The 44,289-nt window shown below is 56.9% G+C and carries 52 protein-coding genes, 1 tRNA gene and 1 pseudogene; 26 read left to right on the forward strand and 28 right to left on the reverse strand.

Features of this window, described 5'->3' with window-relative positions; genetic code table 11:
* The 12 genes from JCM12296_RS09925 to JCM12296_RS09965 all read right to left on the reverse strand — a co-directional run.
* Window positions 1-249: 4Fe-4S dicluster domain-containing protein (locus JCM12296_RS09925; protein WP_157067509.1), on the reverse strand; the 249-nt coding region annotated here is incomplete at its 3' end.
* Window positions 250-282: 33 nt separating this feature from the next.
* Window positions 283-828 carry a 4Fe-4S dicluster domain-containing protein gene (locus JCM12296_RS09930; protein WP_054692110.1) on the reverse strand — a complete coding sequence of 182 codons (546 nt, stop codon included), beginning with the start codon at window positions 826-828 and terminating at the stop codon, window positions 283-285.
* 19 nt (window positions 829-847) lie between these two features.
* Window positions 848-2,806, reverse strand: coding sequence for an aldehyde ferredoxin oxidoreductase N-terminal domain-containing protein (locus JCM12296_RS09935; protein ID WP_054692113.1), 1,959 nt, complete (start codon window positions 2,804-2,806; stop codon window positions 848-850).
* Between the two features lie 552 nt (window positions 2,807-3,358).
* A complete protein-coding gene (locus tag JCM12296_RS09940; RefSeq protein WP_054692116.1) occupies window positions 3,359-3,841 on the reverse strand; it encodes a ferritin-like domain-containing protein in 483 nt (160 codons plus the stop codon).
* A 52-nt stretch (window positions 3,842-3,893) separates the two neighbouring features.
* Window positions 3,894-4,199 (reverse strand): heterodisulfide reductase-related iron-sulfur binding cluster, encoded by a 306-nt coding sequence (locus JCM12296_RS43985; protein ID WP_246804117.1) that lies wholly within the window; start codon window positions 4,197-4,199, stop codon window positions 3,894-3,896.
* Complete coding sequence (locus tag JCM12296_RS43990) at window positions 4,163-4,876, reverse strand: (Fe-S)-binding protein (RefSeq protein ID WP_246804118.1); 714 nt, start codon at window positions 4,874-4,876, stop codon at window positions 4,163-4,165. The genes JCM12296_RS43985 and JCM12296_RS43990 overlap by 37 nt, the downstream gene beginning before the upstream one ends.
* Window positions 4,873-5,997, reverse strand: a complete 1,125-nt coding sequence (locus JCM12296_RS43995; RefSeq protein WP_246804119.1) for a hypothetical protein — start codon at window positions 5,995-5,997, stop codon at window positions 4,873-4,875. The genes JCM12296_RS43990 and JCM12296_RS43995 overlap by 4 nt, the downstream gene beginning before the upstream one ends.
* A gap of 88 nt (window positions 5,998-6,085) precedes the next feature.
* Window positions 6,086-6,736, reverse strand: a complete 651-nt coding sequence (locus JCM12296_RS47295) for an electron transfer flavoprotein subunit alpha/FixB family protein (protein WP_281491968.1) — start codon at window positions 6,734-6,736, stop codon at window positions 6,086-6,088.
* On the reverse strand, window positions 6,622-7,044 hold the full coding sequence (locus JCM12296_RS44005) for a hypothetical protein (protein WP_281491969.1): 423 nt from the start codon (window positions 7,042-7,044) through the stop codon (window positions 6,622-6,624). Before JCM12296_RS44005 ends, JCM12296_RS47295 begins: the two co-directional genes overlap by 115 nt.
* 69 nt (window positions 7,045-7,113) lie before the next feature.
* Window positions 7,114-7,890 carry an electron transfer flavoprotein subunit beta/FixA family protein gene (locus JCM12296_RS09955; protein WP_054692119.1) on the reverse strand — a complete coding sequence of 259 codons (777 nt, stop codon included), beginning with the start codon at window positions 7,888-7,890 and terminating at the stop codon, window positions 7,114-7,116.
* A gap of 820 nt (window positions 7,891-8,710) precedes the next feature.
* Window positions 8,711-10,246: a benzoate-CoA ligase family protein gene (locus JCM12296_RS09960; RefSeq protein WP_054692123.1), complete on the reverse strand. Its 1,536-nt coding sequence runs from the start codon at window positions 10,244-10,246 to the stop codon at window positions 8,711-8,713.
* 361 nt (window positions 10,247-10,607) lie between these two features.
* Window positions 10,608-10,684: transfer RNA gene (locus JCM12296_RS09965), tRNA-Trp, on the reverse strand.
* A gap of 210 nt (window positions 10,685-10,894) precedes the next feature.
* On the opposite strand from JCM12296_RS09965, the gene JCM12296_RS38105 reads away from it, so the two are divergent.
* The 4 genes from JCM12296_RS38105 to fbaA all read left to right on the forward strand — a co-directional run bounded on the left by JCM12296_RS38105 (window position 10,895) and on the right by fbaA (window position 14,528).
* Window positions 10,895-11,752, forward strand: coding sequence for a hypothetical protein (locus JCM12296_RS38105; protein ID WP_054692126.1), 858 nt, complete (start codon window positions 10,895-10,897; stop codon window positions 11,750-11,752).
* Window positions 11,707-12,840 (forward strand): ATP-binding protein, encoded by a 1,134-nt coding sequence (locus JCM12296_RS09975; RefSeq protein WP_083456014.1) that lies wholly within the window; start codon window positions 11,707-11,709, stop codon window positions 12,838-12,840. Before JCM12296_RS38105 ends, JCM12296_RS09975 begins: the two co-directional genes overlap by 46 nt.
* Before the next feature lie 123 nt (window positions 12,841-12,963).
* Window positions 12,964-13,431: a Cys-tRNA(Pro) deacylase gene (gene ybaK / locus JCM12296_RS09980; protein ID WP_054692131.1), complete on the forward strand. Its 468-nt coding sequence runs from the start codon at window positions 12,964-12,966 to the stop codon at window positions 13,429-13,431.
* 65 nt (window positions 13,432-13,496) lie between these two features.
* Window positions 13,497-14,528, forward strand: coding sequence for a class II fructose-bisphosphate aldolase (fbaA, locus tag JCM12296_RS09985; RefSeq protein ID WP_054692134.1), 1,032 nt, complete (start codon window positions 13,497-13,499; stop codon window positions 14,526-14,528).
* 58 nt (window positions 14,529-14,586) lie between these two features.
* Here fbaA and JCM12296_RS09990 read toward each other — a convergent pair whose 3' ends face one another.
* Window positions 14,587-15,636 carry a GAF domain-containing protein gene (locus JCM12296_RS09990; protein ID WP_054692137.1) on the reverse strand — a complete coding sequence of 350 codons (1,050 nt, stop codon included), beginning with the start codon at window positions 15,634-15,636 and terminating at the stop codon, window positions 14,587-14,589.
* 52 nt (window positions 15,637-15,688) lie between these two features.
* On the opposite strand from JCM12296_RS09990, the gene JCM12296_RS38110 reads away from it, so the two are divergent.
* The 16 genes from JCM12296_RS38110 to JCM12296_RS10050 all read left to right on the forward strand — a co-directional run bounded on the left by JCM12296_RS38110 (window position 15,689) and on the right by JCM12296_RS10050 (window position 26,416).
* Window positions 15,689-15,946 (forward strand): hypothetical protein, encoded by a 258-nt coding sequence (locus tag JCM12296_RS38110; protein ID WP_157067510.1) that lies wholly within the window; start codon window positions 15,689-15,691, stop codon window positions 15,944-15,946.
* A gap of 85 nt (window positions 15,947-16,031) precedes the next feature.
* Window positions 16,032-16,676, forward strand: coding sequence for a class II aldolase/adducin family protein (locus tag JCM12296_RS09995; RefSeq protein WP_054692139.1), 645 nt, complete (start codon window positions 16,032-16,034; stop codon window positions 16,674-16,676).
* A 119-nt stretch (window positions 16,677-16,795) separates the two neighbouring features.
* The gene (locus JCM12296_RS10000; protein WP_054692142.1) at window positions 16,796-17,173 is read left to right on the forward strand and encodes an ArsR/SmtB family transcription factor; all 378 of its coding nucleotides are present in this window, start codon (window positions 16,796-16,798) and stop codon (window positions 17,171-17,173) included.
* Window positions 17,174-17,188: 15 nt separating this feature from the next.
* Entirely contained in the window at window positions 17,189-17,512 is a 324-nt protein-coding gene (locus tag JCM12296_RS44010; protein WP_246804120.1) for a permease, read from the forward strand.
* An 11-nt stretch (window positions 17,513-17,523) separates the two neighbouring features.
* A complete protein-coding gene (locus JCM12296_RS44015) occupies window positions 17,524-17,934 on the forward strand; it encodes a hypothetical protein (RefSeq protein ID WP_246804121.1) in 411 nt (136 codons plus the stop codon).
* Complete coding sequence (locus JCM12296_RS44020) at window positions 17,934-18,359, forward strand: hypothetical protein (RefSeq protein WP_246804124.1); 426 nt, start codon at window positions 17,934-17,936, stop codon at window positions 18,357-18,359. The genes JCM12296_RS44015 and JCM12296_RS44020 overlap by 1 nt, the downstream gene beginning before the upstream one ends.
* A gap of 98 nt (window positions 18,360-18,457) precedes the next feature.
* Window positions 18,458-18,694, forward strand: a complete 237-nt coding sequence (locus JCM12296_RS10010) for a FeoA family protein (protein ID WP_054692145.1) — start codon at window positions 18,458-18,460, stop codon at window positions 18,692-18,694.
* Window positions 18,695-18,698: 4 nt separating this feature from the next.
* Complete coding sequence (feoB, locus tag JCM12296_RS10015; RefSeq protein WP_054692149.1) at window positions 18,699-20,909, forward strand: ferrous iron transport protein B; 2,211 nt, start codon at window positions 18,699-18,701, stop codon at window positions 20,907-20,909.
* 13 nt (window positions 20,910-20,922) lie between these two features.
* Complete coding sequence (locus JCM12296_RS50355) at window positions 20,923-21,096, forward strand: FeoB-associated Cys-rich membrane protein (RefSeq protein WP_083456016.1); 174 nt, start codon at window positions 20,923-20,925, stop codon at window positions 21,094-21,096.
* Between the two features lie 225 nt (window positions 21,097-21,321).
* Window positions 21,322-21,891 (forward strand): TAXI family TRAP transporter solute-binding subunit, encoded by a 570-nt coding sequence (locus JCM12296_RS47300; protein WP_172683834.1) that lies wholly within the window; start codon window positions 21,322-21,324, stop codon window positions 21,889-21,891.
* Window positions 21,852-22,331, forward strand: a complete 480-nt coding sequence (locus tag JCM12296_RS47305) for a TAXI family TRAP transporter solute-binding subunit (protein WP_054692158.1) — start codon at window positions 21,852-21,854, stop codon at window positions 22,329-22,331. The genes JCM12296_RS47300 and JCM12296_RS47305 overlap by 40 nt, the downstream gene beginning before the upstream one ends.
* 26 nt (window positions 22,332-22,357) lie before the next feature.
* On the forward strand, window positions 22,358-23,617 hold the full coding sequence (locus JCM12296_RS10030; protein WP_054692160.1) for an ExeA family protein: 1,260 nt from the start codon (window positions 22,358-22,360) through the stop codon (window positions 23,615-23,617).
* 119 nt (window positions 23,618-23,736) lie between these two features.
* Window positions 23,737-24,819, forward strand: a complete 1,083-nt coding sequence (gene leuB, locus JCM12296_RS10035) for a 3-isopropylmalate dehydrogenase (RefSeq protein ID WP_054692164.1) — start codon at window positions 23,737-23,739, stop codon at window positions 24,817-24,819.
* A gap of 33 nt (window positions 24,820-24,852) precedes the next feature.
* Window positions 24,853-25,506, forward strand: a complete 654-nt coding sequence (locus JCM12296_RS10040; protein ID WP_054692167.1) for an ATP-binding cassette domain-containing protein — start codon at window positions 24,853-24,855, stop codon at window positions 25,504-25,506.
* Window positions 25,503-25,925: an ATP-binding cassette domain-containing protein gene (locus tag JCM12296_RS47310; RefSeq protein WP_054692170.1), complete on the forward strand. Its 423-nt coding sequence runs from the start codon at window positions 25,503-25,505 to the stop codon at window positions 25,923-25,925. Before JCM12296_RS10040 ends, JCM12296_RS47310 begins: the two co-directional genes overlap by 4 nt.
* A complete protein-coding gene (locus JCM12296_RS10050) occupies window positions 25,922-26,416 on the forward strand; it encodes an ATP-binding cassette domain-containing protein (protein WP_054692173.1) in 495 nt (164 codons plus the stop codon). Before JCM12296_RS47310 ends, JCM12296_RS10050 begins: the two co-directional genes overlap by 4 nt.
* Here the strand turns inward: JCM12296_RS10050 and JCM12296_RS10055 are convergent.
* Window positions 26,374-27,141, reverse strand: coding sequence for an RNA methyltransferase (locus JCM12296_RS10055; RefSeq protein WP_054692176.1), 768 nt, complete (start codon window positions 27,139-27,141; stop codon window positions 26,374-26,376). The genes JCM12296_RS10050 and JCM12296_RS10055 overlap by 43 nt on opposite strands.
* Window positions 27,138-27,557 carry a nucleoside-diphosphate kinase gene (gene ndk / locus JCM12296_RS10060; protein WP_157067512.1) on the reverse strand — a complete coding sequence of 140 codons (420 nt, stop codon included), beginning with the start codon at window positions 27,555-27,557 and terminating at the stop codon, window positions 27,138-27,140. The genes JCM12296_RS10055 and ndk overlap by 4 nt, the downstream gene beginning before the upstream one ends.
* Window positions 27,558-27,890: 333 nt before the next feature.
* Here ndk and JCM12296_RS10065 point away from each other — a divergent pair, with 333 nt between their 5' ends.
* The 6 genes from JCM12296_RS10065 to JCM12296_RS10095 all read left to right on the forward strand — a co-directional run bounded on the left by JCM12296_RS10065 (window position 27,891) and on the right by JCM12296_RS10095 (window position 31,924).
* A complete protein-coding gene (locus tag JCM12296_RS10065; protein ID WP_054692185.1) occupies window positions 27,891-28,397 on the forward strand; it encodes an FmdB family zinc ribbon protein in 507 nt (168 codons plus the stop codon).
* Window positions 28,394-28,915, forward strand: coding sequence for an O-acetyl-ADP-ribose deacetylase (locus JCM12296_RS10070; protein WP_054692188.1), 522 nt, complete (start codon window positions 28,394-28,396; stop codon window positions 28,913-28,915). The genes JCM12296_RS10065 and JCM12296_RS10070 overlap by 4 nt, the downstream gene beginning before the upstream one ends.
* A 275-nt stretch (window positions 28,916-29,190) precedes the next feature.
* On the forward strand, window positions 29,191-29,388 hold the full coding sequence (locus JCM12296_RS44030) for a hypothetical protein (RefSeq protein WP_054692191.1): 198 nt from the start codon (window positions 29,191-29,193) through the stop codon (window positions 29,386-29,388).
* Window positions 29,389-29,637: 249 nt separating this feature from the next.
* On the forward strand, window positions 29,638-30,354 hold the full coding sequence (locus JCM12296_RS10080) for an enoyl-CoA hydratase/isomerase family protein (RefSeq protein ID WP_054692194.1): 717 nt from the start codon (window positions 29,638-29,640) through the stop codon (window positions 30,352-30,354).
* 87 nt (window positions 30,355-30,441) lie between these two features.
* Window positions 30,442-30,987 (forward strand): nitroreductase family protein, encoded by a 546-nt coding sequence (locus JCM12296_RS10085; RefSeq protein ID WP_054692196.1) that lies wholly within the window; start codon window positions 30,442-30,444, stop codon window positions 30,985-30,987.
* 394 nt (window positions 30,988-31,381) lie between these two features.
* A complete protein-coding gene (locus tag JCM12296_RS10095) occupies window positions 31,382-31,924 on the forward strand; it encodes a helix-turn-helix transcriptional regulator (RefSeq protein ID WP_054692201.1) in 543 nt (180 codons plus the stop codon).
* Between the two features lie 80 nt (window positions 31,925-32,004).
* Here JCM12296_RS10095 and JCM12296_RS10100 read toward each other — a convergent pair whose 3' ends face one another.
* The 13 genes and pseudogenes from JCM12296_RS10100 to JCM12296_RS39740 all read right to left on the reverse strand — a co-directional run.
* Window positions 32,005-33,597 carry a peptide chain release factor 3 gene (locus tag JCM12296_RS10100; RefSeq protein WP_281491970.1) on the reverse strand — a complete coding sequence of 531 codons (1,593 nt, stop codon included), beginning with the start codon at window positions 33,595-33,597 and terminating at the stop codon, window positions 32,005-32,007.
* Window positions 33,598-33,716: 119 nt separating this feature from the next.
* Entirely contained in the window at window positions 33,717-34,427 is a 711-nt protein-coding gene (locus tag JCM12296_RS10105) for an HD-GYP domain-containing protein (RefSeq protein ID WP_054692203.1), read from the reverse strand.
* A gap of 233 nt (window positions 34,428-34,660) precedes the next feature.
* On the reverse strand, window positions 34,661-35,284 hold the full coding sequence (gene coaE, locus JCM12296_RS10110; RefSeq protein WP_054692206.1) for a dephospho-CoA kinase: 624 nt from the start codon (window positions 35,282-35,284) through the stop codon (window positions 34,661-34,663).
* A 69-nt stretch (window positions 35,285-35,353) separates the two neighbouring features.
* Entirely contained in the window at window positions 35,354-35,746 is a 393-nt protein-coding gene (locus tag JCM12296_RS10115; protein ID WP_054692209.1) for a universal stress protein, read from the reverse strand.
* A 338-nt stretch (window positions 35,747-36,084) separates the two neighbouring features.
* Window positions 36,085-37,233, reverse strand: coding sequence for a flagellar motor switch protein FliN (gene fliN / locus JCM12296_RS10120; protein WP_172683835.1), 1,149 nt, complete (start codon window positions 37,231-37,233; stop codon window positions 36,085-36,087).
* A complete protein-coding gene (locus JCM12296_RS10125; RefSeq protein WP_157067513.1) occupies window positions 37,188-37,463 on the reverse strand; it encodes a hypothetical protein in 276 nt (91 codons plus the stop codon). Before JCM12296_RS10125 ends, fliN begins: the two co-directional genes overlap by 46 nt.
* A 133-nt stretch (window positions 37,464-37,596) precedes the next feature.
* Window positions 37,597-39,358, reverse strand: a pseudogene (locus tag JCM12296_RS10130) (formate--tetrahydrofolate ligase).
* A 312-nt stretch (window positions 39,359-39,670) separates the two neighbouring features.
* Window positions 39,671-40,297, reverse strand: a complete 627-nt coding sequence (locus JCM12296_RS44035) for an ABC transporter ATP-binding protein (RefSeq protein ID WP_246804125.1) — start codon at window positions 40,295-40,297, stop codon at window positions 39,671-39,673.
* Window positions 40,298-40,317: 20 nt separating this feature from the next.
* The gene (locus tag JCM12296_RS44040) at window positions 40,318-40,941 is read right to left on the reverse strand and encodes an ABC transporter transmembrane domain-containing protein (RefSeq protein WP_246804122.1); all 624 of its coding nucleotides are present in this window, start codon (window positions 40,939-40,941) and stop codon (window positions 40,318-40,320) included.
* Window positions 40,872-41,627, reverse strand: a complete 756-nt coding sequence (locus JCM12296_RS44045) for an ABC transporter transmembrane domain-containing protein (protein WP_054692225.1) — start codon at window positions 41,625-41,627, stop codon at window positions 40,872-40,874. The genes JCM12296_RS44040 and JCM12296_RS44045 overlap by 70 nt, the downstream gene beginning before the upstream one ends.
* Window positions 41,617-43,353 (reverse strand): ABC transporter ATP-binding protein, encoded by a 1,737-nt coding sequence (locus JCM12296_RS10150; protein ID WP_054692228.1) that lies wholly within the window; start codon window positions 43,351-43,353, stop codon window positions 41,617-41,619. Before JCM12296_RS10150 ends, JCM12296_RS44045 begins: the two co-directional genes overlap by 11 nt.
* The gene (locus tag JCM12296_RS10155) at window positions 43,353-44,000 is read right to left on the reverse strand and encodes a histidine phosphatase family protein (RefSeq protein WP_157067514.1); all 648 of its coding nucleotides are present in this window, start codon (window positions 43,998-44,000) and stop codon (window positions 43,353-43,355) included. The genes JCM12296_RS10150 and JCM12296_RS10155 overlap by 1 nt, the downstream gene beginning before the upstream one ends.
* A partial coding sequence (locus JCM12296_RS39740; RefSeq protein ID WP_218188036.1) for a hypothetical protein occupies window positions 43,997-44,289 on the reverse strand: 293 nt, incomplete at its 5' end. The genes JCM12296_RS39740 and JCM12296_RS10155, both read right to left, overlap by 4 nt.

The following is a 44,289-nucleotide window of genomic DNA, read 5'->3' on the forward strand; positions in this document are numbered from 1 at the left end:
TTGCTTGACCCCCCGCGGACAGTATTCCGGGCAACGCCCGCAGGTCGTGCAGCGCCAGATGTCCTCGCCGTCGATCTCCGTCAGGCCGAAGGTGGCCTGCCGGATCACCTTGCGCATGCTGAATTGCCGAACCCGGTTCCACGGGCATACCGTATCGCATTTGCCGCACTGAAAGCACAGCTTGAAAACCTCTCCACCGGCCTCTTTGATCTCTTCGATGACTTCCTTGAAGGGGGCAACTGTTTCCACGATCGTATCCGCCTCTTCTCTTGGCTTAATGGTTTAATGCTTGGTCGCTCTGGCAACGGCTTCCCTGACCGACTTGGCGCCAAACCGGTTGATCAACGAGGCGATACCGGCTTCCATTTCACCTCGCTGGACTTCTTCGTGGACGACCTCGGTTTCTCTTTCCACATAGGTCAAGGCATCGAATTTACAGGCTTGAACGCACATGGGTTCCTCGAGTGGCGGAATATCTTCGCACATGTCACACTTGAGCGGAAGGCCGGAGTCGGGCTCCTTGAAATAGTCCCTGGACGGGCAGGCGGCCGGGCAGAAGGTGCACTGGGAGTATTCCTTGCCGGCAATGGTATAACTGTTTCGGCCATTGCACTCGGCTTGGGTATAATCTCCGGCCCGGATGGGAACATACAGATCCTTGGTTTCATCCATGTAGACACGGATGCGTGCCCGCGCTGGATTGAGGCTGCTATATTTGGGAACGGAGTGGAATGCGGAGCAGGCCATTTCACACGAACGGCAGCCTGTGCATTTATCCACGTTGACAATGATCTCTTTGATAATTTTGGTTTTCTTCCCACCAGTCACGGTTACCACCCCCTTGGGATCAATTCTTTTCGATTACGGCCGGTTCGTTTTCGACAGGTGTATTTCCATTTTCGTCAAGGATGCCACGCTCAACCAGATCTTCAGCGATAAATTCGAGATCCAAGCTTTTCAGCGTCTCCTGGGTGGGAACGCCCTGATCGTTCCACCCCTTGAACTTATAATACTCGGTGAGCAGGTTCTGCTCCATTTCCTCGTCCCTGACGGCCCAGTGATCTTCAGGTGGCCGTTCGTCCTTTCTTCTCAGCCCTCTTCGTACATTGACGGCGCGAACCAGATTCCGAATCCGTTGAAAGTCTTTCCAGAGGATGGACTTGTCCATTTCCATACCGGTGGCCAAGGCGATGAACTCGGGAATATTATTGATGTGGTAGGCGATGTCGCCACCGAACTGACCCCGGAAAGAAGAGACGAATCCACACAGCCCAATGGAGTCGTCGATGTAGTGCATGGCTTCATTCCAGTCGACGATATCGCAGAAGGCCTGGGTCGGCATGAGATTGCGTTTTTCCCAGTTCATGAAGTAGTCCTTGAACTTCTGGTCCGGCACGGCGTCCCATTTATCGACAAAGGCTTGACGCTCTTTCATGTCGCGAATCGGATCTTGCGGGAAAGAACCCTCGATCTGGGTGATACTCATCTTTTCACCCGTGGCGATCATCAGAAAATAGGCGGGGTTCACCTTGCCGAGTTTGATGGGTAACTGTTCGAATCCTTTTACCGTGTTATGATCGTATTGCTCGGCACCGTTGCCAATGCGTTTTGCTGCCAAGGAGACACCGTCGGCAAGGATATCACCAATCCCTTCACGGCGAACGATTTTTTCCATGAGGTACCAGACCCGATCACCACTGTCTTCGGGAAAGTCCGGCATATCCTTGTCGGTCAGGATTCCGGCGTCGTAAAGTTCTATGCCGAAAGCAATGACTTGGGGCGTCGAGTACGAATCCAGACCATACTCCTGGGCGACGCCGAGGATATCATAGCTGAAATCCAATTCCTTGAAGGCCGCCATGTGGTAAGTGTCCTTGCCATAGCATTTGTAACCGAATCTACGGCGGCCGGGCCATTTGATTACGTTGCGGCAATTCTTGGGGCAGTTGTAGCAGCTGGTCTGGCGGTCCATGTGGTCGTATTTGAGTTTCGTCCAGCGTTCTTGTAATTCATCACTCCAAAAATCGATCCGTCTGACGCGGGCATTCCCCCAGGCGAAATGGTTGTGGTGAAAACTGTCATCCTCATCGTAGGCCATCCAGTCGCCACAGCCTTCACTTTCGGAGATGCGTTTGTGCATTTTCATGCTGATGTCAAACAACTCCGCCGGATGCGCGATATTGATATCCTTGGTGCCACGCACGGCAATGGCTTTCAGCCGCTTGTCGCCCATGATCACGCCCACGCCGCGGGCTGCACTGGAGTGACCATGGTCAATGGAAGCCGTGTAGACTCGGTTTTCACCGGCAAGACCGATGGCGGCCACCTGGACCTTGTCGTCTTTCAGTTCTTCTTTAAGCAGATCGCCGGTTTCGGTGCAGCCCTTTCCCCGCAGATGGGTGGCGTCCCTGATTTCCACCGTATCGTTATGGATGTAGAGATAGACAAGATCCGACGCTTTTCCGCGAATGATAATCTGATCATAACCGGCGTGTTTCATTTCCGGTCCAAAGAACCCACCCATGAGGGAATGAGACATCAGGTTGGTTTGGGGAGAAAAGGTGTTGACGGCAACCCGGTTTGCCCCGGGTACGGGGGTGGCATGCAGGAGCCCGGCACTGAAGATCAGTAGGTTTTCAGGAGAAAAAGGGTCTGTATCGGGAGGAACCCTGTCCCACAGAATTTTGGCTCCCGCACCCTGTCCCCCAAGAAAGAGTTCGGTCATTTTAGGATCGGTTTCAACCTTTTCAATGTTTCCCCGCGATAAATCGATTTCTAGGTTAACCCCTGTTGCTCCGTACCTCATGATTTAGCCCCTTCGATGTAAAACGTCCAATAAAGGTTGTTGGTCTATCTATATAGAGAACCAAGGTTCTCTATAAATACCTAAAGGGGGGTGGTTTTGTCAAGAGAAAAAAAACAGGTTGAAAAAGTAAAACCGTGCATGACGATCCGGGTGCGCCCGGTTGCCGGATTGGGCCTTGGCAAATGGTGAGCAATGATAAAAAGGTTAAAAAATCAAATAGTCATCTATAAAGGAGGTGCGTTTCCGGACGTGGATTTTTTTCAAAAGATGCAAAAAAAGGCAGTTGATGGATGGGCTGTCGTCCGGCGGTCGGGACTTATTCTTATCTATAGGGAGATATTATGGACGCGGAAAAAGACGGCAATGCCGTGTGGAAGGTGGTCAACCGATGGCAGTTTCCATTTTGGGTGTCCATCCATCGGTTGGCCAATGCGCCGACACGCCGAACAGGCAACAGATGCTTGAAGGCGGTGATTTCTTCAGGCGGCGCTGTTGCCTGTTTTTGTAAGGGCGCGGGAAGGGGGGCGGGAGAATCCTTTCCCATGTGTTGTGTTATTCTGCCAGACGCTTTTCCATGTCGGCCAGCATACGGATATGGCCTTTTTCCTGATTGATCAACTCCTCGACGATTTTTTGGTCCGCCTCGGTCAAATAGGGCAAGAATTCACGGAAGTAAAGAATGGCGTCTTTTTCGAAACCGATGGCCAGTTGAAACACATTTTGGCCCGAAATCGCCTTTTGAACGAATTCCTTGGAGTCGATCTTGGAATAGAGCCGGTCATCGATGACCGAATCCATATAAGCCTCCATGTCGTCAGTGTACTCGTCCGAATGCGAATCATCCTGTGGCAGGCCGTCGCGAATCTGCGAAAATGCCGTTACATGCCGGTCTTCCTCTTCGGTCAGGAACTGGAAGAGCGCTTTCATTTTATCATTGGTACTCAACTCGCAAACCGTTGCATAAAAGCTTCTGCGTTGTCTTTCTTTCTCGACCGCCGCTTCGGCGACTTCACGCGCGGAGAAAATTACAGCCACTGTGCCGTCTCCTTCATTTTTAACGTGGATCAATCGGTGGAACCGCAGCCGTCTACACCATGTGTTTGGCGACCAGTTCGGCAATATCCAGGGTTTTGATGGACTCTTCTTTTTCCAGCTCTTTCATGCCATCTTCGATCATGGTCAGGCAGAACGGGCATCCCACGGCAACGGTGTTAGCGCCATTGGCAACGATCTCCTCGGCACGTTCCAGATTGATGCGTTTGCCGATGTTTTCCTCCATCCACATTCTTCCGCCACCGGCACCGCAACAAAAGCTTTCGCTACCGTGCCGATCGAGTTCCTTGTACCCGGACAGGTTCATCGACTGTAAAATCGTTCGCGGCTCATCGTACACGTTATTGTAGCGGCCCAGGTAGCAGGGATCGTGATAGTCACCTTGCCCTGCATGGTCTGGTTGATCTGAATTTTGCCGGACTTGATCAGTTCCTGAATGAACTCACTATGATGAATGACTTCATAGTTTCCGCCCATGGTGGCGTAGTCGTGCTTCAGGGTGTTGAGGCAGTGCGGGCAAGCGGCAATGATCTTCTTGACGTTATACCCGTTCAGGGTTTCGATGTTTTCCAGCGCCATCATCTGAAAGAGCATCTCGTTGCCGACCCTTCGGGCAAAATCGCCGGTACACTTCTCCTCGACGCCCAGAATGGCAAACTTGATGCCGGCTTTCTGCAGGATTTTGGCCAGACTGACCGACACCTTCTTGGTGCGATCGTCAAAGGAGCCGGCGCACCCCACCCAGAGCAGGTATTCGACATCCGGGTTTTCGGCCATAGTGGGGATGTTCAGATCCGCGGCCCAGTCCGCACGCTTGTCGTACCCGATCCCCCAGGGGTTGCCGTTGCGTTCGAGCCCCTTGAGGGCCACGTTCAGTTCTTTCGGATAAGCCTCGGCCATCATGGTCTGTCCCTGGCGCATGGCGATGACCCGCGGCACATGTTCGATGGTTACCGGGCAGACTTCTTCACAGGCCCGGCAGGTGGTGCAGGCCCAGAGGGTGTCTTCGGCAATCACGTCGCCGATGAGCAGTTTGTCGCTTTTGATGTCGGCGATTTTGCCTTCAGGTTCTCGATCGCGCCTTCATCGGTCGTTTTTCCAAGCTCTCTGGATAGCTTGGCCCGCCGAATCACCTTGTCGGCGTTGGCGTAGAGTTCATGTTTGAGGGAATCATTGAAATCAAACAGGTTAAGGGGCTTGTCAGTGGTATAGGCCGGGCAGACTTCCTTGCAGCGCCCGCATTCGGTACAGGTATAAAGGTCAAGCCCCTGTTTCCAGTTGAGTTGATGGATATGGTTGATGCCCAAGGATTCATCTTCCCAAGCGGCTTCGTCTTCCAGGTCCAGCACTTTGGTTTTTTCATGGGGGTAGCCCAGACTTTTCAGAAACACGTTGGGCAGTGCGGTGATGACATGAAAATGCTTGCCGGTCGGCAGAACGTTCAAGAAGGTCAACTGCGTACAGATATGCACCCAGAACATGATGATCAAAAGGGTGGCGTTGACTTCCATGCCGAGTCCCGACACCAGGCTGGCCGCTCCCATCGACACCGGCGACCAAAGGAATTCGGAGCCGTATTGGGGATTGCTGATGAAGTGGATGTGGTCCTGGTTGAAGAGGTGGATCATGTTGTAGCGGGTGCCGTCATAGAGCAAATCCGAGATCATCAGGATCCCGATCATCACCAACACCAGGTATGCCTCGAAGGTGTTGTGCATGCGTGCCGGCTTGATCACCGCGCGGCGGAAAATGGCCCAGATGACCATCAAGAGGACGATGCCCTCCATGATGTCCTTCAGACCGAAATAGAGAAAGCCGACCAGATGATCGCCGCCGAGGAAGGGCAGGTGGAATCCTTCCTGGTATCCCTCCCCGTAAAGGGTGATGCTGCGGATCAACAGGACGCAGAACCCCCAGAAGATCAACGCGTGCATGATTCCGGAACTTCTCTCCTTGGATCGGCCAACCAGGCGTTTTTGGCCAATGGCGATCACCAGCAGGCTCTTCAAGCGCTGCTTGATCTGATCGGTTCGCTTGGCGGGTTCGAGCGCAGCCAGAAGCTGCACCTTGCCGACCATCGTGTTGATAAAAACGGCCAGCGCGACAAAAAGCAGAAGAGACATCAACACAGGACTCATGGCTACCTCTTACCGAATCGTCTGAAAAATGATTGGAAAAAAATAAATGCCCGTTACCGCTCGTGAGCGGGGGCGGGCATTGGATTGGCTATCCTCTGACCTTCTTGATCTCTTCGCGCAGAACCGGTACCACCTCGAAGAGGTCGCCGACAATGCCGTAATCGGCCAGGTTGAAAATCGGCGCCTCGGGATCTTTGTTGACCGCCAGGATCACCTTCGCCCCGCTCATGCCGGCGATGTGCTGGATCGCGCCGGAAATACCGAAAGCCATATAGAGCGTCGGCGCAACGATTTTACCGGTCTGGCCGACTTGCTTGTTGTGCGGCATGAGGCCGGCATCGACCATGGCCCGGGAGGACCCGAAACCGGCTTTCAGTTCGTCGGCCAGCGCCTTGACCAGATCGACACCTTCCTGGTTCTTGGCGCCGCGGCCCACGGAGACGACGATGTCGGCATCGGCCAGGTCGATGTCGCCGCTGGCATCCGAAACGATTTCTTTAATGACGGCCTTCAGGTCGGCTGCCGGGGCGGCCAGCTTGACGACGTTTTCGCTGCCCGAAATGCCTTCCTCGGCCTCGAATGCGCCTGCACGAACGACGGCCACCAGCTTGGGCGTGTTGACCTTTACGCGCTGCTTGACCTTGTTGGCGATGGCCGGGCGGACGATTTCGATCTGATCGCCATTGAGAATGACATCGGTGATGTCCGTTGCACAGGCGACATCCAGTTGGGCGGCCACACGCGGGGCGGAGGCTTGCCACTCTCCGAAAAGCCGAACCAGATCATATCGGCACCAAACTGATTGGCAGCATCGACCACGCAAGCCGCATACGGACCGGCGGAAAACATCGCCAGGCTCGGATCATCGGCGATGTACTGGGTGGCGGAACCGGCACCCGCCAGGTTTGCGGTCAGTGATTCAATACCACTGCCAATGGCCACCACGGCGGCTTCGGCGCCGATGGCTTTGGCTTTGGATAACAGTTCGGTGGTGCTGCTGCCCAGGGATCCATTTTTAATGTCTGCAACGACGAGTACTTTTGCCATGATATTGTTTTCCTTGTCTGAATCTGGTTAATGTCCAATGCGGATCGTCAATCTTGGGTCAACGTCACCTTAGAGAACATTGGCTTCGCTTGCCAGAAGACCGACCACCTCGGCGGTAATTTCGGCCGCGGCGCCTTCGAACTTCTTACCGGCTTTCCGGGACTCGGTGGCCATGAACTCGGCGACTTCCGATTTGGGCGTGCCGATTTCATCCGCCGAGAGGCCCAGCCCCGCCAGATCCATTTTTTCGATCTTTTTTTTCTTCGCCATCATGATTCCGCGCAACTGCGGCAGGCGCGGTTCGTTGATGCTGTCGCTTACCGTCACCACGGCGGGCAGGGCAACCTCGAGTATTTCAGTCCCCGCATCGCCCAGGCGGGAAACCTTGATGGTCTTGTCGTCCACGGCTTCGATGGCGATTACATTGCTCACGCAGCCCAACCCCAAGAATTCCGCCAGCAGGATGCCCGTTTGGCCGTTATCCGTGTCCTGGGCTTGTTTGCCGGTAATCACCAGATCATAGCCATCCTTCTCGAATACTTTCTGAAGTACCTTGGCGTAGGCGAAAGAATCGGCCTTGGCCAATGCTGGATCATCGATATGAATCCCTTTTTCGATCCCCATGGCGTAGGCCTTGCGGATAATTTCAGTATTATCGCCGCCGCCGATGCTGACAAGGGCGGTCTCGGCCTTGCTGTTTTCCTTGAGCTGGACGGCCGCCTCAATGGCGTTTTCATCCCATGCGTTCATCACATACTGCAGCCCGTCTTCAACAATCGCCCCATCTTTGATGTTGATGGTCAATTCTACATCAACTACCTTTTTTAAAGTGGTGAGAATTTTCAATTCGTCCTCCTAATCGTTGATGTTCCTTCGGTTATGGTTCAGAACCGGATCAAATCCTGTTTTATCGGTAAGGTCGTCCTGATGATTCCGTCCGTTCATACCTGGAATTTCCCATATCATCATGCCTTGACGAAAACGCCGGAACGGCACGCCCCTTTCAATCAAACAGCGACCTGTTTCCTGAATATAGCTTACTGGTTGGCGGGGCACGATCATGAGCAGCGAAACCCTATGGAGATGAGGGAACTATATCTCTATAGAGAACACACGATCTCTATATCTACCGATACGAATGTGCTTTGTCAAGCAAAAAATGGCCTTCCCAGCATCTTGAAAATGACTGGAAAACCATGGAAAACAGATAGTCCTCAGGTTGAAACCAACCGACCGCGGTAATCCCTTCCGCCGATGCCGGGCGTTTGATCCGTTGCCAACTGAATGAATACAATCTGTATCAAAGGCAACCCGTTCAAACTGACAATTTGTTGTTGGGTTAAATGTGCAGGATCAATTTATGGTTATAAAAAAGCTAATAAGTAGCTATTGAGCTAATTAGCCACATCGAAATCACTTGTCAATAAAAATAGGTGGCGATGCCTGGGAAACGGTTGTCACCGGTCGGAAGGGATCGCCATGGATGAAGGCATGGGCGTTATTGCCGGTGTTTGAATCGGTGGGCCACAAAAAAGCCTGGACCGCTTTGGGCGGAATCCAGGCTTCCTTATCCAATGGGCATATCACCCGATCAGGTCACGGTCGTTCCCGGAGCTTGAACCGTTGGATCTTGCCGGTCGCGGTTTTTGGCAGATCGTCGACGAATTCAATGACGCGCGGGTATTTGTAAGGCGCGAGCTTCTCTTTGACATGCCGCTTCAAGCTCGCCGAGATCGTCACTTGGCGTGTGCCCGCTTTTCAGGGCCACAAATGCCTTGGGTTTGATCAAATCCATGGCGTCCTGCATGGCGACCACGGCACACTCGGCGACTGATGGGTGGCTGAGAAGGGCGTTTTCAACTTCAAGCGGTGAGACCCAGATGCCGCTGACTTTCATGGAGTCGTTGGCCCGCGCGGAGTAGAAGAAATATCCTTCGGCATCGATGTGCCCCATGTCCCCGGTTTTCATCCAGCCGTTTACCAGGGTTTCGGCGGTTTTGTCCGGTTTCTGCCAGTATTCGGCAAAGAGCGTCTGGCTGGATACATACAGCTCACCCAGTTCACCGGCTGGCAGGGGCTTGCCCAATTCGTCACGGACCTCGATGGCGTAACCGGGCAGCGCCAGCCCGCTGGCGTTCTCCTTGACGATGCCGGGCCGGTTGGAAATATAGATGAATCCGGCTTCCGAAGATCCCAATCCGTCAAGAATGTCAATGTCGAATTTTTTCTTCCAGCGTTGAAACAGGGAGCCGGGCAAGGCTTCGCCAGCCGAGATGCAAAACCGCAGGCTGCTAAGGTCAGGGGCCTGATTGATCGCTTCCAGGTAATTGAGAATCTGGCCATAGGCCGTTGGAACGGAGAAGAAACCCGTCGGGCGATGTTTCTCGATCAACCCGAGAATGACTTCCGGTAGCGGCCGATCGGGATTGAGAATGACCGAAGCACCATAATACAGCGGCAGGTAAAGGGCATTGTTCAGACCATAGGAAAAAAACAGCTTTGAGGAGCAGAGTACACGGTCTTCGGGCGTGAATTGAACCACATGCTGGCCCCAGGCTTCGACCGCATGCACAAGATCCTTGTGGTAATGGACAACGCCCTTGGGGCGGCCCGTGGTGCCCGATGTATACAGCCAATAGGAATGGTCGGTTTTGGCCGTGGGATAGACATCCAGCTGATCGGATGCGTCCTTCATCATTTGGGACAATTCAGTGGTGCCGGGAACCGCGGCGCCGTGGACAACGACCGTTTTCAGGTGGGCCGCGTCGGCGATAATGGGCGTGAGCCTGGTATGCAATTCACTCTCCACCACCACGACCGCTGCCTGACTGTCGTTGATGAAATAGTCCAGATCTTCAGCCGTCGCCAGCATGTTGATGGGTACCGGTACGGCGCCGATTTTCATTGCTCCGAGAAAAAGCGCGATAAATTCCGGGCGATCGTGAAGCAGAAGGATGACCCGGTCACCCGGTGCGACACCCAGCTGTCGCAGGCCGTTGCCGATCCGATTGGCCATGCATCCGAGCTCGCCATAGGAAATCGTTTCGTTCTTATGAATGATCGCCGACCGTTCCGATTGAGGCCCTGCCAGATGACGTTCCAGAAGCAGACTGACCATGTTGAAGGTGTCCGGCAGCTTGAATCCGCTTTCCCAGGGATGGAGCATGAGATCATTTCCAATCATTGTTGCCTCGGCAGCCATTGTTTCCTCCCGTGTTATCGTTGGTTTTGGGTAAAAGACAGCTGAGGACGCGGCATGATTTATCGACGCGTCGGTTTATCAATTGGGTTGATGATTGAATTCAAATGGAGGCGGTTCAATGTGATGAAAAAGATTCCATATAATGAAACTTGGTTTCATAAACAGAGACTATTGAATCGATATATATCTGTCAAGAGATTAATTTATAAAATAAAATAAATAGTATTCATAATGAGGGGCGGATACGCCAGCGACGGGATGCGGAAATCCGCAGAAGAAATGAACCTTGATTGGCGAAGGGAATTCCAAAAAACAAAGCGGGCATCAGCCCGTTTGGACAGATGCCCGCTTTGTTGAAAGATGGCAGGCCAGGAGGGGCTCGAACCCCCAACACCCGGATTTGGAGTCCGGTGCTCTACCAATTCGAGCTACTGGCCTGTAAGTTTGTTGTCGTAGAACAACAGAAATAAGAACCATATCAGACATTCCCTGAATGATCAACAGGCAAGTCACACCAATGGATTACCCGTTGCATCCAGACCAATGCCTGCGCTATATCCTTATCATTGCAATGAATCCTGCAACTCAAGGTTGCATGGGGCGCGTGATACGCCGGTCCGTTCGGCGACCAACGGGAAAATACGATCAATGACACCGCTCGATCGTCATACACAACGAAAAATTGCCCTGGATCTGGTACAGCGACTCGCTGACCAGACCCCCATTGGCGTGCTGGCAACCGTCATCAACGCCATCCTGCTCTCTATTTTTCTGGTTGGTGTGTTGCCGTTGGAGCGGGTGTGCTTGTGGCTGGTTCTGTTTCTTCTGGTCTGCCTGGCCCGATTAGTGCTCCAGCGCTATCTCAACCGGCAGCCTTTATCCATCGACAAGGTTGGCCGGCATGAGGCGATTTATCTTTTTTTTCTGGCATTATCGGGATCCTTTTGGGGCGTTGTACCGATTTTCCTTTTTCCCGAATCATCCGTCGTCCACCAGGTGCTCATTGTCTTGGTTTTGGGCGGGATGGTGGCCGGTTCGGTCGGTGTCTTCGCGTCCATCATGGGCGTCTTTTATGCCTTTGGGATCCCAACGTTGGTTCCGGTAATCATCGTTTTTTTCAGTATCGGTGATCGTCTGCACACCACCATGGGTTCCTTTATGATCGTTTTTGGTGCGTTCATGCTGGTGGCGGCCAAGCGGCTCAACCGCGAAATTTACGCATTCCTGGTTCGAAAGTATGAGAATATCGACCTGATCGACAAGCTGGAACAGGAAGTTGGGGAACGGCAGCTTGCCGAGAACAGACTCGTTGAGAAAAATCGTGAGATCGAATCCATCGTGGCGGCGCGTACGGATGAGTTGCTGCAGGTCAACAAGAAACTGCAAATTGAAATCGAGGAACGCATCGAGCCGAGGCCGAGCAGAAAAAACTGGCCACCCAGCTGGAACACGCCCAGAAGATGGAAGTGCTTGGCACCATGGCCGGCGGTGTGGCGCATGACCTAAACAATATCCTTTCCGGAATCGTCAGTTATCCGGACCTTCTATTGATGCAGGTTCCCGAGGGCAGTCCCCTTTTCCGGCCCATCCAGGTCATGCAGGAATCGGGCAAAAAGGCGGCCGCGATTGTCCAGGACCTCTTGACCTTGACCCGCCGGGGGGTGTTGGTCAAAGAGGCCTTGAATCTTAATGAAGTGATCGTCGCCCACTTCGATACACCGGAGCATCACAAAATGATCTCTTTTCATCCTGGCGTGGATGTTAAGCTGGCCTTGGAAGATGACCTGCCCAATATTGCCGGCTCCCGGATTCATATAGAGAAAACCGTGATGAACCTGTTGTCCAATGCGGCCGAGGCCATGCCCGACGGCGGACAGATTCAAGTCGGTACGGCGCGTTGTCACCTGGATCGACCGCTCAAGGGATATGCCGAGGTCAATATGGGGGATTATGTGGTGTTGACGGTCAGGGACACGGGGACAGGCATTAAATCCGCCGACATCGACCGCATTTTCGAACCTTTTTTTACCAAAAAGAAGATGGGACGCAGTGGTACCGGCCTGGGAATGGCCGTTGTCTGGGCTGCCGTCAAGGATCATAACGGATATATCCAGGTGGAGAGCACTGAAGGGCGGGGTACCTGTTTCAGCCTTTATTTCCCCATTACCCATGAAGCCCGGACCGTCATCGATGCACATGAATCGATCACCGCCTACCAGGGCCGGGGCGAAACCATTTTAGTGGTGGATGACATCGACGCCCAGCGTCAGATTGCCTCGGATCTTTTAACGCAACTGGGCTACCGGGTGACCACGGCGCCGAACGGCGAAGCCGCCCTTGCACTTTTACGGAAAACGCGATTTGATCTTCTCGTATTGGACATGATCATGGATCCGGGCATGGACGGATTGGATACCTACAAGGCGGTCGTGGCCCTTCATCCTGGCCAGAGAGCCATCATCGCCAGCGGTTTTTCCGAAACCGAACGGGTGCGTGAGGCCATGCGCTTGGGTGCGGGGCCGTACATCAAAAAGCCGTACACCTGGATCAACCTGGGGCAGGCGGTGAGAACGGCCCTGACCAACCCCACTTGATAACGGCCACACCCCATGAGGGCAGCATACCAACCACCCATCACCGGTAAGCGGGCGTAGCGCGCCGGGACAGCCCCCGTTCAGCGTTACCCTGGCGGCTGCCGGAAAGTCCATAAGAAGCCAATGACACCAGCCATTGATTTTGCCAAACGCCATGGAATCGTTTTTCAGATTCACAAATACAAACACGACAAGGACAATCGCCATTATGGGGCGGAGGCCGCTGAAAAGTTGAAGGTCAGCCCCGAGAGACTCTGCAAAACCCTGGTCATTGCGATGGATGACCGCGATTTGGCCGTGGCGGTTCTGCCGGTGGCCAGGCAGTTGGACCTTAAACGGGCGGGGCAGGCGTTGGGTTGTAAAAGAGCGCAAATGGCGGATAAACGGTCCGTTGAAAAAACGACCGGCTATATCCTGGGCGGGGTGAGTCCCCTTGGCCAGAAGCGACGCCTCAACACCGTAATTGACGCTTCCGTCGAGGCCTTCGAGACGATCTTGGTCAGTGCCGGACGAAGAGGCCTGGATATTGAGCTAACTCCGGGCGACCTGTGTGCCATGACCCATGGTTTCTTTGCCGAAATCAGCAAATGAGTACTTGAAAAACGGACAGCGCGATCGCGGCTGTCGACCACTTGCTTGAGAAAAGAGAGGAAAAAATGCCTGTAGCCGATTATCAGACCTATTGCAAAATGCTGGATCGTGCCCGCGAAAAAGGCTTTGCCTACCCGGCGGTCAATGTTACCTCGCTGACCGGAGCCAATGCCGTCCTCAAAGCACTTTCCGAGAGTCGCAGCGACGGAATCATCCAGGTCTCGACAGGCGGGGCGGCGTTTGCGTCCGGGTCCAGGGTGAAAGACATGGCTCTAGGCGCGATTTCCATTGCCGAGCATGTGCATCGCGTCGCCGAACGCTACGATATTTACGTCGCACTGCACACCGATCACTGCCAGCCGCATGTCTTGGACAGTTTCGTCATCCCGTTGATCGAAGAGACCGAACGGCGTCGGGCTGCCGGGCAACCCAATTTATTCAGCAGCCACATGTTCGACGGCAGCGCGGTGCCCCTCAAGGAGAATCTCGACATCGCGGCGCCGCTTCTGGAGCGCTGCCAGAAAAGCGAGCTCATTCTCGAAATCGAGGTGGGCGTGGTCGGTGGTGAAGAGGACGGCGTAAAGGCTGATGGACCCAGCAGCAAACTCTACACCACCCCCGAAGACATGCTCGAAGCCGCCCGCTGTCTAAACAGCGTGAAGGATGCCCGTTACCTGGTGGCCGCCACGTTCGGAAATGTGCATGGGGTTTACAAACCGGGGCATGTCAAGCTCAAACCCGAAATTTTAAAAGACGGACAGGCCGCCCTGGAGAAGGTTTACGGTCAAGAGGGACGGTTCCTGCTGGTGTTTCACGGCGGTTCCGGCTCCGGGTTGAACGACATCCACGCCGCCATCGACTACGGTGTCGTCAAGATGAATATCGACACCGATACCCAATACGCCTTTTCACGTCCCATCGCCGACCATTTTTTCAAGAACTATGACGGCGTCCTGAAGGTGGATGGCGATGTGGGCCGTAAAAAAGCCTATGATCCGCGCACCTATCTGAACCTGGCGGAAGCCGGCATGGCCGAGCGCGTCAAACAGGCGATCGTTGATCTGAAAGGGGGCGGAACCACCTTGATGGATGCCTGAGCCTGAACCGTGTGTTCGTCAAGGCCACCGACCGCTTGACCGCACACCGGGGCCGGACTCATGCGGATCCGGATTGATCGGATTGCCGGCACGCCGCCAGCGCATCGCTGAGCTGCTGATAGTCGATGGCATTCTGGATGGCCACCCCGCTTTGTTCGGCGACCGCCATGGCAAAGCGGATGTCGCCGGGTGTAAAGTGGCGAACCTCATCGGTCAGAAGACGCAGGACGCCGATGGTTTCGCCCTTGACGGTGATGGGAACCGCCAGGATGCTGCCGACCCCTTCGCTGGCGGCCTCTTTATGATAGAGGGTGTGAATGTCGGTGGTGGCGTCCGGGATCACCACCGGTTCCCCCTTGAGGATGAAGTAGGTGGCCAGTTCGTCGTCCAGCGGCCCACGCTGCAGATAGGCCTGGCTCAGACCATGGGCGGCCTTGAGTTCCAGGCGGCCGGTTTTCGATTCGATCAGCCGGATGGTGCAGGCCTTGAGCCGCATGACTTCGGGCAGTGTGTTCACCACCAGGTCGAGAACCGTGTCCAGGTGGCGGGTCTCACCGATGTGTTTGCTGATCTGGCAGACCGCCTTGAAGTAATCCAGTTGGCGCTGTTGCTCGGCATAGATACGGGCGTTCTCGATGGCGATGCCGCACTGCTCGGCCAGCGCGGCGACAAAGGCAATTTCCAGCGGTTGGAATTCCCGGCGGGTCCGGGTGAGCAGTCTCAGAATCCCGCTGATTTGCCCGCGGATGGGAATCGGTGCCACGAGGATGCTCTTGATGCCTTCTTGGTGCGCAGCTTCCGGATATTGGATGCGGGTATCCTGGTCCGCATCGGCGATGGCGATGGGCTGACCCTGCAAGGCGGCCATGACGCTTTTTTCCGCGTCGATGGGGCCGCGGTTGAGGTAGGCTTCGCTCAATCCGGAAGCCGCTTCCAGGATCAGGTGGCGCCGCGACGGATCCAGCAGGCGGATTGTGGCCGCGTCCACCTGGATGACTTCGGGAATCTTGGTGACGATCAGGGTGAATACTTCCTGGGGGTCCAGGCTGGCGGTGATGGTTTGGGTTACCTCCAGCAGGAGATGGAGATAGTCGTTTTGACGCGGCATGGTTGTCCCACTCCTTTTCAGCGGTGGTGTGTCGTGTGTTTAGGCAATTGCAATGCTCATCAAACAAGAGTGGTGCCAAGGCGTAAGAAAAAAAGGTGATGATTTTTCAACGCGTCGAAATGTACCCTGTAATGGTCTTTTGCGGAGACGTATCCATAAAATCAAATCTGATGGTGGCTTGCGGCGCAGTATTTTAAATGCATATGGGTGCAATTTATTGCAGGCCCTCGAGTGCCACCGGGCCGCCGTTAAGCGGGTCGATCCGTTAGTGGTGGGCGCCGAAAGTGTGCCCGGCCCCGATCCCGCGTAACGGACAGCCGCAAGCCCGACCTGATTGCGTGGAAAGCGTCCGAATCAACTTGCCAATGGCCGATACAGCCTACCCAGGAGCGATCATGGATCCCTATCTTGACCCTCGAAAAGCGATTATCCGTTGTTGCCGCTGGCTTTGCCGGCACGGTTATTTCGGTTCGCTGCGAAGCGCCGGCGGCAACGTTTCCGTGCGCATCCCCGATGAACCGCTTTTGGTGATCACACCGTCCGGCAGACCCTATATGGACCTGGTGCCGGAGGATATCTGCGTGGTTGATTTCGATTTGCGGCCGGTTGCCGGCGGCCTGAAACCCTCCATCGAAACGGGCATGCATGCCGGTATCTACCAGGACCGCCCGGATGTGGGGGCGGTGGTGCACACGCACCAGCCCTTTGCCAGCATTTTCGCCTTGATCAACCAGTCGATCCCGGCCCTTTTCGACGAAGTGGTCATGGCCATCGGCCACACCGTGGATGTGGTCCCTTACGCCTTTTCCGGTACGCCCGAGTTGGTGGGCAAGGTCAGGCAGACCATCGTCAACGGCTGTTTTTGTTTTATCCTGCAAAACCACGGTGCCTTGAATCTGGGCGCCTCCCTCGACCAGGCCTGGAAGAATGCGGAGCTCTTGGAGAAAACGGCCCAGGCCTATTACCATGCCCTGGCCACCGGCCGGCCGATAACGACGCTGCCCGCCGAGACGCTCCAGCGCATAGGCCCACCGTCCTGAGCGGACGACGCGCATACCCCATTTTATCGCCATCTTGTTTTTCCCCATGGCAGCTTTTACTTGACATGGATGCGGCTGCTTTTATATTTGAACAGATGTTCAGATATAGAGGGTGAGGAATGGCAAAACGGAAGATTCAACCCGATTGTACGGCGGAAACCTGCGGTGTCCGCGTGATTCACCTTGACCGGGTGGCTCGGGCCAAGCGCGAGGCAATCCCGGACAAGGTGCTTGATCGTTTGACCTTGACCTTTAAGATCATGGGGGATTCCACGCGGCTGGCCATCATCCTGGCCTTGCGGGGCGGGGAAATGTGTGTGTGCGACATCGCCGCCACCATCGGCATCAGCGAATCGGCGGTTTCCCACCAGCTCCGGCGTTTGCGCGAATTGAATCTGGTCCGCTCCCGCCGTGACGGGCAGGTCCTTTACTATACCCTGGACGACCAGCATGTGCTGGACCTGGTGTCCATCGGCCTGAAGCATATCAACGAGTAGCGATGGGGGAGAGCAATGAATCTAATCCTGGATGTGCTGCTGCAAGCGTGGAACCTTCTGCTGGAATCATCGGTTTTCATTCTTTTCGGGCTGGTGGTCAGTGGGCTGTTGCGCGTGTTTCTCAATCCCGGGGCAGTGGCCGCTCATCTCGGACAGGGTCGTTTTCGTTCCGTTTTGAAGGCTTCTTTCCTGGGTATCCCCATTCCCCTGTGCTCCTGTGGGGTGCTGCCGGCCGCAGCGGCCTTGAAAAAACAGGGTGCCAACAATGGGGCCGTGACCGCGTTTCTGATTTCCACACCCGAGTCCGGCGTTGACTCCATCTCCATCACCTATGCCTGATGGATCCCATCATGACCGTCATGCGGCCGCTGGCGGCCTTTTTCACCGCGGTGGCAGCCGGTTTTACCGAAAATCTTCTCGGTCGACCGGATATGTCGCGGCCGGTGATTCCGGATCTTTCGTGCCCGGTGGATGGATGCTGTGATGGTGTTAACTGTGCGCCCGACGTCCATCGGCGCCATCACGGTTTCGGCGAGAAAGTGGTCGCCGGACTGCGGTTCGCGTTTACCGATGTGTGGGGGGACCTGGCCCTATGGTTTCTTTTCGGGCTGCTGCTGTCCGGTGCCATTGGCGTATTGATTCCGGAAAGCCTGTTCAGCCGATATCTGGGCGGCGGATTCAGCGCCATGCTGATCATGCTTGCCATGGAATTCCCATTTACATCTGCGCCACCGCGTCAACGCCCATTGCCGCCACGCTGATTCTTCAGGGGGTCAGTCCGGGGGCGGCGCTGGTCTTTCTGATGGCCGGACCCGCGACCAACGCGACTTCCCTGACGGTTCTGGCCCGTGTGCTGGGCCGCCGTGCGACGATGATCTATCTCACATCCATCGCCGTGTGCGCCGTGGCATTCGGTCTTTTGGTGGACCAAATTTACAACACCTTGGGGATCTCACCCCAGGCCGTTCTCGGCCAGGCCGGGGAAACCCTTCCGTTCGGTCTCGAACTGGTCGCTGCCATGGCGATCCTGGTTTTATCGATCAAGCCTGTTTTTCATCACCTTCGCCGGTGGCTGCCCCGGCTTGGCGCTACGAAGCCGGCCACCCAGGATCGCCCGTCCCTTCCAACGGCGCCACCGGATCATTGTGCCGGCGGCACCTGTGGCTGTAAACAGAGCCATTTATAAAATTTTCATTACACCCCTTGTTTTTTTATTGACTCCTTTTAAAGTTTGGCATACCAAACTTTTTAAGACATGAATAATTCTTATCGCGGGGCGTGCCAATGATGAAAATCAACATCCGCAACATGAAGGTCGATCAGGAAGGAACCATCGCCAGCGTGAAAGTGGGCGGTGAACTGGGACGAAGGCTTCGTGACATGGGGCTTGTGCCCGGCACCGCCGTCAAGGTGCAGGGGCGTGCCCCGCTTTACGATCCAGTGGCCCTGCGGGTCAAGGGCTTTACCCTGACCTTGCGCAACAACGAAGCCGACCACATCGAAGTGGAGATCGACGGATAGCCCAATGAATATCTGCGTTGCCCTGGGTGGAAATCCCAATGCGGGAAAGACCACCCTTTTTAATGCCCTCACGGGATCCCGCCAGCATGTCGGCAACTATCCCGGCGTCACGGTTGACCGCAAGGAGGGACGCTATGTGCAAAACGGCCACGATATACACATCGTCGACCTTCCGGGAACCTATTCGCTGACCGCTTACAGCGTAGAAGAGGTGGTTGCACGGGACTTTCTGGTCAACGAGTGCCCACGGGTGACGATCAATATCGTCGATGCCTCCAACCTGGAACGAAATCTTTACCTGACCATTCAATTGTTGGAATTGGGCATTCCCATCTGCGTGGCCCTCAACATGATCGATGTGGCCCGCAGCCGCGGCATCGAGATCGATCACCAGAAGCTCTCCCGCCTCTTGGGGGTTCCGGTGGTTCCCATCATGGCACGCAGTGGCTTCGGCAAGCAGGCGCTCATGGCCGCCGTCGAGCGCGTCGCCCAACAACCCCTGCCACAGCCATTGCGGGTCTCTTATGGACGTGACCTGGAAACCACCATCCAGTCGATGGAACAGGTGATCACGAAGCATGGATTCCTCACGGATCTTTACCCCGCACGCTGGATCGCCTTGAAATATCTGGAGAACGACGCCCAGATTCTCGAGAAGGGAAGGGCGACGGAGGCTCGCATCGCCGATCAACTGGTGGCCGAAACGCAAAAGGTGGGCGCCCACATCGAAGAGACCCTCGAAACCTATCCGGAAGCCATGATTGCCGATCATCGCTACGGATTCATCAGCTCCATGCTCAAGCAGGGGATCGTCAAGGAACGGTTCGATAAAAACCGGCTCTTCCTCTCCGATCGCATTGACAAGGTGCTGGTGAATCGGTTCGCCGGCCCCCTGATCATGTTTCTGGTTCTTTTCGGTCTCTACCAGTTGGTCTTTACCTACAGTGAAGTCCCGGTCGGATGGTGTGAAACCGTGTTCGAATGGCTTTCCGACGTGGTCTCGACGCAGATGCCCGACGGCTTGCTCAAGTCTCTGATCGTCTCGGGGGTTATCGACGGCGTGGGCGGCGTGTTGGGATTCGTGCCGTTGATCATGTTCATGTTTTTGGGAATCGCCGTGCTGGAAGATTCGGGTTATCTGGCGCGGGTGGCGTTCATGCTGGACCGGATTTTCCAGATTTTCGGCCTGCATGGCAGTTCGGTCATGGCCTATATCGTTTCCGGCGGGATTGCCGGCGGATGCGCCGTGCCCGGGGTCATGGCCACCCGCACCCTGCGGTCCCCCAAGGAGCGTATCGCCACGCTGCTCACCGCGCCGTTTATGAATTGTGGGGCCAAATTGCCCGTGTTTGCGCTGTTGATCGCCGCTTTTTTTCCCAACAGCCAGGCCCGGATGATGTTTCTGATTACCCTGATCTCCTGGAGCGGCGCGCTGCTGGCCGCCAAGTTCCTGCGCCTGACGGTGGTCAAAGGCCCCTCCACGCCGTTTGTTATGGAACTTCCGCCCTATCGCCTGCCGACTTTCCGCGGTCTGATGATCCACACCTGGGAGCGGACCTGGCAATATGTCAAAAAGGCCGGGACGGTGATCCTTGGCATCTCCATCCTGTTGTGGGCGGCCATGACCTTTCCCCGGCTGCCGGCCGCCCAGGTCGCCCAGTACGCCGCCGATCGTGACCACATGGTGGCCCAAGCATCACCGGCGATCACCGATGAACTGGCGCGCTGGACAGGGGACACGCCCCTTTCCGCCGGGGCTGCCCGTCTGAAACGTGAGCTTACCGCCAGCCGGGGGCGCCAAAGTGCCGCGGCCTTGCGGTATTCCCTCGCCGGCCGCATTGGTGGCGGGCTGGAGGTCGTCTCCCGCTGGGCAGGGTTCGATTGGCGCACCAACATTGCCCTGTTGGGCGGATTCGCCGCCAAGGAGGTGATCGTCTCCACCCTGGGTACCGCCTATTCCCTGGGCGCGGCCAATGACGATGATGCGCAGGCCTCCATTGCGTCCCGGCTGACGGCCGAACCGGGTTGGCGTGTCCTGACGGCCTGGAGCATGATTGTCTTTGTTATGTTCTATGCGCCCTGCTTTGTCACCATTGTCAGCATCGTGCGGGAATCATCGTGGCGCTGGGGATTGTTCTCGGTGATTTTCAATACCTCGTTGGCGTTCTGTGTGTCCGTGGGCATCTACCAGGTGGGTAGCCTGCTGGGATATTGAGAGGCGGTAAAAAATGCAAACCTTGATCGTTATTTTAATTGTTGCCGGTGCGGCTGTTTATTTGGGATGGTTGTTTTATCGGAGATTCATCCAGAAGACGACGTGCGCCTGTGGCTGCAGTGGCTGCCAGGCCGCCGATTCCTGCTCTTCACCGCCGGCACCTCAGCGCGATGGGATGCGCGAATAACGTTTTCTTCTCACCTTTGCCGGAACCTTCCCCTCCCAGACGTTCCCATCGTAGCGGGTTTTAATATTGACTCGTTCAAGGGACTCTTCTATCATCCTTCTCGAAAAAGGTCATCATTATCAACACCCTCTTGAATGCGATATGTGGCCGCCATCAGGAGACGATTGAAATCTGCGAATCATGCCGTCCCGCATCAGCACGGATTCCGGCAAGAAGGTACGACGGATGAACCGATATGCGACCATTGTCACCGGATGGATCGGATTGATGGTCGTCGTGGGTTGCCAACTTGCCCTGGCCGGCGAAAAGGATCAGGACTTTCTGGCGATTGCCACAGGCAATGCCAAGACCACGGCCTATCAGATCGGTATGGATCTGAAAGCGCTGGTCAAGCCTTACAATATCCATCTTTCTGTCTGTCCCTCCAACGGATCGGTTGAGAACATTTATGCCGTGTACCAACGTCCGGGCCATCACCTGGGATTGGTGCAGTCCGATGTGATGGCCTTTGTCGCCAAGCTCGACAAGGATCCGTTGATGACCCGAATCAACAAACAGGTCAAATGGGTCTACCCGCTCTACCAGCAGGAGGTTCATCTTCTGGCAAGGCGCGGAATCGACACCCTGAACGATCTGAACGGCAAGCGGGTCGGCATCGGCCCTGTGGAAAGCGGCGGCTATCTCACCGGCCGGCTGCTTTTTGAAATTACCGGCGTGCATCCCCAAGCCTGGCGGCAATTGACGATGCCAAGGCATTGGCGGCCATCAAGGCCGGTGACTTGGATGCCATGGTGATCGTCGATGGCAGTCCGGTGTGGCGGTTGATGACGGATGTGTCCGCATCCGATCATCTGCACCTGGTACCGGTGGTCCATGAGGCCATCCGTTCATTCTACCCGGCCGCCCATATTCCGGGAGGAACCTATGCCTGGCAGAAGGATGACGTGGCCACCATCTCGGTGGGCGTGATCCTGGTGGCCTACGATTTCCACGATTACCGTTGCGATACCATTGGCCGGCTGGCCTACCTGATGCGTGGAAACCTCGCCTGGCTGCGCGCCAACGGCCATCCCAAGTGGAAAACGGTAAGGTTGGGTGAAAACGTGCCCGGGTGGGCCCCTTATGCCTGCGTAACCGACTACGTTCCACCGCTCGACCTGCAGCCCAGCGTCGGCATGGATGATAATCGCGCCAATCCGGTGGCTGAAGCGATCAGAACCATTTTCCGCCCTTGATTTGATCCGGCGAAAGGCGGACGATCATGTACAAAAGCTTTTTCGGACTGAACAAGAAGCCCTTTCAGATTACCACCGATCCCAGCTTTTTGTGGATGGGCAAGAAGCACCGTGAGGCGCTTTCGACACTCAAGTACGGGGTGATGGACAACAAGGGCTTCTTGCTGATTACCGGGGATGTGGGCACGGGGAAGACCACTTTGATCAACCGGCTGGTGGAGGATATCAAGGATCGCGCCTACACGGCCAAGGTCCCGGATCCCGGGTTGAGCAAATACGATTTCTACCGCATGGTGGCGCGCTATTTCGGCTTGCCCATTGAAGTGCGCACCAAAAGCGATTTCCTGGAACCCTTCAGCCGTTTTCTCAACGATGCCCGTGCCGAACGAAAATCGGTTCTACTGCTCATTGACGAGGCCCAGCGGCTGAAGCACGATCTCATGGAAGAGATCCGCCTGCTGTCCAATCTGGAACATCAGGATGCCAAGCTGCTGAATATTTTTTTCGTCGGACAGAACGAGTTCAACGCCATCCTGATGCAGCCGGAAAACCGGGCCTTGATGCGCCGGATCACCATCACCTACAATATCGAACCCCTGGATCCGGTCGAAACCCGGGAGTACATCCGGCACCGCCTGAAGACCGCCGGCGCGGGGTACGAAATTTTCTCCACGGCGGCCATGGAGGAGGTTTTCCAATATTCCAAAGGGTTTCCCCGGCAGATCAACATTATTTGCGATTTGGCCATGTTCTTCGCGTCCCAGCTGAAACAGCGAACCATCAACCGCAAGGTCGTCACCCAGTGCCGTGAACGGCTGACCCTCAAGGTGGATACGGGCGATGCGGAGACAAAGGACAATCTTCGCGCACCGGCCCCCAGACATCACTATCGCCCTCCCCAGAAACAGCACGCCCGTTGGATCGCGCCGGCATTGTTGGCGCTGATGCTTCTGGTGCTCATTTTTACGAGCGCGTTCCTTTTTCCGGCAGATTGGCAGCATTCTGCCGGGCAGTGGATTCAACAGACCTACCGGCGGTATTTCCAGCCCGTGCCCAGCCCCCCCCACCCCTTGTCCATGGACGTGGAAGACGAGGCCCCATCACGGGTCAGCTTCGAGACCTACGATTTGCAACCTCCCAATACAGATGCGGGAACTGTCCCCAGCGACCTTCCGCCTTCGGATTCCAGTCCCCGGGCCACCCATCGACCCCCAACGGACAATCCCGACCCCGGTGCCGCCATCGATTGGCTGTTGAACCAGCGCCGACCGGCGCCGGAACCGTAATTGCCGGTTGCGTCGAATTCGATCGGATGCCGCCTCACGCATCGGGTTGACAAACTGCCGCCAACCTTTTATGATCCGCTCGCGTTTCTAACATTTTAAATGAATCTGGATGGTTGCATATGCCAAAAATTGCGGTTCTGTCCGGTGATGGTATCGGTCCCGAGGTGATGGATGCGGCCCTGAAAGTCATCGCCGCGGCCCAGGAAAAATTCGCTTTTCAATTGGACTTCCAGTTTGCCGATGTTGGCGGCATCGCCATCGACCGGCACGGGCAAGCCTTGCCCGATGATACCTTGAAGCTGTGTGAAGCCAGTGATGCCATCCTTTTCGGTTCCGTGGGCGGCCCCAAATGGGAGACGTTGCCGCCGGCCGAGCAGCCCGAACGCGGCGCGCTGTTGCCTTTGCGCAAGCATTTCAATCTGTTTTGCAATCTTCGACCGGCCAAGGTCTTTCCGGCGCTGGCCGGTGCCAGCCCGCTGCATCCTGATATCGTCGGCCAGGGATTCGACATTCTCTGTGTGCGCGAGCTGACCGGCGACATCTACTTTGGCCAACCCAAGGGCCGGGAAGGCAGCGGACCGGACGAGCGCGCCTTCGATACCATGGTCTATACCCGCCGGGAGATCGAACGCATTGCCCGGTCGGCGTTCGATGCGGCCCGGTTGCGTCGCAAACGGGTCGCCTCGGTGGATAAGGCCAACGTGCTTACCACCATGGTGTTGTGGCGCGAGGTGGTCAAGGAGACGGCCAAGGACTATCCCGACGTGGTCCTGAGCCATATCTATGTGGACAACGCCGCCATGCAACTGGTCAAGGATCCCCACCAGTTTGACGTGCTTTTGTGCGGCAACATGTTCGGTGACATCATCAGTGACGAGTGCGCCATGATTACCGGTTCCATGGGCCTCTTGCCCTCGGCGAGCATCAGCGAAAGCGGCTTCGGCCTGTACGAACCGGCCGGCGGCAGTGCGCCGGATATCGCCGGCCAGGGGATTGCCAATCCCATTGCCCAGATCCTTTCGGCGGCCATGATGCTGCGCTACAGCCTCGGCCTGGGTGACGCCGCCGATGCCGTGGATGCTGCTGTGGCCCATGTATTGGCCGATGGCATCCGGACGCCCGATATCGCCGCCGGTGGACCGTCGGTCAGCACCACCGCCATGGCGGAGGCCGTGGTCAGCCGTCTTCAGGGCGCAGTTTAGGAAGCGATTCCGGGAGAGCATGGTGGGGGCCCGATGACTCGGCCGATCATCACCGTTGATGGCATCACCGTCAGGCTGCGGGACCGCTGGCTGTTGGGCGGGTTGTCGTGGCGCATCCAGGCCGGTGAACATTGGGTGATTGCCGGCCCCAACGGCGCCGGCAAGACCACCCTGGCCAAGGCCATCGCCGGTTTGTTGCCGGTGGTCCAGGGAAAGATCCACTATCATGCCTTTGCCGATCTGACCCCGACCCGGGCCATCGCCTATATCGCCAGTGATTCCCGTCGGGAGATCTGGCGTCGGGAACAAGACCTGGCGCATGGACGGGATTTCGCCGGACGGTTCGATGCGATCACACCGGTAGGCGCGCTTCTCCGGGGATCGGCCGGTGCGATGGACCCAGCGGCACTTGCCGCCAACGACCGGTTTAATGATGTCGTCCAGCGGTGTGACCTTGAAGGCCTGCTGAACAAACCGATCCTATCCATCTCGACCGGAGAGATGGCCCGGGTGTTGGTGGCCCGGGAGCTCTTGGGCCAACCCCGGATGCTGGTACTGGATGAGCCCTTCGAGGGGCTTGATGAACCGGGCCGACGGGCGCTTTTGGCCATGCTCGACGGATTGGCCGGTGCCGGCTTGACCCTGCTCTTGATTACCCACCGCCTGGATGAGCTGCGGCCGCGATGACCCACCGTCTGCTCCTTGATGGTGGGCATATCGTCAGCCAAGGACCGCTGGACCGGGTCGTCCCGTTCCCACCCGTCGCCCCCCCGCAGGCCACACCTGATTCGCTTTCGCCCTTTGAGGATACCACTTCCCCCTTTGGCAGTCTTCCGGATCCGATGGGTTCGCCGCCAGCGTTGATCGACATGCGCTCGGTTACCGTAACGTACGGCTCAAAGCGGGTGTTGAATCGATTGAACTGGTCGGTTCACGCGGGGCAGCACTGGGCCGTCACCGGTCCCAACGGCGCCGGCAAGTCGACCTTGCTGAAACTGATCACCGGTGATTGCCTGCAGGTCCATGCCAATACGATCCGGTTGTTCGGCCGCGACCGGGGACCTTCCCAGACCCTGGGGGAGGTCCGCCGTCACCTGGGCTGGTGAGTCATGACCTGTCGGCCAGTTATCAAAAGCGGCTCTCCGCCCTGGAAGTGATCTGCTCCGGATTTTTCGACTCGGTGGGGCTCTATCGCCAGCCGGAAACGGCTCAGCGCAAACGCGCGCGTGGGTGGCTGGAACGGATGGACCTTCTGCCCCTGGCGGCTGTCCCTTTCAACCGGCTTTCCCAGGGGCAGCGTCAGATGGTTCTGATTGCCCGCGCCATGGTCAAAGCGCCACGCGTGATGATTCTGGACGAGCCCCTGGCCGGGCTGGATGGCCATAATCGGGCACGGGTGAGGGCGTTGCTGGAGGATATCGGGAGAAACGGGCGGACGACCTTGATCGTTGTTTCCCACCATCCGCGCGATATTCCCGCTTGCACCACTCACCGGCTGGCGTTGGATCGGGGGCAGGTAGTGTACAATGGCCCCATCGATCGAAACGGTGCCGATCAGGCGTCGGATTTCTCTGCGGCCCTGCGGCCGTCTTCATAGCAGCGCTGCCCATAGCGCCGGATTTGGCGGCAGATGCCGCGCAGGATGCTGACTTCGCCGGCACGCAGGGAAAGTCGGGTGAGAAAACGGCGGATACGGATCATCCAGTAGTCCGGGTTTTGCGGATTGACATAGCCGATATCGGTCAAGGTGGCGGTCAGTTCATCGTACATCAGGTCCAACTCGATCCGTTTGGCCAACCGGGGGGTGGCCGGCGGCGAGGCTTCCTGGCTGACCGTGGATAGACAATAACAGACCACCATGACCGCCTGGGCCAGGTTGAGGGAGCTGAAGTCCACGGTGGGAATGTTGACCAATTGGTGGCAGTGTTTCAGATCCTGATTGGTCAGCCCCCGGTCCTCGGAACCGAAGAGGATGGCGACCGGATTGCCGTGGCTGATGGGGATAAGACTGTGGGCAAGGCGATCGGGAGATTTGATCACCGGCCGCTGCCCCCCGATGCGGGCTGTCGTGCCGACCACATGACCGAAGGGCGCCAGGGCCGTTTCCAATGAATCGAAACGCTGGAGCGTGTCAACGACGCCGCCGGCCGCATGGGTGGCCAGCCGGCGGATCCGTTCTTCATCCCAGATGCCCGGGTTCACCACGATCAGGCGGGAAAAGCCCATGTTGCACATGGCGCGCGCAGCGGACCCGATGTTTTCGGGATACCGGGGCCGCTGCAGCACGATGGCCACGTTGTCGCGGTGAATACCAATGGTCATCGCGGGGTGATTTCAAAGGCATTGAAAAAGTAGCCCATCTCAAAGGCGGCGGTTTCCGGCGCATCGGAGCCGTGGACCACGTTCTTCTCGATGTCGGTCGCAAAATCACGACGGATGGTTCCTTCGGCGGCGTCTTTATAATTGGTGGCGCCCATGAGGTCGCGGTAACGCGCGATGGCATTCTCGCCCTCGAGCACCATGACCACCGCCGGCCCGGAAGACATGAAGTCGGTGAGGCTGCCGAAGAAGGGACGCTGCCGATGAACGGCGTAAAACCCCTCGGCCTGGGCTTTGGTCATGTGGATCATCTTCATGGCAATGATGGTCAGCCCACTTTCTTCCAGGCGCTTGACCACTTGGCCGATCAGACCCCGGGCGACGCCGTCGGGCTTGATGATGGATAAGGTTCTTTGCATGATGCGTTTCCTTTCTGGTTGGGGGAGGCGACGAGGAGCCCGCCGTTGGGCTCGATCCGGTCAATCCATCGAGGCGATCGGCGGCGGGTACTGTTCCCGTCGTTTCGGTTCGACGGGTCCATAGCAGAAGGCCGATGCCAAGTCAACCGCCGTGGGAAGTCCGCCAAAGGGTCGCTTGAATTCTCAACAGATTGATTTGTCATGATTTATTGTGCCTATCGGTGAAGGTGGCGGTCGCGCCGGTGCGGTTGACAGCAAGATGCACGCGACCTATTATGCAAACGAATCCATTTTGTTTTCTTTCCTTTCCTTTCTTTTCAAGGATGAAAGTCTATGCCGATTTATGAGTTTTACTGCCCGGATTGCAATACGCTGTTTAACTTTTTCTCTCGGCGGATCAACACCGATAGAACGCCAACCTGTCCCCAGTGCAAGGCCCGTCAGCTGGAACGTCAGATGTCGGCTTTCGCCTTTACCGGCAAGGCCAAAGAGGGGGGCGAGGACGACGATTTACCCTTTGACGAGAGCAAGATGGAAAAGGCCATGCAGATGCTGGCCAGCGAGGCGGACCGGATCAATGAGGACGATCCGAAACAGGCGGCCACGCTCATGCGTAAACTGAGCGACATGACCGGCATGGAACTGGGCTCCGGCATGGAGGAGGCCCTGCGGCGCATGGAACGGGGCGAAGATCCGGAACAGATCGAGTCGGAGATGGTGGATCTTCTCGAATCGGAAGATCCGTTCATCCTTCCCGAGAAACGGGGTAAGGGCAGTGGCAGCAAACGCGCGCCCCGGCGGGATGAGACCCTGTATGACCTTGAGGAGGAAATCCCATGAGCGCGAAGGCACGCATGGAAGCCCGACAAGGCGATATTACCCGGTTGGCGGTTGACGCCATCGTTAATGCGGCCAACAGCTCGCTGAAAGGCGGTGGCGGCGTGGATGGTGCCATTCATCGAGCGGCCGGTCCCGATTTGTTGGCCGAATGCCTGACTTTGGGCGGCTGCCCCACGGGTGAAGCCCGCCTGACGCGGGGTTACCGGTTGCCGGCCCGGTATGTGATCCATACCGTCGGGCCGGTTTATCACGGACGGCCCGAAGATCCCCGGCTCCTGGCCAATTGTTATACCAACAGCTTGATCCTGGCTCGGGATCACGGGCTAACATCGGTTGCCTTTCCGGCAATCAGCTGTGGGGTTTACGGCTATCCCATCGAAGCGGCCTGCAAGATTGCCGTGGATACCTGTGTGCGGTTCTTGGCCCAGGACAGGGTCGTCGAAAAAGTGACCTTCATGCTCTTTTCGGCAAAAGATCTGGCGGTTTATTCCCAATACCTCGATCGATCCGCAGGATAGGGCGACACCGCGTTACGGCTTACGATCACGATTGTCGATGTGCCTTGCAATTGGAATTGACAAACCCGATCCACATGGTTAATTTCAATTTCTGAAACCTGATCAGGCTTTCCGGGCCTGTACCGACACAGACCGAAGACGCTACCAAGGAGGGTATCATGTTAGAGGTGACACAACCGGCGGTTCAGCAGATTGCCGAGTATTTCAAAGGAAAAGAGGTCAAACCGATCCGCATTTTCCTCAACGAGGGCGGGTGAGGGGGGCCGGGCCTGGCCATGGCTCTGGATGAGCCGGTTAATACGGATTCTGAATTTGACGTCGACGGATACAAGTTTATCGTTAACACCGAATTCCTGGAAAAAGCCAAGCCGATCAAAGTGGATTTCCACATGTACGGCTTCAAACTGGATTGCGGGATCGATTTCGGTGCCGGATGCGGCAGCTGCGGCACCAAGGGATCCTGCTGCGCTTAATCCGGTCTGACGACATCGACGCGAAAGGCGACCTGAAAAGGGGTCGCCTTTTGTATTTGGGAGAGCCGAATACGGTTACCCTGATCGGATGGTTGCTTTTACTTGCGGCACCTTGGCGACCCTGGTATACTTCTTCTCAATTTTATTAACCCTGCGCCCACCTGACCCCGTTATCGGCGTGGCCACAGGGGTGGCAGATAATGGTTTAAGCCCCTTTGCAATTCATTTCGGCAGATAAAGGAGCGGAAGATGAAACGGGTTGATTTCATTATTGACGCGCACGTGGCCACAGTGACCCTGAACGATGGTGAAAACCGATTCAATCCCGATTTTCTCGATGCTTTCCTGAATACGCTCGACGAGGTCGAAAACACCACGGATGCAACCACCCTGGTAGTGACCTCCGCCCATGAGAAAATCTTCTCCAATGGCATCGACCTGGAGTGGATGATTCCGGTGATCCAGCAAAACGACCTGGCCCGCTCCAAAGCCTTTCTTTACCAGCTCAATCGATTGTTCAAGCGCCTGGCTACCTATCCGCTGGTCACCGTGGCCGCTATTTCCGGTCATGCCTTTGCCGGGGGGGCAATCCTGTGCTGCGCCTTCGATTTCCGTTTCATGCGCTCGGACCGGGGTTTTTTCTGCTTTCCCGAGGTGGATTTGGGAATACCGTTTCTGCCGGGAATGAATGCGCTCTTGAAGAAGGCCATGCCCATGTACATGGTGGAGTACATGGAGTATACCGGTGTGCGCTTGACGGCCAACCAGTGTGTGGATCATCATATCGTTCAAAAGGCCTGCCCCATGGAAACCCTCATGGACGAGACCCGCGCGTTTGCCATGGCGATCAACAAACGGCGATTGGTGATTGCGGAGATGAAGAAACGACTCAACCAGTCCATCATTCATGCCATCGACATCGAGGATGTCCCATATATTGAATCGGGGCAGTTCAATATCGGTTGATCCATCCCGCGACCGGCGCGGTCATCCATGGTTGGGATTGCAGCCGATAATACCCTACTTGTTTTCATCAGAAGAGGAGATGTTTCCGTGACCGATTTGATGACGTTGATAAAAAGTCGGCGCAGTGTGCGCAAATATGAAGACCGGCAGCTACCCGATGACCTGCTCAGCCAGGTGCTCGAAGCCTTTGGCTGGGCGCCTTCCTGGGCGAATTCGCAGTGCTGGGAGGTGATTGTCGTTCGGGATCCGGCCGTGCGGGCACAAATTCAGGCCAGTCTGCCGGCCAAGGGAAATCCTGCCTTCAAGGCCGTTGTCGAGGCTTCCGTTCTGCTCGTCGTTTGCGCCAAGTCCGGTGTCTCGGGCTACTATAAGGGCCAATGCAGCACCAAATTGGGGGACTGGATGATGTATGACCTGGGGTTGGCCACCCAGAATTTGTGCCTCATGGCCCATCATCTGGGGCTGGGGACGGTGATCGTCGGTCTTTTCGACCATGATCGTGCCAAGGCGGCCGTCGATGTGCCGGAAGGGTATGAACTGGTTTCCCTGATTCCGCTGGGGTATCCCGCAAAAACGGGCGGCGCGCCGCAGCGCCGCGATGTCAATGCCTTCACCCATACCAACCGCTTCTAAAGCGGATCGACCGGGTGAAAAAGCGGGGGGAGGCAGAACGGGATCCGGACGTGCCCTGCCGTACTCAGGTGGCGGCAGAAGCGGTCCTCATGGAGAGTGAGCATCACCTGCGTTCTCTCATGGAGAGTGCCTCGGGCTTTGTCCTGTTCCGTTTCTGTCACAACCCGATGGATCCTTTCCAGCCCCGGCGGATTTTCATCAGCCCTTCTATCGCCGATATCGTTGACCGGACAAAGGTGGTCGATTTTCAGTCTTTCCTGACAACGGTTCACCCGGAGGACCGTGAGTCGCTGGTATCGGCCGCCCATGCCATGCTGGACGCGCGGCGGATGGATGAGACGATCCGTACCCAGGGGGCTCAAGTGGCTTCTGGCGCTGGCTGCGCATTATCGCCGTGGCGGTCGCCACCCCCCCGGAAACCTATTTCAACGGCATCATCCTCGATATTACCGGCGAGATGGAGACTGCGAGCGCTCTCAGTGCCCGGGAGAAAGAGCTGAAGGAACGCACCGAAAGCCTTTCCGAAGTCAATACCGCCCTCGAAGTGCTGCTGCGCAAACGGGAAGCCGACCGGTTGGAGGTGGAGGAGAAGATGTTGGCCAATGCCAAGCGCTTGATTCTGCCTTATCTCGACAAGCTGAAAAACAGCCGCCTGGATGAACGTCAACGGATTTACCTGAATCTGATCGAAACCAACCTCAATGAAATCATCTCCCCCTTGACCCAGCAGATGTCCCGCCACTACATGCACTTCACGCCCCTTGAAATTCAAGTGGCCAATTTGGTCAAGGAGGGGCAAACAACCAAAGATATCGCTTTTATCTTGGGCAGTTCTGATAGAACGATTGAAGCCGTGCGCTACCGTATCCGCAGGAAGCTGGGCCTTAAAAAAAAGTGCACCAATCTCAGATCGGCCCTCTTGTCGATTGATGGATGACAGGCACCCTGCCGATCCCGTGAACGGTCAATGGATTTTCGCTATCCGGCGGCCCTTTGTTCGCCTAAGGCTGCATCGGGTCAGGCGACCAGTTCGCGTGTCTTGTGAAAATGAATGGCCGGCCACTCCTCCATGGCGTTTTCCAACCGCCACAAGCTGGACGCCAGATAGGTCAGTTTCCCATGGGAATCATGGGCCAGGCTGTTGTACTTTTCCCGTTCGAAGTTGGCCAATTGCTTCTTGTCATCACTGGTCACCCAGCGGGCCGCGGCAAAGGTGACCGGCTCATAGGCAGCGTCCACCCCGTACTCGTCCTTCAGACGGGCTATGGTGACATCGAACTGCAGCACACCGACGGCGCCGAGAATGTAACTGTTGCCGGCAAGCGGCCGGAAAAACTGAACGGCACCCTCCTCGGCCAATTGGGTCAGTCCCTTGAGGAGCTGTTTGGCTTTGAGCGGGTTCTTCAGTTGTACGCGACGGAAATGATCCGGTGCGAAGCTGGGAATCCCGGTGAAGCTCAGGACTTCCTTTTCACAGAACGTATCCCCGATACCGATGGTGCCGTGATTGTGGATGCCGATGATGTCGCCGGGATAAGCCTCCTCCACATGCGTGCGGTCCTGGGCCATGAAGATGGTGGCGTTGGAAAGGGTGACCTGTTTGCCGATGCGGGTCTGCAAGACCTTCATGCCGCGAGTGAATTTTCCCGAACAGATGCGCACGAAAGCGATGCGGTCGCGATGGGCAGGGTCCATGTTGGCCTGGATCTTAAAGGCAAAACCGCTGAATGAGGGTTCCTCCGGCTCGACCAGCCGCGTGGTGGTGAGGCGTGGGCGGGGCGTGGGCGCCATCTCGACAAAGGCGTCGAGCAGTTCCCGCACCCCGAAATTATTGATCGCGCTACCGAAGAAGACCGGCGTCTGGCTGCCCTTGAGGTAGGCTTCCAGCTCGAACGGATTGGCCGCCCCTTCGAGCAGGGCCACGTCCTCCCGCAATTCATCGGCCTGGCTACCCAGTATGTCATCCAACTGGGGATCGGCCAGATCGGTGACCAGGATGCCTTCCTGGTAACGGGTTTGCCCCCCGGGGGTGAAAAGATAGAGCTGATTCTGGTAGCGATTGTAAACCCCGCGAAACCGTTTGCCCATGCCGATGGGCCAGGATAGGGGGGCACATTCGATTTGAAGCTTGTCTTCGATATCCGAAAGGATATCCAGCGGCGCCATGCCGTCGCGGTCCAGCTTGTTAATGAAGGTCATGATGGGCGTGTTGCGCATGCGGCACACCTCCATGAGCTTCTCCGTCTGGGGTTCGACGCCTTTGGCGCTGTCGATCACCATCAGGGCACTGTCTACGGCGGTGAGGACCCGGTAGGTATCCTCGGAGAAGTCCTGGTGACCGGGTGTGTCCAACAGATTGACCTCGTACCCGTTATAGTTGAATTTCATCACCGAGGTGGTTACCGAGATTCCGCGTTCCTTCTCGATGGCCATCCAGTCGCTGGTGGCGTATCGTCCGGCGCGCTTGGCTTTGACGGCACCCGCCATCTGGATGGCACCACCGAAGAGCAGCAATTTTTCGGTAAGGGTGGTCTTTCCCGCATCCGGGTGGCTGATGATGCCAAACGTGCGTCGTTTCCGGAGTTCCTTTAAAAAGTGACTATCCATCATGCTTGATTTTTTCCTCTGCGCCAAAAAAACAGGCCGCGAAAGGCCTGTGGCGCGCTACACATCAATACGACCGGTTTGCCGGTCTCTTGTATCCTTCTCCGTCGCCTTATGGCCGGCCGTCAGGTCGCTTCAACGCCGGCTGCCCATACATCCTTCGGCAATCGCCGCAGGCCGGCGAGCGAACGTACCAGCCGGTCGGCCAACCGGGGATCGGGGCCCACCCCCTGAATCATTCCGTTGGCTTCAATCTCCTGAATAAATACATCGACAAAAGCTTTGTTGAAATTGCCATCGCAGCCGTCCCGGAGCACTTGGCAGGCTACGGCTGCCGACTGCCCCTTCTGGTAGATCCGATCGGTGGTAACGGCGTCAAAACAGTCGGCAATGCTGACGATTTTCGCTCCGGGCGGAATTTCCTCGGCATTCAGACCAAACGGATATCCCTGGCCGTCTTCGCGTTCATGGTGAAAGAGGACGAAGTCCACCACCGGTTCCAGGAAGGGGACGGGTTTAAGCAGGGCCGCCCCGATCAAGGGGTGGCAGCGGACTTCCTGCCGGAGCTCGCTGGAGAGCTGCGTTTCGCGATTGGCCAGAATTTGGTCGCTCATGGCCAGTTTGCCCACATCGTGAAAAAGCCCACCCAATCCAATATGGCGAATGCCTTCGGGCGAAAAACCGAGCCGTTGGGCCAATCGTATGGCATACAGCGCTACCCGGCCGCCATGGGCTTGGGTATATAAATCCTTTCTACCCAGGGCGGCCGATATCTCATCCAGACGCTGGAAGTGCTGTTCGTATGCGGTTCGGTAATACATATTGTCATATTGCATGGGAATTACCCGCTATTTCCCCCTATCCCCGCATGTCGACCGACACGGCCTTGGTGCTTTGCGGGGCCTCAATCCCAATCTCAAGGTTGCCGAGACACTGACGCTCGATGTGGCAAGTTGAAATGGTGAAGGAAACAAGTGCTACCTTACCGTATTCCTGGAGGGGACCTTTTGGGTTACGCGTTTCGTCTTCTGTTAAACGGCGTTTACTATAAGGCAGGTGAAAAATGGTGTCAAACAGAAACCCCTCGATCCTCGCGACGGCGGTCGAGGCGCTTGAAGACGGCCAGCGTCTGCCGGCGGGTCTCCTCCAGATCACCGCTGTTATCGATGATAACGGTGGCCAGCCGGCGCTTCTTCTCGATGGGCATCTGGGCGTGGATGCGGGCCATGGCCGCAGGGGCATCGATTTCGTCCCGACGGATGAGCCGCTCGACTTGCAGCGCTTCCGGTACATAGACCAGGATCACTTCAGCCAGCGGGATTTCCGTACGCGTTTCGAAGAGCAGCGGGATGTCGAGGATGACAACCGCATCGGGGGCCGTTTTCGTGGCGTGTCCGATTTGGGTCTGGATCTCTTGGTAGACATGGGGATGCACAATGGCATCCAGGCGCGCTTTCTTGGCAGGGGCGTTGAAAATGATATCCCCCAGGTACTTGCGATTAATGGTGCCATCGGGGAGTAAGACGGTATCGCCAAAAACTCGAACGATTTCCCGATAGGCCGGCGCCCCGATGCGAACTACGTCTCTGGCGATTTTATCCGCATCAATGATGATCGCGCCGGCATCGCGAAAAATTCGGGAAACGGTCGATTTCCCGCTGGCGATACCTCCGGTAAGACCGGCAATGATCACGAGATGCCCCTTCTGACACGGATTGCCCACCCGGTCCCTGAAATGCGACTCTTTACGAATCCATCAAAGTTATTTAACAGTAACGACGGGGCAGGGCGCCTTGACGATCACGTATTGGGCATTTGAGCCGAATAGCAATTTGCCCACTTTTGAACGTCGTTTGATGCCGATGATAATTTCATCCACCGACTGCTCTTTGGCAAAATCGATCAGGTCTTCACCCGGACTCATTCCCCGCACCAGAAGTTTGGCTTCGCACGGAACATCCGCTTCCTCCAACAGGCTCCGGGCAAATTCGAGATTTTCGTTGGCATGCTCGACTTCTGTTGCATGGGTGGCACTACCGCCCATCAAAGAGGCCACCACAAACACCTTGGCGTTGAAGGCAGCGGCATGTTGTTTGGCCAGGGCCAGTGCATCCTTTGCCGAGTTTGACCCATCATAGCCGACCAGAATCTTCATTAAATACTCCTTTAATCATATCAGCGACATTTACCACCACAGCGGTGAACTGTCGGCCGTCGTCCCGGTGCAGGCGTCGAGGTACTAAACATGACGGATTCGTAAAAAGCCCGATATCCGCGTTACGCTTCATCCCTCGTCACTGCGGCGTACGCTAAGTACGCCTCATTCCTTAAGGATTCGCAAGCCTTGATCTCGGGCTTTTTACGAATCCGTCGGAAATGCGACTTTTTACGCGTCCATCAAACATGGGCACGGCTCGTTTTTTTGAAAAATGTCCAAAACATGTTTGGACCCGTCTGTCAAGCGAACACTTGTTTACGTGCTTTCACCCCTTTTCAGCGAATACTTTTCAAGCGTTCCCTGCGGCTGACGATTTCGCTGATGCGAATGCCATATTTCTCTTTTTCCACCACGACGAACCCCTTGGCAATCAGGGTTTCGTTGATCAGGATATCCACCGGTTCGCCCTCCATCTGCTCCATCTCGACCACGGATCCCGGTCCGAGGCGAAGCACATCGTTGATCCGCCGCTTGGTGTGCCCCAATTCAACGGTGACCTGTAGCGGAATATCCATGACGAGCCCCAGGTTTTTAAACGGATCCGCTTCCACCTGGGCAATATCGGTTTCTATGGGAGACGACGCGTCGGTTTCGCTGCCGGTCGTTTTCTCTGTCTCGGTCTCATCCTCAGTCTTCTTTTCACCGGGGAGCTGATCCATTTTGACGCCGGCTTCGACGATGATGACACTGCCTTTGTGAGAGAAGAGAAAACGGCTGGTCTTGATGACATTGGTGGGGCTGACGCGGAAATCGCGACCGTTGGTGATCGATGGGGTCGACAGCACACAGGAGAGGCCGGCATCGACGAAATTGGACTTCAGATTGCCACCGATGATATTGCTGATTTCGCGGATAACATCATAGACTTCCTCTTCATTCTCGATCTCTTCCGGCTCCATGCCAAGCATGGCGGCGGTCATTTGACGGGCGAAATCGTCATTGACCTGGATGTTGAAGAGTCCGTCCACTTCACCGGCAAAGGTGACCGATCCGACGGTGCGCAGCTCTTCGATAAATCCCTCGGGGACCTCCTGGATGGCCTCCACTTCCATATCGAGCATGGTGTAGAAAACATCAATGACCGAGTTGATGATGGAGGCTTTGATATCCACACCGGCAATCCGCTCCATGATGACATCACTGGAGAGATCACTCATGATGTCTTCCTTGGCGCCGATCTCTTCCTTGACGCACAATTCGATGACGACCAGGTGCTCGTTGTGGTGGAACGTGAATTTTTGAGGGGGCGCGATCCCCGCCGGATCGATCTTGAAATCGCCTCCCGAAGTGATCGACGGGGTCGATATCACGCATGCCAGCCCGGAATCGAGGAATTCGGTTTTCAGATTGCCGGCCACGATATTGGCCAGTTCGCCGATCACGTCTTTAATCTCTTCGTTACTTTGGATGTCATCCACTTCCATGCCCAGCATGCTGCGGTGAGCATGCGTGAAAAGGCCTCGGAGAGCTGAAAGCTCATTACGCCAACCACTTCCCCGGCGAAATGAATCGCGCCCACCATGCGGTTTTTATCGAGCTCGGCGGGTTGGGCCTCATCCACAACCTCCAGAGGCAATCCCGCCATGGCATCAAACGTCTCCATGATGGTGGTGGTTATGGATTGACGTATGCTGTCGTCGGTGATCTTTTCCATCGAAATCCTATGGGGCTCGTCGTTAACGGTCGTCCCCATCTTAAAAGGGATTTCCCATTTTTGTCAATCATTTACAAAAAAAGGCCCGGGTACCAGACCCGGGCCTTTGAACGACATGCATCAATAATTCAATTTAGAACAAACCGCTGACCTTTCCGGTTTCCGGATCGACGTCAATGCGGCGGAAGGCCGGGTTGGAACCGGTTCCAGGCATCAGGCTGATGGTACCGGCGCAGGGGCAGAGGAACTTGGCACCCGAGTAGATGAGTACGTCACGGATGGGCAGCCGCCATCCCTTGGGCACGCCCTTCTTGACCGGGTCGTGGGACAGGGAGAGGTGGGTCTTGACCATCATGGTAGCGAAGTCGGCGTACTTGGGATCGTTTTCCAGCATCTCGGCCTTGGCGTTGGCTTCCGGAGCCCAATCCACGCCGTCGGCGCCGTAGACTTCCTTGGCGATGAGATCGACGCGGTCGCGCAGTTTCATCTCCAGCGGATAGAGGAATTTGAAGTCGTTGCCCTCTTCACAGGCGTCGATAACGGCATCGGCGAATTCCAGGGCGCCTTCGCCGCCTTTTTCCCAGTGCTTGGACTCGGCGCAACGGGCACCGGCGGCTTCGGCGGCCTTGCGAACGATCTCGCACTCAGCGTCGGTGTCGGTGTAGAACCGGTTGATACAGACCACCGGGTTGATGCCAGACTTACGAATGACACCGATCATGTGGACCATGTTCTCAATACCCTTTTCCACCAGTCCCAGATTTTCCTTGGTGTAGGCGTCGTCAAGGGCTTTACCCGCGACAACCTTGGGACCGCCGCCGTGCATCTTCAGGGCGCGGATCGTGGAGGTCAAGATGGAGACGTGGGGTTTGAGGCCGGAGAAGCGGCATTTCACGTTCCAGAACTTCTCGAAGCCGATGTCAGCGGCGAAGCCGGACTCGGTGACATGGTAATCCCACAGCTTGAGGCCGACGCGGTCGGCGATGATGGAGCTCTGACCCACGGCGATGTTGGCGAAGGGACCGGCGTGCACCAGGCAGGGCTGGTATTCGGCGGTGCTCATCAGGGTCGGGTTGATCGTGTTGCGCATGAAGGCGGCCATGGCGTTGCCGACTTCGAGATCACCACAGGTAACCGGTTTGCCGCTCTTGTCGAAGGCCACGGTGATTTTGTTGATGCGGTCTTTCAGGTCGGCCAGGTCGGTGGCCACGGCCAGGATGGCCATCAGCTCCGAACCCACGGCAATGCCGAACTTGCTCTGCATCGTGAAACCATCCGTACGACCACCAAGGCCGATGACGATGTTGCGCAGGGCCTGGGCGCAGAAGTCGATGATCCAGCCCATCTCCACGCGGGTGGGATCGATGTCCAGGCGGCGCATGCCGGTGAGGCGGGCCAGCTGTTCGTCATTGTAGTTGCGCTCATGCTGCATACGGGCCGTCATGGCGACCATGCCCAGGTTGTGCGCGTTCATGATGTCGTTGATGTCGCCGGTGAGACCCAGGGAGAACTCGGTCATGGGGATCAGCAGAGAGTTGCCGCCGCCGGCTGCCGTGCCTTTTACGTTCATGGTGGGGCCGCCGGAAGGCTGACGCAGCGCCGCCGACGTGTTTACCACGGGCTCCCAGACCTTCCATCAATCCCAGTGAGGTGGTGCTTTTGCCTTCGCCCAAGGGAGTCGGGGTGATGGCGGTCACTTCGATGTATTTTCCATCCGGTTTGTCTTTCAGGCGGTCGATGATCTTCAGAAAATCCAGCTTTGACAGACGGCCCATGGCCAGCATTTCTTCTTTTTCCAGACCCAGCTTTTCACACCAGGCTTCGGGCATGGGCATGTTTTTTTCCGCTTCCTCGGAAATCTGCCAGTCCGCCATTTTAGTCGCATCGTATGCCATCTATCCAACCTCCTTTAATTGTGATTAACGAAGAGGGCACTGATGATTCCCCATCAGGCACCATTGTATTGACGGGTCTATTAAGTAAATTCGTAATCGGATTGATGCTGAGATTAGAATGATCGAAATTTCCCCGGGACCCGGGAAAACGCGGCTAATCTAACACGCCTTAGCGGATTTGGCAAGCCTTATGTGTCGAGGCCGGAAGGGACTTGTCAATGCAAATAACCCATTGAAAATAAAGCTTAAGCTTATTTTATAGAAGGGGCATTAAACCGGTGATGAAAGCTGGCCGGGGCTTTGCCGAAACCTTCAGCCCTGCAGCTGGTAAAGTCGATAATAGTAGCCCTTTTGAGCCATCAGGGTCGTATGGTCGCCCCGTTCCACCAAACAGCCGCCATTTAACACAACGATCTGGTCGGCGCTGCGTGCGGTGGTGAGGCGGTGGGCCACGACCACGCAGGTACGCCCCTGCATCAGGTTGCCGATGGCGGCTTGCAGATGCATTTCGGTTTCCGAGTCCACATACGAGGTCGCCTCGTCGAGGATGATCACCTCCGGATCGGCGGAAAAGGCCCGGGCAACGGAGATCAACTGGCGTTCACCGCTGGAAAGCGAGGCACCGCCTTCGGTGATGGGGGTATCGAGTCCGTCGGGAAAGCGGCGCACGAGTTGGCGGCATCGCGAGGCGTCCAAAATTTCATCCTGACGTGCGGCGGAGATCCCGGGCGCGGCGAAGAAGAGATTGGATCTTAAGGTACCGGTGAAAAGAAACGGGTCCTGCATGACCAGGGCGATCCGTTTTCTTAAGGTTTCAGGTGCGATGTGGCGACAGTCGACGTCGTTGAAGCGCAGCCTGCCGCCGGTGGGGTCGTAGAAGCGGACCAACAGATTGACCAGTGAGGTCTTGCCCGATCCGGTGGCGCCGACGATGGCCACGGTCTGCCCGGCGGCGATGGTCAGGTTGATCGATTTGAGGACCGGCTCGTTGGGCGTGTAGGCCAGGCTGACATTCTCGAAGCGGATGGTTTCCAGCGGGCCCGCAGGCGTCTTGCCACCGCTTTGCAGGGTGGCGGCCGAAGGCCGGTCGAGAAGTAGAAAAATGCGTTCGGCCGAGGCCATGGCGTTTTGCAGGATGTTGTATTTTTCCGCCAGATCACGGATGGGCCGGAAGAACATGCGCATATAGCCAGAAAGGCCGCCAGGACGCCGATGCTCATGGTCTGGCCGATGACGTGGCTGCCGCCCACGTAAATGACGATGGCGATGGCGGTTACCCCCAGCATTTCGATCACCGGCATGAAAACGGCGAAGATATTGATCTGGCGCATGCCGGCCAGGTAGTTGGCATGGTTGAGACGGGCAAAGGCGGCGGCGTTGTCCGGGGTGCGCCGAAAGGTCTGGATGACCTTGATGCCGCCGATGGTCTCTGAGAAACGGGTGTTGATCTCGGCTACTTTGTTGCGCAGTTCGCGAAAGACATCGCGCACCTGGCTGGAAAAAACGAAGGCCGTCAGCCCGACGAGGGGCAGCACGAGAAATGACAGCAGCGCCAGGCGAACATCCATGGCCACCAGCACCACGCGATGCCCACCAAGAGGAAGAGATCCTTGAAGACCATGGAGATGACGTTGGTGAAGAGTTCGTGCATGTTGGAGATGTCATTGGTTACCCGGGTGACCAGGCGCGCCACGGGGTGGCGGGTGAAAAAGCCCAGCGGCATGGCCTGGATATGGCGGTAGAGGGTCATGCGCAGGTCGTGCATGATACGGTTGCCGGCGATTTCCATGATCAGGTTCTGCACGAAGGTGCAGATGAAAATCAGCAGTACTACGGCCAGAAAGAGCAGGCTGATGCGGGTCAGTCCCGACAGGTCGGCGTGCCGCAACGCGGCTAGATCGGCGGCCGGCAGGCGATCCAGATCTTCCAGGCGGATGCTGGCCTGGTTGCCCTTGCGATCGAACCACTGGGGGTTGCGGGCCACGACGGCCGCCGCCCGGGAATCGTGCATGTCCACCCAGAAGCGCTGTTTGCCGGGTGCCTTCGCATCCGTGTGAATCCGTGCTTTGGGAACGATCTGGCGGTCGATGATCTCCTTGGTGATATAGGGAACCGAGAGTTCCAGCAAGGTGATGGTCACCACCAACAGCACCGACAGCACCAGCCGCAGGCGGTGGGGGCGGATATAGGGCAGAATCCGCCGCAGCAGCTTCAGGTCGTAGGGCTTGCCCAGCCGCTGCTCCTCGTCATAGCCGTAGTCAAAGCGCATCTTCCAGCTCCTGCAGACGGTAGGTGCGGGCGTAGTAGGCATTTTCGGCCATCATTTGCGCATGCGTGCCGATGGCCTGGATATGGCCGTCTTCCATCAGGACGATGCGGTCGGCCTTGCGCACGGCCGACAGGCGGTGGGAGACGATCATCACCGTTTTTTCACCGGCCATGGCCTCCAGGGTGCCGACAATGCGGGTCGCCGTGCGGGTATCCACCTGGCTGACCGGGTCGTCGAGGATCAGGATGGGCGTATCGCCCAGAAAGGCCCGGGCCAGGGCCACGCGCTGTTTCTGGCCGCCGGAAAGGATCACGCCTTTTTCTCCGACGATGGTGTCGAAGCCGCCCGGCAGTTCGGCGATGGTGGTATCCAGGGCGGCCATCCGGGTGGCGTGCGCCAGCCGGGCATCGTCGATGGTCGTGTCGCCAAAGGTGATATTCTCGCGGATCGTGCCGGCAAACAGAAACGGTTCCTGGGGCGCCATGGAGATCAAGGCCCGCAGGTCGTCGATCTTGAGATCGCGCAGGTCCCTGCCATCGATGCGGATGGCACCTTCATCGACATCGTAAAGGCGCAGAATGAGCTGCAAGAGCGCGGTCTTGCCGGCACCCGGCGGACCGACGATGCCGATGGTCTCGCCCTTTTCGACCGTCAGCCGAATCCCGTCCAGGACCTTGCCCCGCGCGGGATCGAAGGCGAAACCGACATCGTCTATGGTCAGGCGGTCCCGGAAGGCATCGAGGGGCGCGGCGTCGATCCGTTCGATGAGCTCCGGCTGCGTGCTCAGGATGCCGTCCAAACGATCCAGGGAGGCTCTTCCGCGCTGGATCAGGTTGGTCACCCATCCCAGGGCCATCATGGGCCAGGTGAGCAGTCCCAGGTAGCTGATGAAGGCCACGAAATCGCCGGGGGTGATGCGGTTGAAGATCGTCTGGCGGCCGCCTTGGAAGAGCACGATGGCCATGCTGATGTTGGTGAGCAAAATCATCAGCGGGAAGAACGCGCCGGTGATCTTGACCAGGTCGATGTTCTCTTGGACGTAGGTTTCGGAGTAGGTTTCGATCGCCTTGGCTTCGGCCGCCTGGGCGTTGTAGGCCATCACCACGCGGATGCCGGCGAAGCGTTCGCGCACCGCCTCGGTCAATTCGCTGAAGGCCGCCTGCACGCGTTTGTAGCGCCGGTGCATGAGCCGGCCGAAGTATCGGCTGCCCAAGACGATCAGGGGCATGGGCAAGAGGACATAAACGGTCAGCTCCAGGTTGATGTAGACCATGAAGCCGATGGCCGCCGATCCCAGGAAAACCGCATCGTTCAGGGCCACCAGGCCCATCCCCGAGGCCATGCGCACCTGCTGGATGTCGTTGGTGGCGTGGGCCATGAGATCACCGGTGCGCACACGGTCGAAGTAGGCCGGCGAAAGCACCTGGATATGCTGAAAGAGACGGTTGCGCAGGGCTTCCTCGGTTTTGCGGGCCGTGCCCAACAGACAGCGGCGCCAGAAAAAACGGAAAAAGCCGATGAAAAGGCTCAGGGCCAGGATCATGCCGGCATAGCGCAACAGCCCGTCCGGGTCCACCCGCATCAGGGTCAGGTCGTCCACGACCCATTTGATCACCCGGGGGATGAATAGCTGCAACAGATCCACGATGATCAGGCACGCAAGGCCAACCAGGATCGTGGCGCGATTGGCCATAAGATAGGGTTGGATCAGCTTGAAGGGTTTCATCAGGTCACGTTGGGGGTGAGATTCAAGGCATGCAGCCGGCATCCGGCAGCTTGCCAGGTTATCAGGTTCAAGGCGGCGTAGTCCTGATCGAGGCGGAAGAGATGGGGCACCGGCATGCCCAACAGGTGACAGAGCAGCACCCGGTTGACCCCCGCATGGGCCACCACCAGCAGATCGCCGTCCAATCGGGCCGTCAGGGTATCGAAGGCTTGAGCGATGCGGCTTTCGAGGTCGACGAAACTTTCCCCGCCGGGGGGGCGAAATCCGTCGATGGCCTGGCCGCGCTGCTGGAAAAGATCGGGCCAGCGGGCCTTGACGTCACCAAAGGCCAAACCGTCCCACGCGCCCAGGTTGATCTCCCGCCAGGCGGGGTCCGGCAGAACCGGTACCTGGCGGTCGGCGGCGACGATCCGGGCCGTTTCCAGGCAGCGCGAGAGATCGCTGCAGACCACCTGTGAGAAGGCGATCCCGGCCAGGTGCCGGTGCCAATAGGCTGCCTGGGCCCGCCCGCGCGGACTCAAGGGCAAGTCGATCTGGCCGATGAAGTATTTCTCCTTTGCCGGTGTTTCGATCTCACCGTGCCGAAGCAAGAGAATTCTCTTCTCATCCTTCTTCGCGGCCCATGCTTCAAGCGGGTTTCCCATCATGGCCTTTCGATAAGGGCGTCGGATAGCATGCGGTCCATCGCCACGCCGGTGATGCGGGTGATTTTGGTTTCCACGGCCTGCGCCGCCTGTTTGCGGCGCAGGATGTTGGCGACGGCCGTCGCGCTTTGGCCGTATTTGTCCAACTTTGCGTCAAAGCGCCGGGAGAGGTCGACGATGGTGGTGCCAGCCACCAGTTTGTCGGCCAGAAAAACCACCTGGGCCTCATCCAGGGGCGCCTTGGGATCGACGGCCAGATCCATGTGGCCGGCGACAATCTTGGCCAGATCGG

This window comes from Desulfosarcina cetonica JCM 12296 (assembly GCF_001311845.1).
Lineage (GTDB): Bacteria > Desulfobacterota > Desulfobacteria > Desulfobacterales > Desulfosarcinaceae > Desulfosarcina > Desulfosarcina cetonica.

Excerpts from the sequence above, each read along its gene's own strand:
- JCM12296_RS09935 (WP_054692113.1), bottom strand. The coding sequence starts at position 2,806 with ATGAGGTACGGAGCAACAGGGGTTAACCTAGAAATCGATTTATCGCGG.
- JCM12296_RS43995 (WP_246804119.1), bottom strand. The coding sequence starts at position 5,997 with ATGAGTCCTGTGTTGATGTCTCTTCTGCTTTTTGTCGCGCTGGCCGTT.
- JCM12296_RS44005 (WP_281491969.1), bottom strand. The coding sequence starts at position 7,044 with ATGGCAAAAGTACTCGTCGTTGCAGACATTAAAAATGGATCCCTGGGC.
- JCM12296_RS09960 (WP_054692123.1), bottom strand. The coding sequence starts at position 10,246 with ATGGCTGCCGAGGCAACAATGATTGGAAATGATCTCATGCTCCATCCC.
- JCM12296_RS38105 (WP_054692126.1), top strand. The coding sequence starts at position 10,895 with ATGACACCGCTCGATCGTCATACACAACGAAAAATTGCCCTGGATCTG.
- JCM12296_RS09975 (WP_083456014.1), top strand. The coding sequence starts at position 11,707 with ATGGAAGTGCTTGGCACCATGGCCGGCGGTGTGGCGCATGACCTAAAC.
- ybaK (WP_054692131.1), top strand. The coding sequence starts at position 12,964 with ATGACACCAGCCATTGATTTTGCCAAACGCCATGGAATCGTTTTTCAG.
- fbaA (WP_054692134.1), top strand. The coding sequence starts at position 13,497 with ATGCCTGTAGCCGATTATCAGACCTATTGCAAAATGCTGGATCGTGCC.
- JCM12296_RS09990 (WP_054692137.1), bottom strand. The coding sequence starts at position 15,636 with ATGCCGCGTCAAAACGACTATCTCCATCTCCTGCTGGAGGTAACCCAA.
- JCM12296_RS38110 (WP_157067510.1), top strand. The coding sequence starts at position 15,689 with ATGCTCATCAAACAAGAGTGGTGCCAAGGCGTAAGAAAAAAAGGTGAT.
- JCM12296_RS09995 (WP_054692139.1), top strand. The coding sequence starts at position 16,032 with ATGGATCCCTATCTTGACCCTCGAAAAGCGATTATCCGTTGTTGCCGC.
- JCM12296_RS10000 (WP_054692142.1), top strand. The coding sequence starts at position 16,796 with ATGGCAAAACGGAAGATTCAACCCGATTGTACGGCGGAAACCTGCGGT.
- JCM12296_RS44010 (WP_246804120.1), top strand. The coding sequence starts at position 17,189 with ATGAATCTAATCCTGGATGTGCTGCTGCAAGCGTGGAACCTTCTGCTG.
- JCM12296_RS44015 (WP_246804121.1), top strand. The coding sequence starts at position 17,524 with ATGACCGTCATGCGGCCGCTGGCGGCCTTTTTCACCGCGGTGGCAGCC.
- JCM12296_RS10010 (WP_054692145.1), top strand. The coding sequence starts at position 18,458 with ATGATGAAAATCAACATCCGCAACATGAAGGTCGATCAGGAAGGAACC.
- feoB (WP_054692149.1), top strand. The coding sequence starts at position 18,699 with ATGAATATCTGCGTTGCCCTGGGTGGAAATCCCAATGCGGGAAAGACC.
- JCM12296_RS50355 (WP_083456016.1), top strand. The coding sequence starts at position 20,923 with ATGCAAACCTTGATCGTTATTTTAATTGTTGCCGGTGCGGCTGTTTAT.
- JCM12296_RS47300 (WP_172683834.1), top strand. The coding sequence starts at position 21,322 with ATGAACCGATATGCGACCATTGTCACCGGATGGATCGGATTGATGGTC.
- JCM12296_RS10030 (WP_054692160.1), top strand. The coding sequence starts at position 22,358 with ATGTACAAAAGCTTTTTCGGACTGAACAAGAAGCCCTTTCAGATTACC.
- leuB (WP_054692164.1), top strand. The coding sequence starts at position 23,737 with ATGCCAAAAATTGCGGTTCTGTCCGGTGATGGTATCGGTCCCGAGGTG.
- JCM12296_RS10040 (WP_054692167.1), top strand. The coding sequence starts at position 24,853 with ATGACTCGGCCGATCATCACCGTTGATGGCATCACCGTCAGGCTGCGG.
- JCM12296_RS47310 (WP_054692170.1), top strand. The coding sequence starts at position 25,503 with ATGACCCACCGTCTGCTCCTTGATGGTGGGCATATCGTCAGCCAAGGA.
- JCM12296_RS10055 (WP_054692176.1), bottom strand. The coding sequence starts at position 27,141 with ATGACCATTGGTATTCACCGCGACAACGTGGCCATCGTGCTGCAGCGG.
- ndk (WP_157067512.1), bottom strand. The coding sequence starts at position 27,557 with ATGCAAAGAACCTTATCCATCATCAAGCCCGACGGCGTCGCCCGGGGT.
- JCM12296_RS10065 (WP_054692185.1), top strand. The coding sequence starts at position 27,891 with ATGCCGATTTATGAGTTTTACTGCCCGGATTGCAATACGCTGTTTAAC.
- JCM12296_RS10070 (WP_054692188.1), top strand. The coding sequence starts at position 28,394 with ATGAGCGCGAAGGCACGCATGGAAGCCCGACAAGGCGATATTACCCGG.
- JCM12296_RS44030 (WP_054692191.1), top strand. The coding sequence starts at position 29,191 with ATGGCTCTGGATGAGCCGGTTAATACGGATTCTGAATTTGACGTCGAC.
- JCM12296_RS10080 (WP_054692194.1), top strand. The coding sequence starts at position 29,638 with ATGAAACGGGTTGATTTCATTATTGACGCGCACGTGGCCACAGTGACC.
- JCM12296_RS10100 (WP_281491970.1), bottom strand. The coding sequence starts at position 33,597 with ATGATGGATAGTCACTTTTTAAAGGAACTCCGGAAACGACGCACGTTT.
- JCM12296_RS10105 (WP_054692203.1), bottom strand. The coding sequence starts at position 34,427 with ATGCAATATGACAATATGTATTACCGAACCGCATACGAACAGCACTTC.
- JCM12296_RS10115 (WP_054692209.1), bottom strand. The coding sequence starts at position 35,746 with ATGAAGATTCTGGTCGGCTATGATGGGTCAAACTCGGCAAAGGATGCA.
- fliN (WP_172683835.1), bottom strand. The coding sequence starts at position 37,233 with ATGGAAGTGGATGACATCCAAAGTAACGAAGAGATTAAAGACGTGATC.
- JCM12296_RS10125 (WP_157067513.1), bottom strand. The coding sequence starts at position 37,463 with ATGGAAAAGATCACCGACGACAGCATACGTCAATCCATAACCACCACC.
- JCM12296_RS44045 (WP_054692225.1), bottom strand. The coding sequence starts at position 41,627 with ATGCGCTTTGACTACGGCTATGACGAGGAGCAGCGGCTGGGCAAGCCC.
- JCM12296_RS10150 (WP_054692228.1), bottom strand. The coding sequence starts at position 43,353 with ATGAAACCCTTCAAGCTGATCCAACCCTATCTTATGGCCAATCGCGCC.
- JCM12296_RS10155 (WP_157067514.1), bottom strand. The coding sequence starts at position 44,000 with ATGATGGGAAACCCGCTTGAAGCATGGGCCGCGAAGAAGGATGAGAAG.